Origin of the sequence: Paenibacillus xylanilyticus (assembly GCF_013359935.1) — a bacterium.
Classification (GTDB): Bacteria; Bacillota; Bacilli; order Paenibacillales; family Paenibacillaceae; genus Paenibacillus; species Paenibacillus xylanilyticus.
This window is the reverse complement of record NZ_JABMCB010000119.1, coordinates 1-49,107: the sequence shown is the minus strand read 5'-3', so window position 1 is coordinate 49,107 and position 49,107 is coordinate 1. Positions and strand designations below refer to the sequence as shown.

The window sequence follows — 49,107 nt, the reverse complement described above, 5'->3', positions numbered from 1 at the left end:
CTGCAGTAACTTTTCATTTTCTGCAGCGATATTCTCTGGCATAGTCCAGGTGTTACCCACTAACTTCCCTGTTTCAAAATCACGTCCGTATGAAGTGATTTTCTTCCCGCCATCTTCAATGACGAGTTTATTATGAAGTTGATTGTCCCGGTATTCCTCCGTGATTTCAGTGAGGTTCTCACGATCACGGTAGCGAATGATGTAGGACCCGTCTTCCATGGTTTCTTTGATGTATTCCACCTTACCTTGTGTTGCCTTATTGGCAGCACTTAGAACATCACTCTGAGCACTAACTATCGTTGGTTGATTGAGGTACATATAGCCACTTACAGCGACAGCTGCCAGCGGTAATGTAAGTAATGAAGCCAATGTCTTTTTCTTCATAGGGGACTCCTCCTTTTTTCGCTACATTTATAACGCTTTATTCAGCTTTTAAGTTCCAGCCATTTACATATCCACTATCAAAATATCCTGTTGAGTTAGAACCTGCCTGAAAATCTTGCACTCTCCAAGCATTTGGGTTACATGTGGAAGCATGCAATTCAGAGTCAAAGGATTGTAGGTAGTAGTTTTCATTCAAACCCTTCATGACGCCACTCATATTACTACAATCACTTGAGAACATTTGAGTCCATCTGCTCGTTTTAGCTACATAAGTATAATGATAATTGAAAGTTCTATTGCCAACTGTGTTGTACCATGCAGCGTAACCTAGAGCAGCGTTAGCATAATATCCAATACTTGCGTTTGGATAATATACACGTTTCCACGCCTGGCTGTCAGCAGTAGTGTTGGAGCATACGCCGTCTGGACAATAGTCAACTAAGTCTGTACCTTGACTCACTTGAGCTATTATTGGATAGGAAGTCCCCGTTCCGCTACGTATGTTCAATCCAGCAGTCTTTACGTCATAAACAGGTTGCTTTTTTTGGTATGAACCTAAGGCGGCATCAACTTTACCGGTTGGTACATAGAATGATACGATTGCGAATACAAATAAAACGAAATACTTACTGCTTAGCTTAGTCCATTTTACCACAAATATTAACCCCCTCCAGATTTTATACAAAACTATACTACCATATCCAACCAATAATTTGTTACAATTTGTAATAAATACAATTATTTTATCGTTTGATATACATTATGTCCATTTATATAATCAGTTTTTTGACTTATTACAACAAAGAACATGCGATTATACGTGCATTTCTCCAATACAAAAAGCCCTTACAGACGATGCTTATCTGCAACAGGGCTTTTGAAGTGAGACATTTTTGTTCTTTATCCAGCCGCCATTTAATCTATTCATTAGACTATCGCATTCCTAAAGCATTCATCAGTTTTAACTACGAAGTGAACTTTCTCGTTGTTTCATGATGCATATCCAGGATAGTAGTAAATTTGAGCCAAGCTCCTTCAGATGAAGAGCTACATATTAAGTTAATGAGACTTATTTTATGAATGCCAATACCAAGAATGAAGTTGCTCTACACTCATTATTATACTTGTACTGGTTTATAATCTTTCCTTGAAATGTATTCCCCATCATATCCAATGATCCTTAGGTAAATTCTCATAAGCAAATCGTTATACTCAGTATAAAAATTGTAGAGATCATTACCCTCCATAAATGGAATTGCACCTGTATGGAATAACGGGTTTCTGACTTTTCTCAAATCATCATTCAATAACTCTCTAGGTATAAAACGAAGCTGCGTATTAAGCGATGTCATTTTCTTTTGAATGTTCATTTCCTCTAAGTTGTCTCTACTTAAACCATGGCTAACTAGATAGTTTGAAATTAGGAATTCATAAGCCATAATTAACTGTGCCAGTTTATTATCAATAAATGTTTGATTTTGTATATCTACAATTCTGTTCGTAAACTCATTTAACTTTAAGGAGTCTTCTAGTTCTCTATACTTCAGATACGAAGATTCAAATAGATGCTTAAGTCCTCTCCATGTTAGAAAGTTATCAATAATAGCTTCATTATTGAAGCTTAATTTAGTTGTATCCATAACATCGAATCTTACTATGTCATTGTTGTCATCATAGTATTCGATTTTTTGTGGATAATTAGTTGTTAAGGTTACTGAACTTAGGAAAGAAGTTATAGAGCCTATCTCTTTCTTTATTTCCTCCAATGAGTGGCTTTCGTAAGGCACTACAGTAATATATGATAATACCCCGTGATTAATCCTTTTAGTATCAATGAGTTTCTTAATCTCATTAGAATTCTCCGTCAATTTAAATTCTAATGCTAATCGCTTCAGATCTACGGAGAACTTATCTAAAATAAAACCACCATTAGTTTCTGTTTTTTCAAGACCCAAAAAATCGAAATTTGTAATATGAGCTATTGCTTTAGAAGGCTGGATACCTTCTACTTCTCTTTTTTCGAAAATAAACTCTGGTGTTTTACAGTAAAGTACTTCTGACAGGCCTTCTGAAATTGTGGATGTAATCCAAATTTTTTTAATATTAATAGACCAACCAACCAGTTCATTACAGTGTCCTGAAAAACTGTGTTCTTCGAGGTTATGATAGTGTCTCCCCCGGTGTTTTAGAATAAAATGGCTTGTCCCCGTAATATCTAAACAAAACTCCCATGAAACAGGTAAGGAAGTCGAATCATTCATAAGATTGCCTATTCCTGAAAGATATCTTAAAAGGGAATGGGGGTAGATATCACCCAATTTGTTATGAAAATCGTTCTCTAATACCTGACTATCTCCGTATATCAATTCCTCAGCTCCTACTATGAAAAATCATCTTAATGATGTTCTTTGAGAGCGTTTTGAGGATAACATTCACTTATATTCAGCTCCAAATTATTGATAAGAAATTATATCTGCACTACCCTAGTATACGACTCACAGGGTGTCAACATTATGAGTTCAGAAATAATTTTCATAGTCAGTAAGTAAGATTAGAGATGTTCTCCAGGAGGTTAAGAGACTTGTCCGATCTTCATTAATTCTATCTCTGATCTCACCTTCAAGTCTTCATTGCTAAAGGTAGACTTAAACCAGGCGATTGGATTATCAATCTTGTTATTTATTAAACGTTCCGCGAACTTTTTTAATGCTCTATATATCGAATCAAAATGGTACTTTTGTATGCTGCTCTCGATAGATGGGTATAGTTCAGAGATCAATCGAGGTGGAAGATTAAACAATTTGCAGCATGTTAAAAATTCCTCTTGATGGAAACAGATCGCCCCTGTTCCTTGAAACTTTATCATTTTTTCTACCACGTCTGCATATCGTGCATATTGTGCCAGTTCAGGTACGTGTTCGCGCATAGGTGGTGTATCTTCTTCTTCTTCAAGATCTGTTAAAGGATAAAGATCTAAAGAATCTTGATTAATAAAACCTTCTTTATAGGGTGCATGCTGTGCATGTGAAAAATCAGCTTCAGACGCATGCTGTGCATTATTGAGTGCACGATATGCATCTTTCTGTGTTGTTGATTTAAATTCATAATCAACTTGTGAAGTGTTGGTCTCGGCATATTGATTAGAAGTCTGTTTGACAGGATGTCCTACTACCTCTTTAAAACGAGCTTTTTTTTCAATTAAATTCCTACTAACCAGATCCTTAACAACGTATTGGGCTTTGCGTTTAGACATCCCTCCTGCTGCGGCGATCGTATCGTAATCTGGGAAAACATGCTCATGCTCAGCTTGATAGACTTTTATCACAATCATTATCATTTTTTCATATGTTTTAAGATCAGAGTTATCAAATACCCCTCGTAAACCCTTAATCAATTGCTGTTCAGATGAAATAAAATTAGATAGCATGAATATTCCTCCTTAGAGTTCGTTCATGCCAATCCCCTTGAATTTGAAGCTTTTCTTCCGTATAATAAGGGAACCGGCATGTTAATGTTGTATTTAAGCGACTTTAACACGCCCCCAGGATATCTGTTTTTTCCAGAAACAGTTACCTGCGGTTTCGTTTTTAATTGCTGTCAAGAGTTCGCACCTCTAGATAGCGAGTGAATTAAATGCTTTTACCAATTGGCCATGAGGCCTGCTCCCTTAGGGAGCTTTTTTTTTAGGTATATCTTTTTGTCTTGTGGCATAAACTACTAATTTAGCCTTATCGCCATTGTATTTTTTGCTAATTAGTGAGTCAAGATATCGGGGTTGAAAGGACATTATTGGATTATCGGGGTTGAAAGGACGTAAAGTCGGGGATGAAAGAACAACCTATCGGGGTTGAAAGAACGTTATGACGGGGTTGAAAAACAAAGTTAACTTTTAAAGATTTTTTTTAGTATCGGGGATGAAAGTACGCTAAAATATCGGGGTTGAAAGGACAACCTACCATTTATCGGGGTTGAAAGGACGTTTTTGTCAGCTCCACTTTTTTCCTTTATCTACGTTATATCAATAATTTATCTGTAAGGTAACACTTGGCCAGGAAAGTCCAAATTAGTCTTGCACCTTTGTATGGGAAACTTATCCAGTGTATACGGAGAGAGAAATTGTGGAATGTTACCCAGAAAAGTGATGGTGAAAAATATGGCTATACCATTAACAAAAGAATTGCTTGATATCAGGTTGAATTTACAGTCCTATGAATCCTTTGGTAGATCGATTTCACAACATATTCTAACGTTGACTAAAGAAAAAGTAAGTAGCCCACCTACAGAGAGTATAGAAATTGATTTGAAAGCTCTTGTATCTACAATAGGCGACACTGGATCTGTGCGAATTCAAATTGGTGAAACCCTAATTCAATTAGGATAGATTACTACTTTCCTCTGCCCGTTCTAGAAGGATCTACGTCACTGAACGCTACCGATTGCTGGCGAAGTTCTCCTTCAATGAACGGGCATTTTGGTCGTGTACCACTAACCATATATTCTAATACAAATACGGAAAACTGTGATTGACTAGCAACGATAAGCAATAGTCTATACATATAAACAGATTGAATAAAACATCGGGGATGAAAGAACGTTATATCGGGGTTGAAAGGACAAAATGACGGGGATGAAAGAACATTTCGATCAATTTTATACTCAATATTTAAAGCTATGGTATTCTATATTCATAGACATTAACGAGTATATAAGAAAGGAGCTGTTATCAAATGCCCCCTCGGAGAATTAATATTGAACAATGGGTTGGTAAAATAACAGCGCTAGATCTACCTGCTGAAGATCCTAAGGTCCAAGAACTCATTATCAAGGCAGCTGACCAATTGAAGACGAAATCAAAGGAAGTTGCTCTAAAACATATACAAAATGAAGGAACCGGTGAACTGCAACTAGCCAAACGACTCGTTCAGGAACACCAACTCACTGATGAAGAAAAGGACCAGATAAACAAGGAAATCTTTAAACATCAAATAAAACAAAAGATTTGGGAACAATCCCAGGTAATCAGACGAGCTACCTATTACAATAAGCCTTCTCATCCCTATGGACATATCTTCTCAGAGAGTGCGATCAGTTCAATATCAACATCAAGGACGGTAGCACCCGCTTCGGAAACTGGAGATACACTGGTCCGCGACAACAGAAGAACTAAGATTTATCATCCAGCTAAAAAGGAACTGACCCTCCAAGACGCAAAGGTCTTAATAGGAATTCATAAACTTTGGGAAGAAAGTGGGAAACAAAAAGAGTTCGAGTTCACCATTTATTCTCTTGCTAAGGCCATGAATCGTGATACTGGTGGAAAGACGTATTTAGAGATCTGGCAGTCCCTTGAGGTTCTTCAAGATAGCAAGTTTGAATTCACCTATTATCATGATAAAGGGTTGATTGATTCTTTAGACCGAATCAATATCTTACAGGCAATTGGACGGCGTGACCGCAACGAGACATTCAAAATAATGTTCTCTGATGCTGTCTACCGTTCGTTACAATCAGGTGCTATTGCTTACTTGAGTTTAGCCATTCTAGAAGATTTAAAGACAGGCACTGCGCAGAACCTATATCTCTTTTTACCTGCACAAGTGGCTCAGGGGATCACAAGGTGGCCTTTGGATGAGATTGCCCTCCTAATGGGGTCAAAAGCAAATAGACCAGCCAAGAAGAAACAAATCGTGGAGGAAGCGTGTGAGAATATGATGGAGATTTCCCTCCTCGATGGTTACAAACTACATGAGGACGAATCTGGATCTATTTTTCTAGAGATCAGACCTTCCAAACTTCTACTCACTTCAGGAAACAGTGTTAAGACCGTCCAACAGCTTACATTCTCTCTATAAGAGAACGTAAGTTGTTTTCTTTTTGTCCTTTCAACCCCGATAATAGAAAACCTCCAGACCAAATTGTGCAGAGTAAAACTGGAACAGGCATTGAGCTAACAGTCAGTCCAGAGTCGTAATCTCTCTCTCCATAAAGGATCGGTAGGTTCCTTTAATGGATAGTGGCTGATCCCCTTGAGGAATTTTTCCTTGGGTACTCCGTACGCAGCTGTCTGCCAACAATTATGATGGACGCCAAGCATATACACGACCATGATCTGTTTCAAGGTATCTAGTGTATAAATTGCCCCTTTCTCAGGCTTAAACCGTTTGTCATTCTTAGTCAGGTGAATGTTCCCTTGTAGGCGAGAGAATAAATCATCCTTTAAGGTTTTTCCCCAGTTATTCATTCTCATGGAAATGGTATTGTCCAAAGCAATATTCATAGCGTTACATAACGGGGATATATCGTATTTCTTGGGACAAATGATAGTCTCTGGGATACCGTGAGCATCCCATTCGTACACAATTTTAGGAAATTGTTTGATCCAATCTTTTTTCTCAATCATATTGACGAATGCCAAAGCCATTGTTTTAATGTTTGGAGTTTCAAGTGATAGATGTAAACCAAGAACATAATCGCTGTAGGAGTCCTTAATTATGGTTAACCAAGGGATCCCTAGTATATTAGAATAGTCTTCAGAAAGGACATATACACCCGTGTTAAAACAGCCTACCTCAGCTATTGCTAAGGGGTATCGTTTGTCTTGATTATATATATTAAGATTCATTGTGGTGGCCTCCTTTCTAGCTAATACCTATCCTCCTTATTTCTTTACTCAAATTCAGCAATATATACATGTCTGCTTGCGGCCTGTCCTAAATAAAGCTTTATATCCCTGTATTGTAATATTGAAAACAAAAAAAGCCGCTGCAGGGCGACTTTATGGATATAAAAATTATGGTTTTCTCATTTAAGGAAGCATTTTTTTTAATTGGGAGACCCGTCCTTGACTGATCCCTAACTTGAGTGCGATCTGATTTTGAGCTAAGCCAGGATGCTGCTCCATAGTTTCTTTCAGTTGTTGAAGTAAACGGGCCGTTTTAGGGCGTACGTCTGAATAATTGTTGGTAGCACTGTCGTCCAATTGAGTTGTTGATGCAGGTATTGATTCAGAGATTACCTTCTCACCAGGCGTAGGAGAATACTCGGATTCTGGTAAGAACCATTCAGAAGATTTATCTGGATGTTTTAACTGAGTAGCACAGGTACTGCAGACAAACTGCTCCTTATAATACGTCTCGGCTGCAAAATAACCACAAAACACACACATTGTAGATTTGTACTTTCTTAGAATAAGTTCCTTCCCCTCAATAAAAAATTCGAGCGGGTCACCAATGTCAATCTGCATAGTATCTCGCATTTCCTTTGGCAGGACAATTCTTCCAAGCCGATCCAATGATCTCTTCATACCGGTTCTTTTCATACAATCCCCCACCTCATAACTTCAACTATCTTTATTCTAAAAAAGAACTTATCCAACCACAACTACTTTTTTCTAAAATAAGGAATAAAGTAACTATAATATAAACAAATCAGTATTCACTAAACAGTATTCCAGTATCTTACCTGGACGAATGGCCAAATGGTTTGTATGTATCTAATTGAGTATTCAAGATAATAAATCATTTATTAGATACCTTACCCTTCCTGATGGTCCAGGAAGGGTATAAGGTTAAGGGGGCGCTGCACCGTATTGTATAAAATTAATTAGAGGGAAGACTTTGTTCTAAAATTGCCTCGAGTTCAGCTCTCATTTCATCGGGAGTCATTGACTCAACTGGCTGATACTCACCATAGATGTTGTAGTCAGCATCATTCGAATGTGTAGTTGTTGAAGTATTTGAAGTCGGACGTGAACTACTTTGGATTTGCTCATCGTTATAATAAGCAAAGGACTCCGGAGTAATTCTGTTCTTTCTATACAATTTAACGTAATCGTTAAAACTGAGAGAAGAGTTTTGGCCATTTTGTTCATAAGCCTTATGAGTGTATTTGTAGTAGAAAACAAGATCCTCATTTCTTCCCGTGTAACTACTTGGAATTTGATTTAAGGACTTCAAAGCTTTCTCATCTTCACCATCCTGACCGTACACATGATACATGGCCAGCAAGTACATCATTTGAAGGTCATTACTAGGGTTGGTCATAGATTTAATAAGCTTACTTACCTCCATATATTGACCTGTAGCAAGGTATCCATTGATCAGGTCCCAAATTGCTCCATCTTCTGTTAAGTCTTCTTCTACTGATTCTTCATTATTTTTTGAAACTTCTTGTCCACGTTTCAAACTGAATTCATATGTATATTTTATCTTATTTCCAAAACCAAGCTCTGATACAACAAGATCTCCAGAAAGGTTTTCTCCTAGTAGGCCGATCTTCTCCTGTACTTGTCCTGGCTGTACACTCGCAGGACGTGAGGTAATCATCAAATTATAGTCGTCGGCATCTAACCCATGACCATTGTTTGAAAACCATCCACTTTGAAATTCCCCGTTTATGACAACAACTTTGTCTTGAGCAGAATATTCAAACTTGTTACCATTTAAAGAAAGAATCAACTCCATGTTATCTGGGATATTAGTTCTCCCAACAATCCTAACTTTCCCATTAGAGTAATCTATCTCTTTATCTACGACAAAGTCTACAACCGTATTTTTTGACGAGCAGCCGGCTAATACCAACAATATAGTTAATAAACTAACAATGACCTTTAGCTGTTGTTTCAAAATGGATCCATTGTGCTGAATAATCTTCGTCCCCTACTTTCTTGAACATGATCGGAATATTCCTATTTCTCTCGAATTCTCATTTGTTTTTTATTAAGCAAGAGTAAAGAATCATTAAGAGAGTGGCTACCCCACCCCCCTCTTAGTAATACAAGGAGAATGGGATGGTGGAGTTATGTATACCTTAGTGGCCTGTACCGTGATTATGCATCTTATACCCCCCTTTTTTAAACCTAGCTTTCTTAAAGATGGCTAGGTAAGCTAGGTTTTATATGGAGAGCAGTTCATTTATTTGAACCTGCCTCGAGTGGGATCCTTTAAGTTCTTCTCCATTCGTTAACTTCATGGTTGCTCCTTCGATGCTAACTACATTAGTTTTATTTACTAAGAGGTTTCGATCTACTTGGACGAAAGGAATATGCCCCATAAAAAATTTGGCGGTGGGGAAATTGAAGTACTTGCCTTCTTTTGTCTTAACACGATATCCTTCCACTATATTGATAGTCACATATAAAATATCGTCTTCATGAATCATTGCCGGCGTATCATTTGATATTTCAAAAACTTGAACCTGCACTGCTACCAACTCCCTTTTCTGGTTTCCTCTCAATCTTACTATGTCTTTAGTCCCAATTCCATATAAATAGACTACCTAAAGTGGCTGAATTGAATATTAGCCAATTTCAATTAGTGGATTGTCACTCTATCCTTAAAAGACTCTCCTATTAGCTATAAACGCAAATTCTAAGCTACTTTAACGGAATAGCACTCTATAGTACTTATTGAGATTAAAACTCTTTAGAGAGTAATCTACGTATGTTTTGTACGACAAAAAATAACAATCTAAATTACTAGTTTAAAAGATGTTTAATTGCTCATCGATAAAATAAAAATAGCCCCGTTATAGGGCCTTAGCGTTTGAGTTAAAGGAATTTATTTAGGATATATGGAGAGGATCGAAGGAGAACATATCGACACGTTACTCTGGATTATCATATACTGATGCTTGTCTGAAAATTCATCAATCTTACTATATTTTATCTAACCTTAATTAATACTTCGCAGAATGGACATTTCTTCATAAGTTACACTCCTTAAAATGCTTTTAAATTACTCGAATGCATTTTCTTCAGAATCAAAGAAATCGCGATCTTTACCTGTTAGTTTTTCTAGGTCACGTATACAAGTTAATATATGATTTGCTTGATGAAGAGGCTCTTTCATCTCATCAAGAATAATGTACAAATTTCGCAAGGTAGCCTCAGCCTCATCCATTCTACCTTTAGCATAACCTGCTTTAAACTCCATGTTACTGCCCTCACCTCGATCATTCAACGAAGCAAAAATGCGAGAATCGGATAGGATTGCAAATAAGTAAGATGGCCCCCTAAGATCTTGAAGTGCTCCTGGTCCAGTTACCGGCATACGCCCCCAAGCCTTTTCGAAATGACTTCTAGGTATTGTAATGTTCGTTGTGTTCGGTATAACCGAATTACGGATCAATTTATATGTAAACGCCTTGCCTCTCAGTTGATGAAAACTTGAATCCTGGTACTTGCTAATTGCATTCCAAATTTGATCGAATGGTTTCATATTTAAAGCCTCCTTATGTATTTCTTTCATGAGTATTTAGTTAGTGAACGTTCTCATCTTTTAGCCCCCCCTTCTGTTGTTCTATAATTAAGTGTATCATCCTTTAGGGAAAGTAAAACCAAGGGTATATGGGTGCGGAATTTTAGTGTTGAAAGTGATTTTAATCGTTTGTAAAGGCTTAAGCCTAGAACTTAATATAGTTTGATAATTATCTATCCAGTTTCGATTTGTTATTGTATCGGTTGTATGATGACTTTCCATTTTACCTATATCAGTGAGAAGGAAATCGGCAACAGGGATTGCCCGGGAATGGCGATCATCTAGTTGATTCCCACGAGTTCACCTCATTAAAAAATTATAGGGAAAAGGATGATATAAATGGCTGATGCAAAATACAGACAAACCACATGGAATGGAATTACGGTGGATTACATCGAAGCGGATATGTCTACGATCCAAATTGAGGACTTAGGCGGTAAAAACTTGACCGCATCCACTAAGTATGGTATTAATGGTACTTTCTTTGATGACAGTACTGGTTATGTCCACGGCATTGCAGTTTCTAAAGGAGGTAGTCCGGTAAGGAACTATGCTTCTACAAATGCAACCTATAAACGTGGCACGCTGGTTTGTTCGAGGCCAAACGCTGGTACTTCCCGAGTAGCAAACGTATTCGTGATTAACAAATTAGCTGACCTATCCACCCCTGCTAGTTGGATTGAATGGGCTATCGGAGGCATTAGTCTCAAACTTCAAGAAACGGTTTCAAGTGAAACTGCATTCAATAACCTGGTGAAAGATGAAAAAGGCGGAGTTGACTTTGGAAACAACAAACGTGCTGCCATCGGGTATAAAGGTGGTAAAATTGTTTTGGCAGTGATGAGTAAGGCTACTGATTGTACGCCTTTAGAAGCAAGGGGTATTATGAAGTCTCTTGGATGTACAGATGCTATTATGCTGGATGGCAGTACGGCTGCACAAATTCGTGCCAAAAAACCAGATGGTACTAACTACACTTCTGGTGGACCTCGTCTTGTATACAGTATCATCACAGTGAACGGGGCAACTTGGTCCTAAATACTTCGATTTTTTCAAAGGGAAATCGCATGTTGATTTCCCTTTTTCCTATTCATTTACTAAAAATAATTTGTAACTTTTCCCAACAATGTAACGTCTTTATCTATATGAATTTTATAAAGGTGGGATATCATGCTGAAATCTATTGCATTAACAGCGCTGCTAACTTCATTTATTCTTCTTACGGCGTGTGGTGACACAAACTCACCAACTGAAGAACCGCCGAACACGACGAATACAACTCAGAATTCTGTACCTGATACTGCTAAAAATCCTGACGCAAAAACGGAGTCTTCAACTAAATTTAATTCTGGTAATGATATTGATTTTAAAGAGGCGGAATCTTCCCTAACGGAAGATGAATTCCCCCTTCTAGATGTTCTTAAACTTAATTTAGAAGGACTAATTGAACATGACCACGATCAGTATCGGTCCGGATTCGTCACTGAAAAATTAGCCGAGGCTATGGAGGGGTATTATAGTGAAGAATTCCAATATCATTTTTCGGCAATAGAAAGCATTGAAAAAAGTGAATCAATCCAAAACCAAGTGCATGTTACAGTCCTTGGGGAACGTTTTGATAAGAATACAAATACGATTGAGGAAGTTAAAATGATGTATGCCATTCGGATGAATAATGAAGGTATGTGGTCCATCTACACAATTGATTGAGCTGTTTGCTGAATTTCACTACACCTGTGCATCAGGTGGAGAATCATGCTAGTCACCTTAAAAGAAAACTTAAATGGACATAAAAAAATGGATCTCCAGTACATTCACTGTAGATCCATTTTATATTTAACTTGATGAACAAGCTACGGGTTATATAACTTACGTTACTTAGCTAACATATGCTCTTTTGAAACAGAACTTGTAGGAAAGAATTCAACTAGTGTTGGTGATCTTAGATTACCATACTTTGTGAAACACTGAAATTTGATTCTGCAGCTAATCAAAGGCTCTAGATATATCCAATCCTTAGTTTCACTTCGTACAAGGTTCTTCTTAATAGAATGAAATTGCTGTATCAGGGCTCTTTGTGGTGGGAATTCAAGAAGACCTACATACTTATCATTCATTTGTAAGCCCCACCCAAATCGATTTTTCCTTATTGAAACAACATCGCAAATGGCAAACTGATATGCTTTTATTTTTGTAATGACATCCTGGGGCCGAGAATCTAAATAATATGGTGCATCGCTGTTATATTGTACGATACCTTCAAGTCCCTGTTGCTTTATGTTGAGGAAGAGCTGCGTTCCATCATCGAATAAAGGTGTAATAGATATAGTATCTGACGGTGGCAATATAGTTTGAAGGATTTCGCGCCGCTCAGTAAAAGTCTTTGACATGACGGATTGACCATTTATCCACAATACATCCCAAATCGGGAAATGTGCCTTTAAGCTTTTAGAAATTTGCTTGATCGCAGAAGCCTTTTTTGTATGAAAACGTGCCATAGCATCATCCCACCAAATTTTAGGTGTTTGGTCAGTTGCTTGAGTGACATCAAATGCAATGCATTCTCCATCCAAAATCGCTGTCTTTGCCGACAGGCTAATTTTCTGCAGTTCAGGGAACCTTTCAGTTACCTCAGTCCCATGCCTAGTGTAGGCACGGACATTTCCATGGTCGTAGTGAATGGATATTCTAAATCCGTCCCATTTAATGCTAGATTTCCAGCCCTCTTTAATCCCACTTGGTGGTAATGGCTGCAATAACATAGGCTTGATTGGTTGATTCAACATGACAAAAACCTCCGCCCTAACCTTAGCATACGAAGTATTGATTTCCTATTTAAGATTGCTGGGTAGTATGAGATATTTTTCTTGCAGGTAGTTGACCTGCAAAGGAAAAGAAGGTTCTCCCCCTCACTCTATTTCGCCTGAACTGGAGAAATTCCTTATAAAGCGTCTCCTCTTCTATCTTGTGTTTATGAGAGATGTATATAAATTCGAAATGTATTGATAAATTGGTTGTTGTTTTATAACTAAAATTACCTTTATAGATGAGAGGGTACGACGGCAGCAAGTTCTTAGCTAGGGAAGGCTGAAGCTTAGTTGGTTCCCCCTAGTACTCTCAATAAAAAATCAACTATATAGGAGCAATTTACAATGGCATATACATTCTCTACAGTTACAGCATCAAACGGTGTAAAGCTGTATGCAATCAAAACGAGTCCAAAAGAAGTCTATATCAAATGGATCGGGGCTTCTTCAGTACCTGCTCAATCCTCTTATGGTATAAACGGTGGTTACTTTTACGGCAGTAAATTGCTACAAATTGCGGTTAACAACGGTATCTCAGTGGCAACCGCTAGTGGACAAGGTACAGGCGGTGCAATGAATGAAAGTTATGCTCGTGGCACAATGGTTTGGGATGCTAAATACGAAGAGCTCTCTGTGCAGGTGGTACAGTCGACATCTGAACTGGCGTTGGGCAATCGTAACAGTTACTGGGCACAAGGTGGGATAAGTTTGAAGCTCGGTAGTTCTGAATCTGCTTGGAAAACTCAAGCGACAAAAGAAAATATCCAAAACCCTGACGGTAATGTCAACCGCAGTGCAATGGTATATAACAACACTAAAAACATTTGGCTGATTGTCACGGATACGGGTACAACGGCAGCTAAATTCCGTGCTGCTATTTTAGAGAAAATTGGTAATGGTACTTTAGTTGATGGTATTTTGTTGGATGGCAGCGGATCTTCACAATATAAAGTTCAAAATAGCTCTTATAGTGGTTCAGATGCAACCCCCCGTAAGGTGTATCAAATGATTGCACTACGTTAATTAATAGAAGAAGGAAGCCGGCTATCTTAGTCGGTTTCTTTTTTTATGCAACATTTTAGGGTTGGTAACGTTGTTTACTTATATAACCAATTTTTACATCGTAGAAAAGAGGGATCATTTCATGAAAAGTAAATTGAAATTATTGTTTGTCGCCTTAGGTGTTCTTGTCTTTGTTTCTGCTTGTGGAAACACTACTAATGAAGAGCAACCAGAGACTGTCCAAAACGTTAAACAGGAGGATGTGAAAAGCGAAGATCAACAATCCAGTACCAATAATCCCAACTCAAATGATATCTTTAGGAAAGGAGTTTTTATTGATTTTGAGAATGTTGATAATCCACTGTTGAATGAGCAGATCAAGGAAGGTCTTAAAAAGACCCTTGAAGCCCAGGTAAATGGTGATGAAGATGTTTTTCGAGCTACATTTAAAACTCCAGACACAGGCGATGCCTATTTAGGTGTCATAGGAAACTATAGATTTACAGATATCGGGAATGTACAAGAAGACACAACAAAAAATCAGATTCTAGTGGAGGTTGACGCTGAGTTAGCTAGAGAGACATCCATTGATGACGTCGCACTTACCTATTATTATGCAACGGATGCTGACGGGAACTGGTCTTTAGTTGCAATTGATTAAACGAGATTTTTGCAACAGAAAAACAGCAGGGGTGTCCCCTGCTGTTTTAAATATTCACTAGGATGGAATATGAACTTGGAGTATAGAGTTACCAATATTAAAATGAATTTCAAAAGTAATCTCAGGGCCCAGAGCATTAAAACTTCAGAAAATCAGATAGGTGAAAAATTGATTGTTTCTTTTTGATATTTTTTTTAGATAGTGGTGTGAAAAACATCTCTCACTAGATCCCCTTCCATACCTCTCTTTATAAACCATTAAACACGTATCTCTTCTCTCCTCGACCCTGAGTATGTTCTCTTCAAATCATCATAACCTTCTGGTCGGGCTGCATTTTTATCTACGTATTTAGTATTAGTCATAAGGAGCCCATTCCCATAATGTGTTTCAATAATTCCACTTGAGTAATCAACAAATACTGGACTTTGACAATACTTACAATTGGACTTCCTTCTACTCTTTCGTGATGGCGTTAAGTATGTAGCGCTGCATTTACAAACTATCTTAAAAGATATCAAGGGGTCCTCTTCTAATTCTTTTTCTGCTTCCTCAATATGTGTCTGAATTATATGTACGGAGCTCGTTTCAATGCTTTGTGCACGAAGACATTTAAAATCAGCTACAAGATTTGGATTGAGACCAAACACATATTTTCCGGATTCAATCACAAATCTTTTGTTAGACTTATAACACTCTTCCCACTCTTCTAGTTGTGACTTAGATAATTCAATAGAACCCTTCACACCACTATTTAAGGTGTACACCAGCGTGTTTAAAACTTCGGCATGCTTGTCATAATTGTCCATCTACCGTCCTCACTTCACTTTTAAAAGTCCTTCTTATTACAGAGTATATCATGACCTCATATTTATCAGATGAAGAACAATATTTTCACTTCCCCCCTTTTGACCAATTGTTTTGGAATCCCGCTGCCGATAAACTCTATAACAGGAGGTCGGTTAAATATGTTACTCACCAAAAAGACAATGATATCTCAAGCGAATGAGCAGGGCATTCACTTAACTCCAAAGTTGCTGGATAGATATTTAGAATTAGGATTTCTACATGGTTCCTGGACCGGCGATGGCAGGGGCAAAGGAGCGAGGAAGTACTTCAATCACGCGGATTTAGATACAATTCAACATATAAACGAACTTAAACAAGAAGGAATTAGTAAAAATCAAAAAGATCTAATCTTTGTATTATTCTGGGAAGGTTACGATGTGGATTGGGGAAAATTGAAGATAAGGCTCCTTAGCTTCTATGAGGATGTACAAACTGCTTTCAATGAAATCACAAAATACAGCCAAGATAATAGTTACGGAGACTTTATAGATTTGTTCGCTTCACAAGATGTTAGGAAACGAAGCAAAACCGGAAGGCCGTCGAACTCTGAACAAAAAGAATTACAAGATGAACATGCAGCTAAGGTAGAAATGCTTTGGGATGGAAGTAATCTGGCTCGTGCCCTCAGTGATAGAAATATCTCTATGGAACATATTGAAAAGCTCAGCAGCTCAAAAGGAATTATGTTTCAAGACGAAATTGATGGGAAGCCTATGAGCGAGATTATTCAAAGCACTGTAAATGGTTGGTTACAGAGAATGGACTGGAAAAAGCAGATTCTAAATACAAATGAAGAAGACTTTCGAGAATCGTATTCCATCATTCATATGATGCGAACAGCTGGAGCATCCCTTGGTGATCTTGGAATTCAATGGCCATCAAATACAGGCAATTATAAACTCAACATGACTCGTATAATTTTGCTACTCTTGATTTGCAATATTGAGATGCGTTCAGGGATAAAATGGTTTGTAAATAATCATTGGTCAGAAATAGTTAGTGATTATTCATTGGTAATTACGAAAGGAGGTGACACAAAATGAAGAACGTTGGTCTAGCATTTGGTAGTGGAAACGCTGTATCTGTTCCCACATGGTTCATTGCGATCATCTTGCTGTTTGCTGTTATTGGTATCTATGAAATGTATAAGAGTTTCAAAGAATCTATAGATTAAAAAATAAAAAAGTAGCTATTCCCGAACTGGGAAGGCTACTTTCGTCGTTGATAAGGCCATATGAATGAGAACACGATAGATATATGTAAGCTAAAAATGATTAAAGCTATACAATTTTTTGCACAGCTATTCAAAGTGCCCTCCTCCCTCCTTTCACTCATTCTTTGGGTTATTATCTGTGGTGTGATTTATAATTAATTCAAGTAAGCCTAAACGCAGTGATTGCATCACATCCTCCTTTGGCATTCGTATATATTTTGCCATCTGCTCCATCTCCTCCTCAAACATATCGAGTATAGCCATAAAAGCTGCTTGATCACCTTTCCTAGATCTTTGAACAAGATTCATGAACTCAATTTCGTCGATAGAAAGCTTAACGTCTTCTTTTTCCATTTATTTACTCCTTGTTGTGAAATTTGAAGGTCTGCAGAAACCTCTTTTTCTGACTTGCCACAAAGGTAAACATCATGAATTACTTTCTTTCCTACGTCTGATGGAATGAGAGCAAATATCTCCTCCACATGGATTCTTGAAATAGAATCATTTTCAAAAGAATCGATTGTTGTGATATCAAACACCATCCCAAATTCCTTGTTAGCTGTCACCTTAGACCTGTACTGAAGTCTCCAAGCCATCTTCTTTAGCTCGGATCTACATTGTTCTTTTGTCATCTCCAATTATCTCACCTCACTATATAGGTAAAAATAAGAACGCAATAACAACCAAAAATATGAATTGTAGGAACAAATGTTCTTATTTAATTATATTGGAATCTCCGATTTTCTTCCAGTTAAAAGTTGTAAACTACCGTTCTTTATTACCTATATTTATGAGAAGGAGGTGAATAAATGGAGATTGAAAAATTCATCGAGCTAGTTCCTAGTTTTGGATTCCCTGTAGTAATCACGTTTATGCTATTGAAGTATCTTATGGACAACATTAAGGAAAAGTTTGATACGTTGGATCGGACCTTAAAGGAATTGATTGATTTAATCAAAGATAAGAAAACGCTACCTTGAACACTACAAAGTGTATTGGAGCTTGACCGATCTCAAATAGATCGGTTTTGTTCTATGAATAATCATAATCATCTGATTAGATGAATAGATATATTGAAGGAATGAGCAGCGCATCGTTAGAGAAGTAGATATTTAAGTTAGAGCTTGAAGCGTAGTTTTATTTTTAGTCGTAGATACGTAGATAATTATGAATTTAAATGAGATATAAGAAACAGAAAGTTAAACTACCTAAAATTCGGTATAAATAACGATTTAGTTTACATAATCATGCTTATTTAGTGAAATACAGATCATTTGTTCTTGTTTTAAGTAGTAACACTATTGTGTAACACAATAGTGTTACTACATACTGATCTAAAAAGCCTTATCATATAAGGTTTTTTTAGTTTTTCATAGAAAGTTATTTATATGTCGCATAATAGTGTCACATAATTGTGTAACTATATTTTTCTTTACATCTTCCAATAGTGTCCACTATAATTAGCAATATAATCCTCTCAAAAGGTATTGAGTGAGGTGATCAATCTGAAATACAACGGAGAACATGCAGAGGATCAGCTAGATGAATACGACGATTTGCTCTTCTCGGAAAGAACCCTTTCGTTCTTTCGTAGCAAGCTAAATGATTTTGCAATAGATATATTCTTACTGATTGCAGTTACGAATAAAGAGAACAAAGGATTTATTAAGACGAGGATAGATGATTATCGTGATCGTAGATTCTTCATTGATTCTGCATTAACTGTATTGGAAGCGCAGGGATTCATTAAACGTGGAAAAGTCGGAACTATGGCTCCTTATTATTTAACTAATAGAGGGAAGCAATTGCTGGGATTAGTAATTAAAGAACGAAAAAATATGAGTGAAAGAAAGGAATAAACAGATGAGCAAAATTGATGTGAATAATCTGGGGCATCTACGGAGAATGATCTCTCCTTATGTCTTTTCTGAAAGCATTTTGAACGAAATAGATCGACTTCCAAACCAAGTTATTATCGGGTTAGGTCAAGGTGGTGGTCGGATGGCTGCAGAATTGTCGCGTTGCGGTCACCCTACTTATCTTTTCAATAGTTCAAAAAGTGATTTAAACGAACATAAAAACCTTATTCCTGATGATAGAAGGATTGAAACACCTTCTAAACGTTTAGTCGGGCTCGAAGGTACGGATAAAAATGCAAAACTTGGCTTTGAAATAGCTAAAGAGAACATTGATTTATACAAGCAAGTTGCAATACAACCTGATGTTCAATTAGCCGATTTCGTATGGGTAACTGTTTCTTTAGGTGGAGGTAGTGGAAATGGGGCCCTCAAAGTTATTATGGAGATCTTGTCCAAGGTTAGGGAAAGAAAACAGCTGCCAGGTGGGAAAATTCCTTTAGGTGTTATTTGCTCCCTTCCTTCTACTGATGAGCGTGGGGTTGCGTTTAGAGATAATGCATTAGCAGGCATTTATGTTATACAGGATCTCATGGCTAAAGGGAAAATGGGCGCGGCTCTTGTAATCGATAACGAGAAACTAAAAGATTACTATGAAAATGGAGAGCGAGTTCAGGGTGTCGATGCTCGATCTTACACAAATATGGTTGTTGCCTCAACACTTTACGATACAGCTGCTCTTCCTCTTCTGGAAGGTAGATCTGTCTACGATAAAACTGAATTGTTATCTACTTGGTCTACGCCTGGATGGTTATCAGTATCTAAACGATCGATTCCACTCAGTGATGACGTAATTTACAAAGCTGAGATTGAGAACTTATTTAAACGTAATGAAGTCCTTGCAAACTATAGACTAAATAATGTGCTGACAGGTGCAATTGCAGTTATCTACCCGAATAACCGTAAGATTTCCCCACAAATTGCAGATGACATTTACAGAGATACTTCAGAGATTCTAAATACTCGGGTTAATCATGCAATCTCGAAAAACGATCGTCTATATAATGAGATTCTTTTGTATGGTTTAGCAGTAGTTTCAGATCCTCCACTCCGTATTGAGGAACTAAAACATGAGCGTGAGGAATGGCAAGTGATTGAGGAGGAGCAAAAACGAGCAAGAGAACAGACTGCTGCTGGTTTGAGCGACTATAATGACTTTTTCTCAACTAATACTTCGACTAATACAAATCAAGGAGGACTCCTGACTCTTGATGATCTGGATGAACGAGACACTGAAGACAAACCAGCTGCACTTGCTGATTTAAGTGATCTTGATGATTTAGACCTCTAAAATAGAAAGTAAAAGGTGGCTCTTTAAGAGCCACCTTTTTTGTCTTATTCATTTCCACTTTCTAATGTTGCTGCACTTTCATTTAAGGGAAACTCTTGCAGCCCGTTATCAATGTAAGACTGGATAAACGCTTCTTTATCTTTCTCACTAGAAAAGAGATTTTTTAGGGCTCCCCTACTCTTCCAGTGTTCTATAGCTTCTAGCCTTAACAACCTCTTCATTTGCTGTTGTTTAAGCTTAAACTCTAGGTCAAGGTTTCTTTGAATAAGCTCTTGTTGTTTAGTTGTTCTCTCATCAAGCTCAGCTTGTTGTGAAGCAAGTTTTTCCTGTTCTTGAACCAACCTCTCCTGGGTTACCGAAAGCTCCCCTTGCTTCTCGAGTTGTACTTTGTGTTCTTCAGATATTTCCTTGAATTGTTCACCAATGAATTCAATACCTTCAGCAATATCACTTTCAAATCTTTTTTCATTATGGTCAATGTAGGCTAGGAATGCACTTTTGAGTGTATCTAAACTTGAAATATTATAGATCTCGCCAGAGTTTATCATAGAAACAATAGTGTCTGGAGACATTCTGGCAGCGGAAACCGTTGATATTCCAGTAGTCATCACTTTAATGTCTTTCTGAGAGTATTTATTACAGTATCTCAAAGTAGCAACGATCTTTGCTCTAATAATCGCATATACATCCCAAGTCCATGTATTCCCGGTCTTTTGTACGTTCAAGTAATCAATAAGATTATCCTCTCGTTTCGCGTTTAGCCACCAACGCAAACGGGCATCATCGATCTGATGGTCCCCTGTTGGAGATTTTAGAAAATCATATGATTTGAGTATCTCAGCTACTTTGGACGTAGAATACCGTGCTGTACGGTCCAATTGAAGAATATCTGTGCTTACCATTTCGAATTTTTCATGGTTTACGTATTTGTATAGAATATCCGATTGTTCAAAGTATGATTTAATTTCCTCACTAGGACCAACCTCTTCTATATTCCGTGATTGGTTAGCGGTTGTGCTATTGTGCTGCTCGTTAGTATCAGTCATATAATCCCCTCCTACCCTACTGAGAATAGACTATAGAGCCGTTCCTGTGGGCTTATGTAAGCTCTGCTTTACAATTTTATATCAAAGACTACGTCCACGTCTAGTTTATTCACTTAAATCTACGTTGGTTTACGATTAAAGTCTAAATTGTTAGAAAAGATGAAAATCTACGGAAGAATCCAATAAAAAAGGAGCCGTAGATAACATTTCTACGGCTTGAATGAGGAAAACAGCGCATTGGATAACGAAGACTGTATCTACGCTAGAATTTTATACACAGATCTAACGTAAACTACGGTCTACGATCAGTTGAAGGGTATATATTATGAAGAAAAGATGTGTAGACCGAAATCTCTGGTATAATTAGATGGATTCTCTACGGCTACATTTAAATAATGTGACTTTGATCTGCGTTAGTCTACGATCTAATCATAAAATGAATAAAAAGTGATTAGCTCAATGATTTAATATTTTACAGAAGATTAAATATCTACGGATGGATTGTTGTTAATCTTGAATAAATTTTAAATGAAGATTATGGATGATTTGATCTTCTTAATTCGTAGAAATTTATCTACGTCTTCGTAACGATTGATCAACCTAATCTTCTTTGATCTACACGTATATCTAACAATATATCGCTATCTTTTTATATTCTTATTAACAAATTCTAAGGTGAGCTTTCCATTCATAGAAGCAGCATCTAGCATTAACTTAGCTTTATAGACTTTTCCCGATTTGTTTTTGAAAGAAATAGTGTTGGTTTTACCAGAGGTGAGAAGGTCACTGATATTTTTGGAGGTTAACTCCTTACCATATTGCATTGAATTGATTTTAAAGTCGCATTCCGTAGACGTGCAAAGATATGCGAATCTTTCGGCAATAATACTTTGATTTTTGCATTTGGGGCAGTTACCAATTGTATTCATAAATTTAGCCTGGCTAATCGTAGATGTACCATTTTTTAAGCAAGATATAATCTTTTCCGTAAATTTAACGACAACTTGTGAGAAGGCTATATCTGATGCTGAGCCTACTGCTATTTCACTTAAACGTTGTTCCCATTTAGCAGTCATCTCTGGGCTGGTTAGCACATTTAAACCGAGATTACGAAGCATTTCAACGAGAGTATTGCCTTTGTCTGTAGGTTTAAGTTTCTTTCCATCAACTATGATATATTGCTTTCTTTTTAGATTTTCAATGATCTCAGTTCTGGTGGCTGGTGTACCCAACTGTATATAGCTCATTTCCGACTTTAACTCTGCATTAGTGATATGCTTCCCGGCCTTTTTCATGGCATCAATTAGACTTCCCTCCGTGTAGTAACCTGGAGGTTTAGTTTCTATTGTTTTGCTGTTCGCTTTGGTACATACAGCTAATTCATCCTCATTAAATGCAAAATTAGATCGTAGATCATAATCTTCGGTAGATTTATCTCCTTTATCTTCGGTGTTTTTGTTATTATTTTTTTCTTCATTAATGATTTTCCATCCAAGAGAGATTAGTTCTTTGATGTTTGTTTTAAATTCAAATTGATCTACGATGCTAAGTATACGATGGAGTTTATACTTTGCAGGTGGATAAAAGTGAGTCAAAAATCTTTTCACAATTAATGAATAGATATTTTCTTGATCCTTTGTTAGATCATGTGGAATCTTCTCAGTTGGAAAAATAGCATGATGATCTTCGATCTTGTCGGGGCGACAAAGGTTTTTGTTTTCTGGGTTTACATAACATTTATCCCCGTTAATAGTGAATGAACTATAATTACTATTTTTAAAAAGATCAAAGATTTCATGCATGACAGCCAAGTTGTCTGCAGCAACATAATTAGATGTTGTACGTGGGTAACTTATGGCCTCTAATTGTTCGTAAAGCTGCTGTGCAATATCAGCTGTCTGTTTAGCTGTATAACCAAATTTCTTGTTCGCCTCAGTTTGGAGCAAGCCCAGATCATAGAGTAGGGGAGGTTTCTCTAGAGCTTCTTTGGATTCGTAGCTTATCGTTTTGGCAATCTTTCCTTGTACAGTCTGAGCAATCTTATCAACCGTTAATTTTTCCGTTATAGGTTCATCAATGTGTAGTGTTCCAGAATAATTTACTTGTTGCTGCTGCAACTCTACAACAACCGTGTAATAAGTTCTGCTTTTGAACATAGTGATTTCTTGATGACGGTCATAAATCATAGCCAATACAGGAGTTTGTACGCGTCCAATACTAATCACATTTTTGGACCCCCCAAACTTCGTAGTAAATGCTCTTGTTCCATTCATTCCAATTAGCCAATCTGATGTAGATCGAGATCTCGCCGCTTTATACAAGTTATCATACTCTGAACCATCTTTAAGATTTCGGAACCCTTGGGTGATAGCCTCTTTTGTCAGTGATGAGATCCATAAGCGTTGAAAGGGGAGTCTAAGTTCAAGGTATTCATAGATGTATCTAAAAATCGCTTCACCTTCTCGGCCAGCATCTGTACAGTTAATAATACGTGATGAAGATAAAGCTAGTTTTTTAATTAACGAAAGTTGTTTTTGAGTATCTTTGTTCGGCACTAGTCTAAATTGCTTAGGTACAATGGGGAGATCATCAAAGTTCCACATTTTGAAGCGTTCTTCATAATCTTCTGGTTCAGCGAGGCTAACCAGATGTCCAAAAGCCCAGGTAATGTAATAGTGCTCACTTTTAAGATATCCTTGTTCTTGTTTAAACCCTCCCAAGGCTGTTGCTATTTTTCTTCCCATGTCCGGTTTTTCAGCAATGATAAGTATCATAAAATATTCACTCCTTTAACTGTATTCAAAATACAAATTAGATGTATATTTTGATTTACAACCAAATTAAATGTAGTATTATTAAGTTAATATTTCAAGTGATACTTTATTTATAGGGAGAATTGTCGTATGGAAGAGGGCGTTACGAATTCGCTAGAATTCATACCCGATAAAAGGTTTAACAAGCTTAAGCAGCTTCAAAGATTGATGCTATCATATTGTTATCGAAAAATTGAATATGAGCCACATCTAAATGAATTGAATGATCTGGAGCGAAGAAGGGGACAGCGGAAAACTTGTGCACAAGCCCTCATCATCATAAAGATGTACAGTATTACTCTGGCTGAATTAATCGATGATGTTGTCCTATCGATAAAATGGATTGAAAGAGAACGTTTGGTACTTAAGCAGATGGACTACTTAAGTTGTGAATTAGAATGGTTACATAATAAGTTGAATGAGCTCTACCAGGATCGATCTCATACCGGTGAAGCGATATTAAAGTTGGCTTATTTGCTTAGAAACCTACGGATTTCTCTTTCAGAGATTGAGATCAAAAATGTTTTATCGTTAAGTAAAGCTGACTGGGATAAACATGAGTCCATTTGCAGCCAACATAAAGTGAACAAAAGAGATATATTTAACGTCCTTATTCTATCTGTTGTGGGTCCTCCTGGATTAAGAGATCAGGTATTAGATGCTGCTCTTCAGCACGTTTTTTCGGATGAGAAAACGAGGAGGAAAATAGCCTGGAATGCAGAATCACTTTTCGGAAGTTTAATATAGTTTGGCTGAAACACTGCGAGTGGGTAAGAATTACCTTAGCTTGGATTCTGCCCTAAACTCAAATGATGATAAGAAGCGAGAGGATGCAAACATGAAATAGCCATAATGTCATGTAATAATGACATTATGGCTATTTTTTGTTCGCTTAAATCCTTCAGAGGATATAAAATTAAAGCAACGGAGGTGAGGTTGTGTCGTTTTATAAAGAGCAAGAGTATGTAGATTACCTTCAATCAAATAAGAAAAAGCAGCTAACCATAAGATCATATTCTGATGAAATTCATAGCTTTATGGCATGGTTCAATAAAAATTATCCAACAACTGAATATATGCAAATTTCTCGGCCTGCTATTGTGAGTTATTTAGAAACAGAAAGAATTGATAAAAGCGTAGGTACTATTGATAAAAAGATCTCGATACTTCATTCATATTTTGATTTTCTATGGAGTCAAGGGTATTTAGCTGGGACGGATCCGGCTAGTAAAATAAAGAGATTAAAGAAAAACGCTTCAGAAACTATTGTCCTTACACCTTCAGAGCAAACTAACTTAAGAAACTGGCTTGTTGATATCCCTATAACTAAAGTATTCAAAGCATATCGTGATCGGGGGCTATTGACGCTTTGCTTGTCAGGTGGACTGACAGGCCGTGAGCTGCAGTATCTGAAGCTAGATGACATTGCACAAGCTAGAGATCGTCTCATTATTTCAATAATAAATGAGAAGCGAAGAGATGTGGCCATTTATAACGAAGATGCCCATTTCATTGTTAAATATATAGAAATGAAAAAGAACAGGTTTGATGAATCTCCATACTTATTTACTAATCACAATAGTAAACCCTTGTCACAAAGGGTGATCCAATTCATTTTCTCTAAGATAAGCAAAGAGATTGGTTTTCAAGTTTACCCGAGAATTCTGAGAAATACATTTGCAATCAATAAGTATAATGAGGGATACTCCAGTGATGATGTTGCAGCACTATTAGGTATTGTTAACTGGAACCGAATGATATAACGGATCAAGGGGGAATATTATGATAATGCTTGATTTTATGAGGAAGGACAAGGAATTCAGAAAATCTATTGTGCAAAATTATTATAACCAACTGATGAGAAAGTGTTATAAAAATAGAATTGATAAATTGAACAAATGGTGTGATACAAATTTAGATATGAACCAGCTTTTTCCTGGCTTAAAATCAGAAGATAATGATTCATTTAAATCTGTTATTACAGCAATCTGGATAAGTTGCTAGAAATTAAAGACTATATTGATAAAAATAGTGTCACTATGGAGAATGAATTAAGAAATTATCTGACAAAAACAGTCTATCCGTCCAATATTGATCGTATATCATTTGTTCATTCGCTAGGTGTTACGGTATGCCCATACTGTAATCGAAACTATATCAATTCGAGTGAGGAAAAGACGAGTGCGCAATTTGATCATTTTATAAATAAAAGTTCTTATCCCATACTATCTGTATCATTTTATAATCTTGTTCCCGTTTGCTCTAGTTGTAATCATGCTAAGAAAATGGAGAATTTCTCATATTCACCTTACGACGATAGTGTGACTACAGATCAACTGATTAAATTTTCATTTGATCTAGTTGGTCCGAATTATCTGAACAATACTAAAGATATAAAAGTTAAGTTAAAGCTTGGAGTAAGCAGAAAACTTCAGAGTAATATAGATAACTTGAAGTTGCAGGAATTATATCAGCTTCACAGTGATAATGTACAAGAACTGTTGATCAAAAAAGAAATATACACCGATGAATACCAAGATCAATTGTGGAGTGAATTTAGAGATTTGTTCGGTTCAAGAGAAAATCTCCAGAGAGCAATTACGGCAAATTACTCTAATCCGGAGGAGTACGGAAAACGGCCCTTATCTAAAATGATGGCTGATATAAGTAAAGAACTCGGAATTATAAAGGATGCGTGAAGAATGAAGCTACTGTTTATATATATAGAATCTTATGGTGATATGTTCAAGGACATCTCTTTTAATTTTTCTGCGGAATACAACATTAAATACGATAGTCAGGAACAAGAACTTAGTATCGATAAGAATTCTAACTATCCAAGCCGATTTTATGGACGTAATATTTCAGATATAACAGGGATTGTGGGGAAAAATGGAGCCGGCAAAACAAGTTTGTTAGAAATAATCGGTAGGAATAATAAAGATAGATTAGAGTTATCTAATTTTAAAGAGACTTTAGAGGATAGATATTTCATGGTCTTTTTGGAAAATGACCATAAATTCTATTTTGAAGGTATCGGAAAAATTATGATTAATAACATTGAGAATTACATAGATAGACTTTCAGGAGAAGGAGAGATTTATCGAAGTTTCTTTTTTGAAAAGATTGAAGACAGTCATCTCCAAATTATACCGGATTATATTAATAGAGTTATAGACCGCATTGTATATATAAGAGATGAAATCATTCAAAGTTCTGGAGATAGACTTCAACTTCTGGTCCCTGAAGAAATTAATTTTATTCAAAGAGTAAAAGGAGGCAAGTACTCTTGGGTAGTTTGGTATAAACTCTATTTAAATCTATTCAGAAAGGGTACGATTGAAACTCCGAAAATAGAAATTACTCTTAGGTTTGACGATAGATTAAAAAATATCTCTCGTCGCATTTCAGTACCTACATCTGATGAACATAGTACAACATTCCATGGGCGTTTAGTTGTTGTTGATGAGTGGGAGGAAGACTTTTTCAATCATTTTTTTGAACTCATTATCAACCAGTTTATAGCTATTACTAAACAGGTTTGTTATGAGGGAGATGATCAGGACGAAGAAATAGAGAAGATCGTTGGTCATATTAAAGGATTAAAGAGGGACGATTTTTCCATTGATAGATTTCGTCAGCTGTTTGAAAAGATTGAACAAGTAAATGAGAAGTATGACAAAAGTCACTTGGATGGGTCAATTGTTAGAGGGCTTTTCAAATATATCGTTAATTTTTTTGTATCAGTATATGCTGCGAAAGAGTATATTCTACCAGGTATATATGAGTTTAGGTTAGTTGTTTCCGCAGACGAGCATAATCAAAGGATTTATGAGGTATTGAAAAATTACGACGCTTTGCAAACTTACTTGCAAGATAAATTTGATTCTCTTAATTTGGATGAAATAGATGAACCAGAAAACAATTATAAAGTAAAAGCGGACGAGTCATATACACCATTTATTATTGATAATGTAAATATGTCTACGGGAGAGAGAAATTTACTTAAGCTGTTGAGTTCAATTGTTTACGCAGTAAATGTTTCATTTAGGGAAATCCCCATATTGCAAGGAAGCCCCGATGAGATAAAAAACTACATTTTCCTTATAGATGAAATTGAATCAACAATGCATTTGGAGTGGTCCAGAAATCTTATTTTCTATATTGTTAACGAATTAGATGAAATCACTATAAGGCTAGGGAATAAGGATTACTTCTTAAGTGATTTTGGTGTGCAAGTGCAGTTGATATTTTCAACACATTCCCCATTTTTATTATCTGATTTAAATCGCGATTCAATCATTGCACTGACCAAAGATAAAACTGGAAAAGTTAAGAAAATAACTAATATAAAGTCTTTTGCTCAAAATATCCAACGTATTATGAGTAATGAGTTTTTTATAAAAAATAGTTATGGTGAATTTGCACAGGAAAAAATAAAAGAGATCATCCTATGTTGTGAGAAAAAAGAACCTTTCAAACAAGAAGAAAAGGAGCACATTAGGTATACAATTAATGAGATTGGTGAGCCAATTCTAAGGAAAAAGCTTCAGGAAAAGTTCATTTTGAAGCTAAAAGAGGAATCTGTTGTAAGTGCTGAAGAAGTAGATCTACGAAATACGCTAAAAAAACTTTATCCAACACATTCTCAAGATATGATTACTGAAAGAATCTTAGAAATATTAGATTTAGATTTTTAAATATCATTCTACAATCTTACTAAGTTGATTTAATTATTTGATCCATGATCTTTTTACTATTCCCTTTCTCTACTTCATGTACAAAATCAAGAAGTAATAAAGAGATCAATTCTTCTAAGGTTAATTGAAACTCTGGCATAATTTTAGTCATATCGTACAGGAATATCTCTCCGCGCTCAATGTACTTTCTATGCATTTCTATACGTATTATTTTTCTCTTTACTTTTGCGGGAACTTTCTTTTCGACTAATGCCCAGTGGTTTGGGTTTATTTGTTCAAAGGAAGTGACTATTTTATTTGAGTTTCCCTCTAATTCTTCCTTTTTCTTAAGTACTTTTGTACCTAGTGTGGAAATTTTAGCTGCATGACGAACCTGATTTAAAAACTGATCATATAGAGTACCTACCAAGTCTTCAATAGTGATCATGATTGAATGATCTGTTAGTTCCATGACGTCATCCAAAAAAGATTTAGCTCGTAGGATTTCATAGTGAGGAAGTCTGATATCCAAGTAGCAGCGTGAGTATTTTTCGAACTTGCCAAGTAGATAGGAATGGATGCCTCGCTTTTCATCGGCTAATTCATTTAACCCTTTCGACAATAGATTAATCTGGCTTAAAGATCTCATTACTAGTGTTCCTCCTAACAACTGTTTGTAAATATATCTATTATGCTGAGGTCGGTTTTATGTATATTTTCAAACGAAAGTGGAAATAGATTTAGTAATACAATTTAAGGAGAAGTACATTGATGGATAAAAAATCAGATCTCAAAGAAACGGCACTGAAATTTGTACAAAAGACTCAAAAGACTTCTAAACGGCTGGGAATACGTAAACCTCTGAAATCAATAAAATAATACATGAGAAAATGTATTTACATGAAATACACCCCGAATAAATCAATATTGGAAACCTTTCAGGTTTAACTAATTGATTTTTTCAGGGTGTGTTTTTTCACCGTTTTAAGCGACGAAGATATCGACATAAAAAGGAATACAGAGTAATGGAGTTCGCGGCGGTTTTCACAAGTCAAATATCGAGGTGAGACTTCATTGGTGACCGGACAACAAAAAAGGCCACTTCAAAATTGAAGTGGCCTTTCTCAGTATTCCGTTATAGTCATAAATTAGTGCTCTGATTCTTCATACTCCTTCCGAGCTTCACCAACTGAAATTACATCAAATTCTTTCTCCGTTAATCGCCTTAACAAGCAGCTCGATCTGTTCCGATGAATAGCCAAGCCGTTTGGCCCCAAGAATCGCATAACCCAAGCAGGCTTCATTATCCCTAATCATTTCCTGAAAATCCCGATTCACTAAAGAGCGAAGGTAAACAGAACGGTTATTGTAGGATTTGACTTCCAAGTGTTCCCACAACTGTTTGGTCATCGTAAGTGAAACCTTTTTGGTGATTCCCAGGAAGGGCCTGCCCATAGTTTTGAGTGGGAGCTTCAGTTTCCCGGTAGCAAGATCAAATCTGCAATCAACACATAAAATAACTTTCTCGTTATTGGATAACAAATCAGTGGTATCATTTGTACTGCCACAATTCATGCATTCCATCTGCTGTAATTCCCCCTTTACTTTAAGTTACCTAAAGTAAAGCGTGAGGTGATTCCGGTTAGGAGGGAGGTATTGGACCGTTGGTCGACTTCTCTAAATAGAAGATGCCAAAAGTGCGGTATAATAGATTTACGAACCGACAGTAAATAATTACGTAAGACGCAAAAAATCGTCATCTTCTATAATTGAAAAATGAATGAACTACAAATGACTCAAATTTTTTTGATTCATTCTTACAGCACCTAGTTGAGAAAGGACTAGATCCTAAGACAATTGCAAACTACAAAGCGAGCTGGAGTAAATTTTCGAAATGGTTGTTGCAAGTAGATCCGCATCTTAAAGATCGAGGTACAGTCATTCTAAGATATATTGCAAATTACAAACGGCACATGCAAGAAGCTTGAGGAAGGATTGGAAAGCAAAAATGTCTGTTCGTGCAGTCCAACATATCGTGGAAAAGTATGGGAAGCGAACGAGGATGAAAACTCTGGCTTGTCACAACATGACGCATACTTTTGGACATGAACTTGTTAACAGATAACCCATCCGTACTGCTGGATCAGGTGGCACTGTTAATGGGACACTTCAAAGAAACCGGTGATCCCAATATTCTTCAAAAGACTATAATTTATACAACACCAGGATTCAAGGACTTTACTGTAGCTGTGGAGTCGACCAGCTGGACTTCATGCTCCGGGAGCTGAAGCGGCTCCGGCCCACGTTAACAATTAAATGAATAGTTCAGAACTACTTAAAGGAGAGTGTAATGATGAATAAAGAAAAAATAAGAGAAAAGTTTTTGGCGGCTCCAGGGAATTCTTTTGCTGTAGCATTTCGTCTAGTTCAAAAAGCAGCTGCTGAAAACGAAAATCCGGAAGACTGTATTCAGCTCATAGGTGAAGTAGCGAAAGAATTCGGGGTTGATATTAGTGACTGCAGCTATTGAATTTCTATGTCTTTCTTCAGGTGGTTTACGCGTAATACCGCATTGAGGATCTGGAGATTGCAGCGATGTCGATCAGGTGGGCATAAAATTTGAAAGAGGTAGTTGAAAAATGGCAAATGGGTAGTTGGGGCAAGGTGGTACATATGACTGTGTCGTTACCGGACAAGTCTAGTCGTTTACCGTTATGTTGTAGAGGTGGAGGGTAGAAAATAAGAAACCATTATGATAGATAGGGCTGAATATTATGACTAAACAATATATCGCAAGTATTAAAAATAACACAAGAGGTTCATGGGTAAGTTCCGTAGCTCCTCATAAAAACACAACTAAATTTTGGCTCAAGCCTAAGATTACTCATAGTTATAGTGATACTCTTTTGAAAGAAGAACGTCTTATATTCAGAGATGAACAAAAAGCTGAAAGTGTGCTAAAAACATTAAACTTAATTTATCCCGATACATTCACTCTCGTAATTGAAAAGGAAGATGTTTTTATGAGTGAAGCTGACTTTCCTACTGTATGTGTAAAACCAGAACAATTTCGAGAATTGCTGACACAACAAATCAATGAATTTATCAGAATTGAAAAGAACGAAACTGGATTAGAGTATCAGCAAAAGTCGTACTTTGTACGTGGTCAGATTAAAATGACAACCTGTCTCATTGACGATGAATGGAAGAAATACAAGGAGACGGGGCGCAGCTACTATGAGTTCCTATTTTATTTAGTAATCAAGTATGAGTTGCTTGGGGTATATCGAATTAACGAGCTTAAAGCGGGTGAATAAGATTGTTGACGTTTTGCCAGGGCAGGAACCTGTTATAAAGGACGTTCCGTCACTACTAGGTACATATTGGTAAGAACTGTTTGAGAAGTCGAGGCGCGATCATGTCAAGCTAGGGAACAATTTATATTTGACTGTAGGGGATTCAACAACTCTCACTGGCAAGCCGGTTACTTTGCCCATGCTTTCGATTGGCTCAAGTAACTGTTTGTGGACCAGCCGTCTTTGTGACCAGGGTTTGGGAGGAGGGCGGCGAGACATTGACGGCAAACCTAGCGGCTTTAGGGGAGACTGATGTTAAATCCACATACATTGTGTATCCTACAGTTTCAAAAAAGACAAAATTCTACATTCAAAGTGATAAATTTGGAAATTATATATTGTTATAATCTAAGTTACATATTATGATTATTAGGTCTAAAGTTTCAAAGATAGGGAATAAGACTCACAAAACAGGAGGAATTATGGCTAATTCGAAGAAACTAGGAGTCACCGCTATTGCAACAATAGCCCTTACGCTGAGCACAGCGATGCATTCAAATGTCTCTTATGCTTCAGAAGCAACGTTAAAAGATCTAGAACAGGCTTCACCATGGGCGCAAGCACTCATTCAAGAAGCTCATCAAAAACTGCTCGTAAATGGGGATCGAGAAGGATACTTCCATCCATTGCAGCAAGTCACTCGTCAAGAAGCTGCGGTAGCTCTTGCCAATGTTATGGGTCTTGAGCAAAGTGACACTGTATCATCATCGTATTCTGATGTCCCTAGTAATTCATGGAGTGTTAGTGCAATAGAGGCTGTTAAAAAGGTCGGATGGATGCAAGGGAGCCAAGGGACGTTCCGTCCTAAAAATGTTCTCACTCGAGAAGAGTTGGCTACGATCTTGAGTCGTGCTACACAAGTAGAATCAAGCGAAGATCTATCAGCTCTCAAAGATAACCAAAAGATATCGAGTTGGGCAAAAGATGCGGTGTCTTCCATGGTTTCTTCCGGAATCATGACGGGGAGCAATGGGAATTTCCATCCTCAGATGCCAGTCATTCGACAAGAACTAGCTGCTATTCTGTTAAGAGTGGACGAGATGCAGAGCAATATGAATCTTCAAACCATTGAGAAAATAGAAAATGGTAGTGTCACGATTGGTAACACTTCTTACCGTGTTTCAGATCCTTTAAAGTCCTTCTTCTCAGAGAATAATGTCGCTGCATTAACAAAAGCGGGCATTCGAGTTGAAACAGTAGATGGTCAAATTACCAAAATCTTAGCCCTTGAACTTGTAGCACCAGGACAAGCTGCAGCCGAAGGTAAGGAAGAGTTTTCTGGGAATACTGTACTAGATGCAGGTAAAGCAGTTGTAGAGGGTAAGGTAAAGGTTGCTGCAGACTACATAACCATTAAGAACATCACCATTAAGGGTGATTTCGAAATAGGTAAAGAACTGAATAATGATTTCTACGCAGATAATATTACAGTTCAAGGTACAACTTATGTTAAAGGTGGAGACGATAATACGGTTGTATTTGATCAATCGTCCCTCCAAGAGATGAACATCTCAAAAGAAGAGGTTCGCGTAGAAGCAATCAATAAAACGGTTGTTCAAAACGTGAACATTGAGTCGAAGCTTTCTGGTTTATGGGGCGATCCTTCTATCACTTATGAGCGTGTAACGATAGGAGAAGGGGTTCAAAATGCTTCGTTGTATGCACACGTTCGTAATTTAGAAATCAATACGGGCAATGAAGAAACATCTATCTCAGGTAATGGCCAACTTGAATCTGTGACGATTAATGGTTCTGGGACAGTGGCGCTACAAGGAACAGGAATGATAGGATCCGTGACCATCAAAGATACAACAAGTAAGATTTCTTTCCCGCCAAACGTAACTATTCAACATATCGTGCTACCAGCTGGAGTTTCTCCAGAACAAGTGATTTTAAACTTTGATAGAGTTAAAACACAGATTGCTACGATAAACGGATCATCGAATCCGAGTTACACTGCTCCAACTGGAGGGGGTAGTACAGCACCTTCTAGTGGTAGTAACACTGGAAATACCGGTGGCGGTAGTGTAACCCCTACAAACCCTGGTACCGGTACTACACCAACGACTCCAAACCCGAATCCTGGTACATCGATCAGGAATCCGTTTACTGTGAAAACGTACAAGAATCGAACGGAAACCACTGCGGATGCCATGTTAACCTCCACGAAAACGGGACAAGTCTATTACATGGCTGTCAAATTAGACGATAATGTGCGCCCTACAGTAGAGCAAATTAAAAGTGGAACTCTTCCAGGTGATTTCTCTTATGCACATGGTGAGGTTTCAGTAACAGCTAATGAGCTTAAGACATTCACGATCGAAGGATTAGAGAAATCAAAAGCATATGGTCTCTGGATTGTATTTAAAAATGCTGGTGAAGAATCGCCATACCCACTCTATTTAAACATTAGCAATTATCGTACAAATGATGTGACAGTTCTACCGTATGACACGACAAACCTAGATCAAATTAGTATTCAGTTCAATGGTGTGCTTACGCCTCCAGCTACGACTACGACAGATCCTGCAGCCATATTTAAAGATGGCCGCCTTCGTAACTATGGTTATGGTTTCATTGAAATTGATAAACTCGAATGGGACTTAACGATACCAGATATGGCAATTATGACGATACATTTTGATCCAGTAACTTTGGGTGATGGTACATCGTATCGACTGGATTGGCAGTTTGTGAAAAATGCATTATCTATCAAGTACACAAGTCCTTCAGGTAGTCCGACTTCCATTTCTTTTGGGGGTCATGGAAGTTACTCTGGACCGGAAGTCGTTAATCTTATTACGAAGCAGCTAGCTATTGAAACCGGCAATACCGTTGATCCTACTAAAGGTGAAGCGGTCATGCATATCCTCGAAGCGTATCCGTCTCCGCTAAAACAAGAGCTGGGGTTAAACGAATTTAACGGCTTACGATATCAGGAAGCATTGGCGCTACAAGCAGGACAGTATATGACATTCAATGATGTTCAACAAATTATCGGTGCAGTAAATCAAGCGTATCCAGCTCCGTCTAACACGGAAGCAAGTGCAATCCGGGATTTCAACAATTCACAAAATGCTGCACAAATTGAATACTACCTAAAGAGAGTTGCAGATGTGCTAACTATTGATGCGGATCTTTACAACGCTCTACACCAAGTCGCTCGAACAGAAATTGCTCAGACAGTTTTAAATAAACGAAATGTATTGCCTGAATCTAAGTTTACTAGTATTGAAGAAATTCGATCTGCTTATGAGCTGGCATATAGCCAATCTTCATCGGTTCCGATTTCCGTTTCGTTTGTCGATACCGATACAACGGCAGGACACATCGGAGGAGAAATTGTTTGGATACCTGGAGCAGAGAATAGTTCTGTTGTTGGATTTGAACTATTGTGGGGCAATGGGGGACAGCCGGTATCGTCCTTAACTACAGTTGATAAAAATGATGGGAATCGTTATACCTTGCCACAAGGTACAGTAATCCCTGCAGATGCCAATCAATTGCTTCTAAGAGCTTTGCTGCAGGATGGGTCTGAAACAGCAACTATTGGTATAACGATCAAAGATACGTTGCCTTTAGCTCCTGCTGCACCATCTATAACGAATGACGATGCAAGAAATATATTGATTGGTGCAGATTCGTCCATGGAGTTTACCGTTGATAACGGGGTAAATTGGATTTCTTATGATGAAGACAACCCTCCAGTCTTTCCTGGTGATGTTTATGTAAAAGTTCGGGTCAAAGCCGATCCAGTTAATCAGGTACCAGCTGGGGAGACGGAGTTTGTCAGCTTTGTTGATAATGTATACATGTATATTGGCATAAACGATGCTGGAAACACATTCGATACAGGTTATATATCATCTGCAATGGAGTATTCATCGAACGATGGAGAAACGTGGACTACGTATGATGAAGAGAATCCACCGCAATTCCCAGGAGATCTAACAATCCTTCTTCGGGAAAAGGCAAGTGATATTCTTCCAGCAGGTCCAGCCAAAAGTTTTACATTCACATCTCAAGTTCATGTTCTAACGGGTAACAATGCGCTATTAACTTCACTACCTACGCTGGAATACTCGCTGGATGGTGGAGTAGTGTGGATTGCATTGAATGTAGATAAAGCAGTTCAAATACAACCTGGTGATGTTGTCCAGGTAAGGGAAGCAGCTCGTGGTTCATTTCCAGCGGGAGCACCAACAGATTATCAATACTAAATAGAATCAGTCGAGCAGGGCGTAGCAGATATAATTGAAAACAACCCCAGTCGTATTTAATTGATTGGGGTTGTTTTATTGTAATAATATTGTTGCAATATACGTTTTTCCTGTGTTGGATTTGATTTTTGCCTTCATTAGGTTAACGGGAAACGATAGCTCAATATTACAAAGAAAGCAGCGGATCAATATGATCAGCTGCTTTTGTTCAACTAACCTGCAGGTTAACGTAAATAGGACTTCACTTCTTCGCATGCAACTTTTTCCTATAATAAACGTTTTATTAAGAACTTGGGTAATGGGAAGGAAGATGAATTGTGAATTTTTTTATTTATCTAGGGATCATTTTCATTTTTGTTTCTGGAATTTGTATCGGAGCATGGACGACTGGTAACCAACAAAGAGGTAATTTTTATTCAGAGTCTAATGAAGACCGTAAAATAAAGAAGAAAGTTGCTACATGGTCTGCTTTAGCTGGTGTATGCTCGTTTACAGTTGCTGGATTGATTTATCTGTTAAACATGGGCAGGTTAGTTTCGTTAAAAAAGGATTTTATTTAGCTTTTCTAGAAAGTAAAATAAAGTAAATTAACTTCTTGAACAGTTGCACTCCTTTTATGTTTAACAATACAATTAATAAGGAGGAATCATGAAATGGTTAATGTTAAATCTAAGATCATTGGCCTTATTGGTTTACTGCTAACCGTAACAATAGTTTTTGTTTGTTCATATCAGATTTATCTCAATGTAGGACATGTTCATAATTATTTTTCGCCAAAGTTAACCTCTGTTATTGCTGCTGAAGACGCCTCAGACGGATGGAAGCCTATAATATTTGACGGTAAGGACTCAATTGAATACGATTCTATCTTCTGGCACAAGGCAATCACTAATGGTGCCAACAGTGACCGAAACGTGTTATTGAGAGTTAAAGATGCAAAAGGGGATATTGTCATTGAGGAATTCCAAGTATCTCCTGGGACCAGCAAGCATTTAGATCACCTGAATAATGATACAAAGTACTTCTTTGAAATTAAAGCTGAAGAAGGACAATTCATTCTTAATGCAACATAAAAGAATAAGAATGTAATTGAATTCGAGACCCGCTTTTTGATTACTTATAGGGATTTTGAAATTGTGAAAGTAAAATCATCATTCAACTAACGGGAAACGTTAGTTTAACATAGTGTAAATTTGTAAAACGACATCAGCCCGTTATGTGGAAGGAAAATGTTATATAATCGTCGAATCTACCTTGAAATCGAATCTTATCCGGGGTGAGAATAACATATGAACAAAAGAGGCCAGCTTGTACAGTTCGCCCATCAACAATTTAGCGAAATTCTCTCGGAACAACAAGGAATGACTTTCAAATTCGAATTAAATCAAGGTCGATTTATACATACGTTCTGCGCAGGGCAGCTACTTTATAAAATTGGCTTGTCTCCTGAAATGATTATTGGAAAGGAACTAAAAGATTTTCTTCCCTCCGATATAGCTGAGTATAAAGAAACTTTTTATAATGAAGCCTGGCAAGGAACAGAGGGGATCTCCTACGAAGGGGAAAAAGCAGGGATATTCTACCTTGCATCCTTACGACCCATCAGACAATCAGGTACGGTGATTGAGGTCATTGCTTCTTGTGTAGATATCACAGAACGAAAGAAAGCTGAGGAAGAACTAAGAGCAACAAAAGAGTTGATGGAATCTTTATTTGGGAACTCTGTTGATGGCATATTTATCGCAGATATGGAGGGTAAAGTCATCCGAGCCAATCATTCTTTTGAGAAAATATTTGGTTGGAGAGAAGATGAGCTAATTGGGGAGGAGGTCTTTTCTTTCCCCATAGTTATGAAGTCAGAATTTATAGAATTCAGGAAGCGGTTACAAAAAGGAATGGAAGTGATCAGTTTCGAAACTGCTACATCACGTAAGGATGGAGAAATGGTAAATATCCATTTAACATTATCCCCTTTAAAGGATGCTCAGGGTAATGTTATTGCTCTTAACGGGATCACGAAAGATATTTCTGAACGTAAAAGGTCAGAAGACTTCCTTCGAAAAGCAGATAAATTAAATGTGGTCGGCCAATTAGCGGCTGGTTTTGCACACGAGGTCCGTAATCCTCTAACCACTCTGCGTGGGTTCTTACAATTAATGCAATTAAGAAAAAAATGGGATTCAGATTACGGCGAAATTATGGTAGCCGAAATCGACCGTATCAATAGTATAATTAGTGAGTTTTTAACTCTAGCAAAGCCAAACTCGATGAGCTTTAAAAAATATGATGTGGGGATCATCCTGCAGAATGTCATTACTCTATTAGAAGCCCAGGCCACTTTAAATAATATTCAATTTCATATGCAAGTGGAGAGCTGTCTTCCATTAGTGAAGTGTTCTGAGATTGAAATCAAGCAAGTATTTATTAATATTATAAAAAATGCAATTGAATCTATGCCCCGGGGCGGAATAATAACTATCTCCTCTTTTGTTCAAGCGAACAATATCTACATTCGTTTTACAGATCAAGGTGTTGGTATTCCTGAAACATTAATTCACCGTTTAGGTGAACCCTTTTTCACGACAAAAGAAAAAGGGACAGGTCTAGGTTTAATGATGTGTTATAAAATAATAGATGATCATATGGGGAAACTAGCTGTTAAAAGTATGGTTGGAGAAGGAACTACGTTTGAAATCAAGATCCCTTTTATTAGCTGAATGAAAGATAAAAGACTAAAATCGTTTGATGCCGGTGTGAAGGATTCGTCTTCTAACAAGAATATTTATTCGAAGCAGAACCGAAGTTTCGTGATATGCTCGGTCAAACTAACCAAATAGAGAAACGCAGGAGTTGCTGAATATCAGAAGTGAATAAGTATGAAAATAACCAAATTAAGAACCGTCTGATAGTGAATCTGAGTTGAACTAACGAAAGTAACGATACCTTAATAAACTCAAGAAGCAGCTGATCTAGGAGATCAGCTGCTTCTTGTTTAACCGATTAGCAGATAAGAACTAATGAAATTTGTTAATGATCTAACAGTGACAAAGGGTGAATGACTTATGCATTCCTGTCCCCATTTGAATAGCATAAATCAACACAAACAACTTAATCGGAAAAAGGTGAGTAGAAGGATGCGAGTTGATTTGGGTAGTGGAACAAATAAATACAAAGATTGCATTGGGATAGATCGATTCGATCATGAGATGACGGATATGGTTCATAATTTTAACCGACCCATTCCAATGAAAAACGATAGCGTGGATTTTGTCATGTGTTCACATAGCTTACAATACGTCGATAATTTAAATTCAGTCATGCAGGACATTTATCGAATATGCAAGCATGGAGCTATTGTGTGTATTGTAGCCCCATACGCACATGCGACCATGCATATGGCAAATCCCCAGTTTAAACAAAAATTCAATGAACATTCGCCCCAATATTGGACGACTTGCCCGGGATCCATACAAGAGGATAACGAGTTTTCCTTTGATTCATCAATCGTTTTATCGCAACCGCAAATTTTTCATCAGACCAATATGGATTTCAGATTACTGAAAATGGAGTTTTTTTATTTCCCTGCTTACCATGGCTTGTATAATGAGTTAGAACTAGGGATTCTTAGACAATCGCAGCTTAATGTAGCTCACCAAATTATGTATCATTTATTGGTCGTGAAAGAAGCAATTTCCGACGAGGAGATTGCTATCATTAAAGAAAGTCAGCGATTGGAAGAGCCGGATTACATTCAAGGACAACGAATGCAATGGATAGATAAAGAGGATGCGGAGCAACCATATAATTTGGAAAATCTCCGGTTCGTACCACCTGAAGAAACAGTGGTACCCGACGTGAGAATCGAAGAAAAGCCCCTTATGCCTCAGAGAAACAGCACAAGGGGCTCAAGAAAATCAACTAACTCTAAAACACGGCAAGCAACTAAGCGAAAAGTATCGCGTAGGAAAAAGAGCTCCATTAAGAAATTGTAAATTCTTTATTGAATAAAAACCGTAATACGATATTAGATCTAAGCTACTCATCATCACCGGCGCTAATCTCAACAAACACTTGAACGGTGTACTCTTTACCTAATAGATCCGTTACAATGACCGTGAACTGAATTCGTCCAGTGTAGTTTCGGTTGGGTACGAGTTTAAATGAGCCATCTTCTTTCAGTGTGAGCTTACCATTTTGCGGAGCTTTAAGAACTCTAGCCCGGGTAATCCTTCCTAGACCAAGTGAGTTAAAGTCGCCATAGAGTGTTTGATTCTCATCACCCTTTAAGTTTAAGGTTAGAATCCCACTGCCAAGTTCAAAAGCGACTCCCGCTCCTGTTTCAATACCACCTACTCCTGAATCCGTTCCAGTTCTCCCTGCGCCTGTTCCTACGTCTAATGGGCCAGACAGTGCACTAACATTTATGATTACGTTGTACTGAACCAATCTACCTTGTGCATCAATATATTGAATGGTAAAACAATCTGTTCCTACGAAACCTGGGTTCGGCGTATACACATACGAACCATCCGCTCCTAAAGAAATCACGCCATGAGTGGGACCACCGGCTAATATATAGGCACTGCCCCCTCCTGGAGCCGCGCTTCGGATCGGTGTTCCCGAAATTGTAGCTAGTTGAGCTGTAATTGTAAGTGGTGGCAGCGGAATTCCAGGTGGAGTACCTGGTTCTCCAGGACTCACTGGATTTACCGGATTTAGGGGCTCGCTCGGACTTACAGGAAAGACCACAACCGTCACTGTAGCGGTAACACTCCGGCCTAAACTGTCAGTGACGACAACGGTGAACGTATCGGTTCCTGTAAAATTCGAATTCGGAACGTATACAAATTCTCCAGTCGTCGAACTAAGGGTAACATTTCCGTTTTGAGGTGAGGATCCAATGGTATATGAGAGTGGTAAATTATCAGGACTACTGGCCAATATTTGGCCAGATACAGGCTGCCCCTCATTGGTGCCAACTCCAATACTCGTGGTGATTGGACCGCTCCCCGATGCAGAAACCACCGTAACGTTAACGGGAACTAAGGTTTTTTGACCCGCACTATTTGTGACAACAACGGTAAATGTGTCTGAACCTACAAACCCCGGATTTGGTGTATAAATGAACGTGCCGTCTGGATTAAGAATCACTGTACCGTTACTTGGAGAAGCACCAAGCGAAAACGTCAGCGGTAAACCTGCTGGGTCTGTAGCGTCAATGACACCCGAGACGCTTTGCCCCGCAATAGTGGCGACATTTACTGGCGGAGCAACGGGAACATCTCCGACAACCGTGACTGTTACTAGAGCAATATCATTCAGTCCGTATGCATCCGTTACGATGACCGGGAAAGTGTCAACACCGGTATAGCCAGTATTTGGTGTATACGTGAATGTGCCATCTGCGTTTACGACCGCTGTTCCGTTGGCTGGAAGCGGAACGTAGAGCGTATAGATCAGCGCAGTGGTGTCCGGATCGGTTCCAGTAACTCTGCCCGAAACTGGCGTATTAATTGGTGTGATCACGAAAACGTCAGGAGCAACTGGCGGTACTGCCACCACTAGAATGGTTACTGTGCCTGTTGTTGTTGCACCATAGGTGTCCGTTGCAACAACCGTAAACGTATCGGTCCCTACGAAAGCAAGATTGGGTTGATACGTAAACGTACCATCCGGATTAACGACAACTGTACCATTCACAGGTAGGGTTGCTAACTGAACGGTGACTGGAACGCCTTCAGGGCTTGTTGCGTTTAATTGACCATTTACAGGCGCATCGGCATTCGTTGTGAATTGGGTACTGTTAATCACTGGTGGCAGAATCGGGATTGTAATCGTTACAGTGGTTACGGTACTTGCTCCATTGATATCAAACACCCACACGGTAAAAGAATCTACTCCAGCAAAGTTAGTATTTGGTGTATAGGTGAACGAGCCATCTGGATTGAGCACAACTGTGCCGTTGACGGGTACGGAACCAATAAGATAAATGAGTGGATCAGCATTGGGATCAGAAGCAATAATCTGCCCGCTAACAGGTGTGTTCAAGGAGCCAATTAAGTTTTGGTCTTGGGCTGTAGGTGGCTGATTCAGAACGGTAACAATTGCCGTAGCTACCGCCGTTCCACCAGAAGGATCGCTGGCAATAACGGTAAAGCTATCTTGACCGACATATCCTGGATTTGGAGTGTAGGTAAACGTTCCATCGGCATTGACGACAACAGTTCCGTCAACAGGTGGAGAATTCAATGAAAAGGTAATTGGATTCCCTACCGGGCTTATAGCCGTTACTACACCAGAAACAGGTATGTTTTCAAAAGTGCTTACACTCGTACCCAGAGCCACAGGCGGTATATTATTTATTATTATAGTGACTGCACCAGTACCTACCCCGCCTCCTGTATCCGTCGCTTGAACTGTAAAACTGTCTGTACCTACAAAACCTGGATTAGGCGTATACGTATACGTGCCATCCGGATTAACAGTAACCGTACCATTGGCAGGAGGGGAAAGGACGGCAATGGTAATAGGTTCACCAGTAGGATCTGTGGCAATGACTTGCCCGGAAATGGGTGTATTCGTATTTGTACTAACCGTCTGATTGAACACAACAGGCACGTTGGCATTCACATTAACCGTAATTACTGCAGATGCAACGCCTCCACGGCTATCCGTGACGGTGATCGTAAAGAAGTCTGTCCCCACATATCCAGGATCCGGTATATAGGTGAACGTACCATCTGGATTCACAACCACGGTACCATTAATGGGCGGGTTATCTAGTGCGTAGGAGAGTGGGTCACCATCTGGATCGGTGGCAGTGACTTGGCTACTAATGGGAATGGACTGAGAGGTGTTGAGTGTCTCATTTTGAACGATCGGTGGTTGATTGACGACTTCAATTCGAACTGTAGATACAGTCGTACCACCCTTTCCATCACTCACCAGTACAGTGAATGCATCTTGACCTTGGAATCCGGAATTGGGTGTATACGTAAATGTTCCATCCAAATTGACGGTGGCTGTGCCGTTCGCTGGTGGTGAGAGCAGGGTATACGTCAGTGGGTCACCATCTGGATCGGTGGCGGTTACCACCCCATTAATCGGAACGTTGGCCGGTGTGCTGATTTGCACATCCTGTGTCACTGGAGGTTGATCAATGATATTGACCGTAACTACAGATGTCGCTGTCCCCCCCAAACCATCACTAACAAGGACCGTAAATGAATCTGTACCCACGACTCCAGCATTTGGCGTGTAAGTGAACGTACCGTCCGGATTGACAATGACCGTGCCAAGTGCCGGAGTTAATATCACGGTATAGGTAAGAGGATTTCCGTCCGGATCCGTTGCAGGAATCTGGCCACCGACCGGGGTATTCTGAACCGTGTCAACGGTGAGATTCTGAGCGACGGGGGGTTGATTATCAACATTGACCGATACAGTTGAAGTAACAGGGATACCACTTGTGTTCGTTACCGTTACAACGAACGTGTCTGTCCCCACAAATCCAGCATTTGGGGTGTACGTAAAAGCCCCCGTGGCTGGATCCAACACAACCGTACCATTTGGCGGTGGTGTGGTTAGGGTATAAGTCAGCGTTTCTCCTTGTGGGTCGGTTGCTTGAATTTGACCCGCTACAGGCACATTAGCATTCGTATTCAGGGTAAGATCGGATGTGATAGGTGCGGATACCGGGACACCAATCTGAACATTAGATATCGCCGTTCCACCTTTTCCGTCACTCACCAGTACTGCAAAGTTATCAACTCCAAGGAACCCTGCATTCGGGGTGTACGTAAATGCACCCGTAGCTGGATCAAGAACAAGCGTACCATTAGAAGGCGGTACAGATACCGAATACGTAAGTGTATCTCCATCTGGATCAGTTGCTGGAATTTGACCATTTATCGGTGTATTAAAATTGGTCGATAATGATAGATCTTGAGTGATAGGTGGCTGGTCGATGACATTGACCATAACCGAACCGACAGCTGTACCACCTTTGCCGTCGCTGACAAGCACCGTGAATGAATCAATGCCAACAAACCCAGTGATAGGCGTATAGGTAAACGTGCCGTCTGCGTTAACGACAGCTGTACCGTTACTTGGTGGCGATTGTAATGTATAGGTAAGAGGATCTCCATCTGGGTCCGTAGCAACGACTTGACCGTTAACGGATGCATTCTGAAGGGTAGAAAGCGTCTGATTGGTCACTACTGGTGGTTGATTGGCTACCGTTATAGTTACTGTAGACACGGCCGTTCCGCCGCGGCCATCACTTACGAGTACCGAGAATGTATCTAATCCCACAAAACCTACGTCTGGCTGATAACTGAAACTTCCGTCTGGATTGACGGTGACAGCCCCATTGCTTGGTGGGGAAAGCAAACTGTACGTCAGTGGATCTGCGTTAGGATCAGTCGCAATAATCTGTCCAACTACCGGTGTATTTTGTAGTGTTGCGAGTGACTGATTTCCTGTAATCGGAGGAAGATTCTCCACGTTAATTGTAACCGTGGCAATGGCAGAGGCACCTGCTGGATCACTAACAATGACTGTAAAGGTATCTGTACCAACAAACCCTGTATTCGGCGTATAGTTGAAGCTTCCGTCTGCATTCACTATCACACTTCCGTTAGTCGGAGGGGAATTCAAAGCATACGTTAATGGATCTGCATTAGGATCAGTTGCAATAATTTGTCCGGCCACAGGCGTATTTCCAGGGGTGTTGAGGGTTTGATTCTGTGCAACCGGCGGCTGATTGGTTACTACGACGGTTACATTGCTGAGAGCAGTTCCACCGCGTCCATCACTAACCAACACGGTAAACGAATCGGTGCCTATAAAAGTAGGATTAGGTGTATAAGTGAATGTTCCGTCCGTATTGACGATAGCTGTGCCGTTAACAGGAGGTGAATTAAGAGTAAACGTTAGCGGGTCCGCATTGGGATCCGTAGCAATAACTTGACCGAAGACAGGAGTGTTCTCTGGTGTCGTCAGGTTCACATTTTGGGTAGTTGGAGGCAGGTTAACTACGGTGATGGTAACTGTTGAAACGACAGATCCCCCGCTAGGGTCACTAACAAGTACCGTAAATGTATCCACACCAATAAAGTTGGTATTGGGGGTATAGGTAAAGGTTCCGTTTGGATTGACCACGACACTGCCGTTTACCGGTTGTGAGTTCAAATCATACGTTAACGGATCACCATCTGGATCCTGCCCAATGACTTGACCGAAAACAGAGATGTTCTCCGGAGTTGATAAATTCACATTCTGTGTTGTCGGTGGGCGATTGTTAACTTGTACGGTAACGGTAGAAATGGCTGTAGCCCCGTTAGCATCCGTGACCAACACCGTAAAAGAGTCTGTTCCTGCAAATCCAGGATTAGGTGTATAGGTAAGACTACCGTTTGGATTGACCGTGACTGTGCCGCTTGCTGGAGGTGAATTCAGTGCATACGTTAATGTATCTCCATCGGGGTCTGTAGCTACGATCTGTCCATTGATTGGTGTATTTTTATTGGTCGTCAGATTCAAATTCTGAGCAAGAGGTGGACGATTAACAATAGTGATCGCTACGGTGGATACCGCAGTTCCTCCAAGTCCGTCACTTACTAAAACAGTGAACGAATCAGGACCAACATATCCGGTATCAGGCGTGTAAGTAAATGTCCCATCTGCGTTCACCACAACGGTTCCACTAGTTGGTATCGAGTTTAGAGAGTACGTAAGCGGATCTCCATCTGGATCTGTACCTATAACTTGGGAAGAAACAGGTACATTTTCATTTGTCGTATACGCATAGTTGGGGACAGTAGGTGGACGGTTGTTGATCGTAACGTTGTTCCCGTTAGATTGGGACATGCCTTCGAAGACTGGCCCGCCCGGAAGACTTTGAAAGTTGTACGTCAGGTTGGCTACGTTGGATTGAGTCGAGCCGGATGGGCGAGAGACGATCTGAACGGAGTACACGATCGTCACCGTTTGACCCGGAGCGATCACGCCTAGATTCAGTCCCGTTACTGGGCTTGCTCCAGGCTGTGGAACGCCATCTACAGACAAGCTACCCGGAACGAAGCTACCGGAGCTAGGAAAACTATCCGTTAAAAGAACGAGTGTGGCCGAGGCTGTTCCCACATTGGAAGCGGTAATCGTATACTGGATCGTATCACCAACAAAAGCTGAAGTTACATTTGAGTTCTTATTGAAAACAAAAAAAGGAGCATTCACATCCACCTGGAGTCCAGCACTATTTACCATATATTGATCTTGGGTGGAAAGAAGCCTAATAACGGCCGAAGTCTGGGAGTTCACAAGTTCTGCGGAGACATCCACGTTTGTAATATCCCATCCCTGCCTAGCACCAATGACAGGTGTTCCTGGAGCACTATTCCGGTTACCAAATGTTCCGTTAGTATTGATTAATCCCTGGTCGTTGTTAATCTGGGATGCAAAAAAGTTATTAACGGGGTTGTTGGGCCCAGAAATAGCGACCAGTGAGTCAACAGTAGGCCCAAAGAGAGCCTGGTCCCCTGTAATTTGAGGGTCCCCTTCGCAAGCACTAACCATTAAACGGCCCGTTACGGCACCTGTTACTGGCGTGCCAAAACCGGTTATGGATGCAGTGGCTGCGCCGATGGTTGCATTCACGATTTCGGCACCCACAAAAATGCTCATATTACGGGAGGGAAGGAATGGACTTGCGTAAGCTACTGCAAGAGTCCAACCTGCAAAGTTTGTATTGTTTTCCGTTGCAGAAGCTGTTCCAGGAATTCCAGCTGCAACATAAGTTCCCGCACCCGCTTGTTGAACTAAAGCAGTAACATTAGCTGAGTTAACATAAAAGTTGGCTGCTGGTGCGGTATTAGCTGCCGTTGCAGGATCAGGAGCCACAGAAAACGTACCTGCTGGCGTCGTAAAAGTGATTGGATTTGGGATGGCCCCACTTACATTGGAACCACCATAATTATAACTTCCCGCCCAAATCAGTTCTGCATATAATACTTCTGAACCTGCAGGTAAACTAAGGATTGCAGCAGACGAATTTTGAATATAATTGAGTGTCGTACCTAATGGAAAGTTTCCTACCTGTGAAGATGTATTAAGTGTAATGAAAGCGCCAATTGAACCCGCAGTACCTTGGTTATTCTGGTTCGCTACTTTGTTTAGCCCCATCGTGTTGCCTGTAAAAGTCATAGCTCCGTTCATCGTGGTGTTGTACCTAAGAATAAAAGCCATAAAACAGTTTCACCCCCAAAATGGATAATGGTTTCAGGGATATATATTAAATGTTTAGTTTGTACTATTCAGAATATAGACTGAAAAATTCAAATTACAGGGAATGCTTATTCCCTAAACACTTTGGGTCAATTTTCCGTCCGACTGCCAAAGAGAAATTAGGAGAAAATATAAAAATGAAGTGATCTGATTTTAATCGTACTTAATTTAACGTCTAGTTGAATGGATTGTGTCAGATTAATTCATCATGGAAGGATAAAATTAAAATGAGAAAGTCCACCTATGCTGCGAAAAGGTGGACTAATCTATAGGAGGCAGACGAAAGTCTACGTATAAATTATATACAGTTTGAAGAATTTTCATTCGTAGCACGAGAAGACTCCATCGATCAATACAGATTGTAAATGGTCACCACGTTTTCCTGATATCTTTGAGAGACTACTTCGTTATCTTACTGTATCCTCAATAGTTTGTATTTTTTTATCTTTACTGTGTTGCAACTTGGGGTTGCGGGGTACCGCAACCAAAGCGTTCTTTACTTCTATATGCAATTAATCTAGTATAAGCTTGTAAAATTTACAGAAAGGTAGTTGCTAATATGATCTTTGGGGAGAAGTTAAAAGCGGAAAGAAATAAGAAAAGTTGGTCACAAGAAGATCTGGCCGAGAAGCTTTATGTGAGTCGACAATCGGTTTCCAAATGGGAAAATAATCAAAATTACCCCCGGGATTGAAATGATTATCAAAATAAGCGATTTGTTTGAAATATCTATAGATGAATTATTAAAGGCGGACGAAGAGTTGACAAAAAAGGTGATAAAAGAAAGCAAGCAACTAGCGCACCTAAAATTAAAGTTTCTGTTTGATGTCTTCATTTCAGTAGGCCTTGTGCTGTTGGTGGTCAAACTCGTTGTCCTCTTTCTGAACAAAATAACTGCGCTGGAGATTGCATTATATGGTGGGTCATTCCTTTGGAACTTCGGTTCTTTAATTTTAATGGTTGTGGGGGGATTCGGCTCTAGCGTTCTAAAAGAAAAATACAAACAAGATTAATGAGACGACAAGGCATCCTTGGATAGACAGAAGGTGCCCCAATTATAAGTTACTACTTTTATCGGTTCAGTTAGTGCAGGACCATCTTAAATATAGGGCCAGCTTTAGGATATCGTCGATAGGAACTTCAGTTTGAAAATGGCGATGTATTAAAGCTGCTTTGTGTAAGTAGTTTTGTCCATTAAGCTCCCTCGAAATGATTCAGTTTTCTCACTCAGGCTCATGAATTCGCAGGATTTCATCCTATAGTTAGTACGAAGAAGAGGATGTGGGCGGAGCCGGTGGCGAAAAGACGTAAAAATAGGCATGCGGGAATAAAGG

At 38.7% G+C, this 49,107-nt stretch carries 40 protein-coding genes and 2 pseudogenes; 24 read left to right on the top strand and 18 right to left on the bottom strand.

Annotation, left to right across the window (positions count from 1 at the left end; all coding sequences use genetic code 11):
- From HP552_RS01570 to HP552_RS01555, 4 genes and pseudogenes are all read right to left on the bottom strand, one after another.
- Window positions 1–384: pseudogene (locus HP552_RS01570) on the bottom strand (hypothetical protein); the annotation flags it as partial.
- 37 nt (window positions 385–421) lie between these two features.
- The gene (locus HP552_RS01565; RefSeq protein WP_175393954.1) at window positions 422–1,039 is read right to left on the bottom strand and encodes an SH3 domain-containing protein; all 618 of its coding nucleotides are present in this window, start codon (window positions 1,037–1,039) and stop codon (window positions 422–424) included.
- 463 nt (window positions 1,040–1,502) lie between these two features.
- Entirely contained in the window at window positions 1,503–2,750 is a 1,248-nt protein-coding gene (locus HP552_RS01560) for a hypothetical protein (protein WP_175393953.1), read from the bottom strand.
- A gap of 206 nt (window positions 2,751–2,956) precedes the next feature.
- Window positions 2,957–3,811 (bottom strand): helix-turn-helix domain-containing protein, encoded by an 855-nt coding sequence (locus HP552_RS01555; protein WP_175393952.1) that lies wholly within the window; start codon window positions 3,809–3,811, stop codon window positions 2,957–2,959.
- 696 nt (window positions 3,812–4,507) lie between these two features.
- On the opposite strand from HP552_RS01555, the gene HP552_RS01550 reads away from it, so the two are divergent.
- Complete coding sequence (locus HP552_RS01550; protein WP_175393951.1) at window positions 4,508–4,765, top strand: hypothetical protein; 258 nt, start codon at window positions 4,508–4,510, stop codon at window positions 4,763–4,765.
- A 346-nt stretch (window positions 4,766–5,111) separates the two neighbouring features.
- The gene (locus HP552_RS01545) at window positions 5,112–6,236 is read left to right on the top strand and encodes a replication initiator protein A (RefSeq protein WP_024633635.1); all 1,125 of its coding nucleotides are present in this window, start codon (window positions 5,112–5,114) and stop codon (window positions 6,234–6,236) included.
- Between the two features lie 95 nt (window positions 6,237–6,331).
- Here the strand turns inward: HP552_RS01545 and HP552_RS01540 are convergent, their stop codons facing one another.
- From HP552_RS01540 to HP552_RS34830, 5 genes are all read right to left on the bottom strand, one after another.
- The gene (locus tag HP552_RS01540) at window positions 6,332–7,006 is read right to left on the bottom strand and encodes a TnsB C-terminal domain-containing protein (RefSeq protein WP_175393950.1); all 675 of its coding nucleotides are present in this window, start codon (window positions 7,004–7,006) and stop codon (window positions 6,332–6,334) included.
- 183 nt (window positions 7,007–7,189) lie between these two features.
- Window positions 7,190–7,702 (bottom strand): AbrB/MazE/SpoVT family DNA-binding domain-containing protein, encoded by a 513-nt coding sequence (locus HP552_RS01535; RefSeq protein ID WP_175393949.1) that lies wholly within the window; start codon window positions 7,700–7,702, stop codon window positions 7,190–7,192.
- Between the two features lie 280 nt (window positions 7,703–7,982).
- A complete protein-coding gene (locus HP552_RS01530) occupies window positions 7,983–9,008 on the bottom strand; it encodes a hypothetical protein (RefSeq protein WP_175393948.1) in 1,026 nt (341 codons plus the stop codon).
- A gap of 268 nt (window positions 9,009–9,276) precedes the next feature.
- Window positions 9,277–9,585 (bottom strand): LytTR family transcriptional regulator DNA-binding domain-containing protein, encoded by a 309-nt coding sequence (locus HP552_RS01525; RefSeq protein ID WP_175393947.1) that lies wholly within the window; start codon window positions 9,583–9,585, stop codon window positions 9,277–9,279.
- A 533-nt stretch (window positions 9,586–10,118) separates the two neighbouring features.
- A complete protein-coding gene (locus HP552_RS34830; RefSeq protein WP_246310718.1) occupies window positions 10,119–10,601 on the bottom strand; it encodes a hypothetical protein in 483 nt (160 codons plus the stop codon).
- Between the two features lie 378 nt (window positions 10,602–10,979).
- Here HP552_RS34830 and HP552_RS01515 point away from each other — a divergent pair, with 378 nt between their 5' ends.
- On the top strand, window positions 10,980–11,678 hold the full coding sequence (locus HP552_RS01515) for a phosphodiester glycosidase family protein (RefSeq protein WP_175393946.1): 699 nt from the start codon (window positions 10,980–10,982) through the stop codon (window positions 11,676–11,678).
- A gap of 132 nt (window positions 11,679–11,810) precedes the next feature.
- Window positions 11,811–12,350, top strand: coding sequence for a hypothetical protein (locus HP552_RS01510; protein ID WP_175393945.1), 540 nt, complete (start codon window positions 11,811–11,813; stop codon window positions 12,348–12,350).
- A 164-nt stretch (window positions 12,351–12,514) separates the two neighbouring features.
- Here HP552_RS01510 and HP552_RS01505 read toward each other — a convergent pair whose 3' ends face one another.
- Window positions 12,515–13,426, bottom strand: a complete 912-nt coding sequence (locus HP552_RS01505) for an ATP-dependent DNA ligase (RefSeq protein ID WP_175393944.1) — start codon at window positions 13,424–13,426, stop codon at window positions 12,515–12,517.
- 366 nt (window positions 13,427–13,792) lie between these two features.
- Between HP552_RS01505 and HP552_RS01500 the strand changes: the two genes are divergently transcribed.
- Together HP552_RS01500 and HP552_RS01495 are read left to right on the top strand one after the other, a co-directional pair.
- The gene (locus tag HP552_RS01500) at window positions 13,793–14,470 is read left to right on the top strand and encodes a phosphodiester glycosidase family protein (protein WP_175393943.1); all 678 of its coding nucleotides are present in this window, start codon (window positions 13,793–13,795) and stop codon (window positions 14,468–14,470) included.
- 121 nt (window positions 14,471–14,591) lie between these two features.
- Window positions 14,592–15,110, top strand: coding sequence for a hypothetical protein (locus HP552_RS01495; RefSeq protein WP_175393942.1), 519 nt, complete (start codon window positions 14,592–14,594; stop codon window positions 15,108–15,110).
- A 257-nt stretch (window positions 15,111–15,367) separates the two neighbouring features.
- Here HP552_RS01495 and HP552_RS01490 read toward each other — a convergent pair whose 3' ends face one another.
- A complete protein-coding gene (locus tag HP552_RS01490; RefSeq protein ID WP_175393941.1) occupies window positions 15,368–15,916 on the bottom strand; it encodes a hypothetical protein in 549 nt (182 codons plus the stop codon).
- Between the two features lie 159 nt (window positions 15,917–16,075).
- Here HP552_RS01490 and HP552_RS01485 point away from each other — a divergent pair, with 159 nt between their 5' ends.
- Both HP552_RS01485 and HP552_RS35300 read left to right on the top strand, forming a co-directional pair.
- Complete coding sequence (locus HP552_RS01485; protein WP_175393940.1) at window positions 16,076–16,999, top strand: MerR family transcriptional regulator; 924 nt, start codon at window positions 16,076–16,078, stop codon at window positions 16,997–16,999.
- A complete protein-coding gene (locus HP552_RS35300) occupies window positions 16,996–17,130 on the top strand; it encodes a hypothetical protein (RefSeq protein WP_281365994.1) in 135 nt (44 codons plus the stop codon). The genes HP552_RS01485 and HP552_RS35300 overlap by 4 nt, the downstream gene beginning before the upstream one ends.
- A 153-nt stretch (window positions 17,131–17,283) precedes the next feature.
- Here the strand turns inward: HP552_RS35300 and HP552_RS01480 are convergent, their stop codons facing one another.
- Together HP552_RS01480 and HP552_RS01475 are read right to left on the bottom strand one after the other, a co-directional pair.
- A complete protein-coding gene (locus HP552_RS01480; RefSeq protein WP_175393939.1) occupies window positions 17,284–17,523 on the bottom strand; it encodes a helix-turn-helix domain-containing protein in 240 nt (79 codons plus the stop codon).
- The gene (locus tag HP552_RS01475) at window positions 17,475–17,801 is read right to left on the bottom strand and encodes a sigma-70 RNA polymerase sigma factor region 4 domain-containing protein (protein ID WP_024634632.1); all 327 of its coding nucleotides are present in this window, start codon (window positions 17,799–17,801) and stop codon (window positions 17,475–17,477) included. Before HP552_RS01475 ends, HP552_RS01480 begins: the two co-directional genes overlap by 49 nt.
- A gap of 177 nt (window positions 17,802–17,978) precedes the next feature.
- On the opposite strand from HP552_RS01475, the gene HP552_RS01470 reads away from it, so the two are divergent.
- The 3 genes from HP552_RS01470 to HP552_RS01460 all read left to right on the top strand — a co-directional run bounded on the left by HP552_RS01470 (window position 17,979) and on the right by HP552_RS01460 (window position 20,376).
- The gene (locus tag HP552_RS01470) at window positions 17,979–18,149 is read left to right on the top strand and encodes a hypothetical protein (protein ID WP_161634274.1); all 171 of its coding nucleotides are present in this window, start codon (window positions 17,979–17,981) and stop codon (window positions 18,147–18,149) included.
- A 516-nt stretch (window positions 18,150–18,665) separates the two neighbouring features.
- On the top strand, window positions 18,666–19,028 hold the full coding sequence (locus HP552_RS01465) for a hypothetical protein (RefSeq protein ID WP_024633649.1): 363 nt from the start codon (window positions 18,666–18,668) through the stop codon (window positions 19,026–19,028).
- A gap of 4 nt (window positions 19,029–19,032) precedes the next feature.
- Entirely contained in the window at window positions 19,033–20,376 is a 1,344-nt protein-coding gene (locus HP552_RS01460; protein WP_024633650.1) for an FtsZ/tubulin family protein, read from the top strand.
- A gap of 44 nt (window positions 20,377–20,420) precedes the next feature.
- Here HP552_RS01460 and HP552_RS01455 read toward each other — a convergent pair whose 3' ends face one another.
- Together HP552_RS01455 and HP552_RS01450 are read right to left on the bottom strand one after the other, a co-directional pair.
- A complete protein-coding gene (locus HP552_RS01455; protein WP_175393938.1) occupies window positions 20,421–21,422 on the bottom strand; it encodes a hypothetical protein in 1,002 nt (333 codons plus the stop codon).
- A gap of 641 nt (window positions 21,423–22,063) precedes the next feature.
- Window positions 22,064–24,196, bottom strand: coding sequence for a type IA DNA topoisomerase (locus tag HP552_RS01450; RefSeq protein WP_175393937.1), 2,133 nt, complete (start codon window positions 24,194–24,196; stop codon window positions 22,064–22,066).
- 129 nt (window positions 24,197–24,325) lie between these two features.
- On the opposite strand from HP552_RS01450, the gene HP552_RS01445 reads away from it, so the two are divergent.
- The 5 genes from HP552_RS01445 to HP552_RS01425 all read left to right on the top strand — a co-directional run bounded on the left by HP552_RS01445 (window position 24,326) and on the right by HP552_RS01425 (window position 28,935).
- Entirely contained in the window at window positions 24,326–24,982 is a 657-nt protein-coding gene (locus tag HP552_RS01445) for a hypothetical protein (protein WP_175393936.1), read from the top strand.
- Window positions 24,983–25,173: 191 nt separating this feature from the next.
- On the top strand, window positions 25,174–25,998 hold the full coding sequence (locus HP552_RS35295) for a tyrosine-type recombinase/integrase (protein WP_175393935.1): 825 nt from the start codon (window positions 25,174–25,176) through the stop codon (window positions 25,996–25,998).
- Between the two features lie 19 nt (window positions 25,999–26,017).
- On the top strand, window positions 26,018–26,239 hold the full coding sequence (locus HP552_RS01435; RefSeq protein ID WP_175393934.1) for a hypothetical protein: 222 nt from the start codon (window positions 26,018–26,020) through the stop codon (window positions 26,237–26,239).
- Window positions 26,233–26,934 carry an HNH endonuclease gene (locus HP552_RS01430; protein WP_175393933.1) on the top strand — a complete coding sequence of 234 codons (702 nt, stop codon included), beginning with the start codon at window positions 26,233–26,235 and terminating at the stop codon, window positions 26,932–26,934. The genes HP552_RS01435 and HP552_RS01430 overlap by 7 nt, the downstream gene beginning before the upstream one ends.
- Window positions 26,935–26,937: 3 nt before the next feature.
- Window positions 26,938–28,935 carry an AAA family ATPase gene (locus HP552_RS01425; RefSeq protein WP_175393932.1) on the top strand — a complete coding sequence of 666 codons (1,998 nt, stop codon included), beginning with the start codon at window positions 26,938–26,940 and terminating at the stop codon, window positions 28,933–28,935.
- Between the two features lie 19 nt (window positions 28,936–28,954).
- Here the strand turns inward: HP552_RS01425 and HP552_RS01420 are convergent, their stop codons facing one another.
- A complete protein-coding gene (locus HP552_RS01420) occupies window positions 28,955–29,563 on the bottom strand; it encodes a hypothetical protein (RefSeq protein ID WP_175393931.1) in 609 nt (202 codons plus the stop codon).
- Window positions 29,564–30,114: 551 nt separating this feature from the next.
- On the bottom strand, window positions 30,115–30,498 hold the full coding sequence (locus tag HP552_RS01415; protein ID WP_175393930.1) for a hypothetical protein: 384 nt from the start codon (window positions 30,496–30,498) through the stop codon (window positions 30,115–30,117).
- 766 nt (window positions 30,499–31,264) lie between these two features.
- On the opposite strand from HP552_RS01415, the gene HP552_RS01410 reads away from it, so the two are divergent.
- From HP552_RS01410 to HP552_RS01380, 7 genes are all read left to right on the top strand, one after another.
- Window positions 31,265–31,444 (top strand): hypothetical protein, encoded by a 180-nt coding sequence (locus HP552_RS01410; protein ID WP_152532768.1) that lies wholly within the window; start codon window positions 31,265–31,267, stop codon window positions 31,442–31,444.
- 244 nt (window positions 31,445–31,688) lie between these two features.
- Window positions 31,689–32,231 (top strand): hypothetical protein, encoded by a 543-nt coding sequence (locus tag HP552_RS34815; protein WP_246310717.1) that lies wholly within the window; start codon window positions 31,689–31,691, stop codon window positions 32,229–32,231.
- A gap of 461 nt (window positions 32,232–32,692) precedes the next feature.
- Window positions 32,693–36,490 (top strand): DUF4073 domain-containing protein, encoded by a 3,798-nt coding sequence (locus HP552_RS01400; protein ID WP_175393929.1) that lies wholly within the window; start codon window positions 32,693–32,695, stop codon window positions 36,488–36,490.
- A 317-nt stretch (window positions 36,491–36,807) separates the two neighbouring features.
- Window positions 36,808–37,050, top strand: a complete 243-nt coding sequence (locus HP552_RS01395) for a DUF5316 family protein (protein WP_175393928.1) — start codon at window positions 36,808–36,810, stop codon at window positions 37,048–37,050.
- A 93-nt stretch (window positions 37,051–37,143) separates the two neighbouring features.
- Window positions 37,144–37,563 carry a hypothetical protein gene (locus HP552_RS01390; protein WP_175393927.1) on the top strand — a complete coding sequence of 140 codons (420 nt, stop codon included), beginning with the start codon at window positions 37,144–37,146 and terminating at the stop codon, window positions 37,561–37,563.
- Window positions 37,564–37,779: 216 nt separating this feature from the next.
- A complete protein-coding gene (locus tag HP552_RS01385; RefSeq protein WP_175393926.1) occupies window positions 37,780–39,207 on the top strand; it encodes a PAS domain S-box protein in 1,428 nt (475 codons plus the stop codon).
- A 417-nt stretch (window positions 39,208–39,624) separates the two neighbouring features.
- On the top strand, window positions 39,625–40,482 hold the full coding sequence (locus HP552_RS01380) for a methyltransferase domain-containing protein (protein ID WP_175393925.1): 858 nt from the start codon (window positions 39,625–39,627) through the stop codon (window positions 40,480–40,482).
- Between the two features lie 43 nt (window positions 40,483–40,525).
- On the opposite strand, the gene HP552_RS01375 is transcribed toward HP552_RS01380, so the two are convergent.
- The gene (locus HP552_RS01375; RefSeq protein ID WP_175393924.1) at window positions 40,526–47,734 is read right to left on the bottom strand and encodes an Ig-like domain-containing protein; all 7,209 of its coding nucleotides are present in this window, start codon (window positions 47,732–47,734) and stop codon (window positions 40,526–40,528) included.
- Between the two features lie 598 nt (window positions 47,735–48,332).
- Here HP552_RS01375 and HP552_RS01370 point away from each other — a divergent pair.
- Window positions 48,333–48,786 (top strand): annotated as a pseudogene (locus HP552_RS01370) (helix-turn-helix domain-containing protein).
- Window positions 48,787–49,107: the final 321 nt, after the last annotated feature.

What these genes read in the sequence shown, in the direction of transcription:
- HP552_RS01510 (WP_175393945.1), top strand. Translation starts at nt 11,811, where the DNA reads ATGCTGAAATCTATTGCATTAACAGCGCTGCTAACTTCATTTATTCTT.
- HP552_RS01415 (WP_175393930.1), bottom strand. Translation starts at nt 30,498, where the DNA reads ATGGAATGCATGAATTGTGGCAGTACAAATGATACCACTGATTTGTTA.
- HP552_RS01490 (WP_175393941.1), bottom strand. Translation starts at nt 15,916, where the DNA reads ATGGACAATTATGACAAGCATGCCGAAGTTTTAAACACGCTGGTGTAC.
- HP552_RS01495 (WP_175393942.1), top strand. Translation starts at nt 14,592, where the DNA reads ATGAAAAGTAAATTGAAATTATTGTTTGTCGCCTTAGGTGTTCTTGTC.
- HP552_RS01480 (WP_175393939.1), bottom strand. Translation starts at nt 17,523, where the DNA reads ATGGAAAAAGAAGACGTTAAGCTTTCTATCGACGAAATTGAGTTCATG.
- HP552_RS35300 (WP_281365994.1), top strand. Translation starts at nt 16,996, where the DNA reads ATGAAGAACGTTGGTCTAGCATTTGGTAGTGGAAACGCTGTATCTGTT.
- HP552_RS01435 (WP_175393934.1), top strand. Translation starts at nt 26,018, where the DNA reads ATGATAATGCTTGATTTTATGAGGAAGGACAAGGAATTCAGAAAATCT.
- HP552_RS01375 (WP_175393924.1), bottom strand. Translation starts at nt 47,734, where the DNA reads ATGGCTTTTATTCTTAGGTACAACACCACGATGAACGGAGCTATGACT.
- HP552_RS01400 (WP_175393929.1), top strand. Translation starts at nt 32,693, where the DNA reads ATGGCTAATTCGAAGAAACTAGGAGTCACCGCTATTGCAACAATAGCC.
- HP552_RS01410 (WP_152532768.1), top strand. Translation starts at nt 31,265, where the DNA reads ATGATGAATAAAGAAAAAATAAGAGAAAAGTTTTTGGCGGCTCCAGGG.
- HP552_RS01390 (WP_175393927.1), top strand. Translation starts at nt 37,144, where the DNA reads ATGGTTAATGTTAAATCTAAGATCATTGGCCTTATTGGTTTACTGCTA.
- HP552_RS01380 (WP_175393925.1), top strand. Translation starts at nt 39,625, where the DNA reads ATGCGAGTTGATTTGGGTAGTGGAACAAATAAATACAAAGATTGCATT.
- HP552_RS01385 (WP_175393926.1), top strand. Translation starts at nt 37,780, where the DNA reads ATGAACAAAAGAGGCCAGCTTGTACAGTTCGCCCATCAACAATTTAGC.
- HP552_RS01500 (WP_175393943.1), top strand. Translation starts at nt 13,793, where the DNA reads ATGGCATATACATTCTCTACAGTTACAGCATCAAACGGTGTAAAGCTG.
- HP552_RS01550 (WP_175393951.1), top strand. Translation starts at nt 4,508, where the DNA reads ATGTTACCCAGAAAAGTGATGGTGAAAAATATGGCTATACCATTAACA.
- HP552_RS01460 (WP_024633650.1), top strand. Translation starts at nt 19,033, where the DNA reads ATGAGCAAAATTGATGTGAATAATCTGGGGCATCTACGGAGAATGATC.
- HP552_RS01485 (WP_175393940.1), top strand. Translation starts at nt 16,076, where the DNA reads ATGTTACTCACCAAAAAGACAATGATATCTCAAGCGAATGAGCAGGGC.
- HP552_RS01450 (WP_175393937.1), bottom strand. Translation starts at nt 24,196, where the DNA reads ATGATACTTATCATTGCTGAAAAACCGGACATGGGAAGAAAAATAGCA.
- HP552_RS34815 (WP_246310717.1), top strand. Translation starts at nt 31,689, where the DNA reads ATGACTAAACAATATATCGCAAGTATTAAAAATAACACAAGAGGTTCA.
- HP552_RS34830 (WP_246310718.1), bottom strand. Translation starts at nt 10,601, where the DNA reads ATGAAACCATTCGATCAAATTTGGAATGCAATTAGCAAGTACCAGGAT.
- HP552_RS01505 (WP_175393944.1), bottom strand. Translation starts at nt 13,426, where the DNA reads ATGTTGAATCAACCAATCAAGCCTATGTTATTGCAGCCATTACCACCA.
- HP552_RS01425 (WP_175393932.1), top strand. Translation starts at nt 26,938, where the DNA reads ATGAAGCTACTGTTTATATATATAGAATCTTATGGTGATATGTTCAAG.
- HP552_RS01545 (WP_024633635.1), top strand. Translation starts at nt 5,112, where the DNA reads ATGCCCCCTCGGAGAATTAATATTGAACAATGGGTTGGTAAAATAACA.
- HP552_RS01420 (WP_175393931.1), bottom strand. Translation starts at nt 29,563, where the DNA reads ATGAGATCTTTAAGCCAGATTAATCTATTGTCGAAAGGGTTAAATGAA.
- HP552_RS01475 (WP_024634632.1), bottom strand. Translation starts at nt 17,801, where the DNA reads ATGACAAAAGAACAATGTAGATCCGAGCTAAAGAAGATGGCTTGGAGA.
- HP552_RS01445 (WP_175393936.1), top strand. Translation starts at nt 24,326, where the DNA reads ATGGAAGAGGGCGTTACGAATTCGCTAGAATTCATACCCGATAAAAGG.
- HP552_RS01540 (WP_175393950.1), bottom strand. Translation starts at nt 7,006, where the DNA reads ATGAATCTTAATATATATAATCAAGACAAACGATACCCCTTAGCAATA.
- HP552_RS01555 (WP_175393952.1), bottom strand. Translation starts at nt 3,811, where the DNA reads ATGCTATCTAATTTTATTTCATCTGAACAGCAATTGATTAAGGGTTTA.
- HP552_RS01535 (WP_175393949.1), bottom strand. Translation starts at nt 7,702, where the DNA reads ATGAAAAGAACCGGTATGAAGAGATCATTGGATCGGCTTGGAAGAATT.
- HP552_RS01455 (WP_175393938.1), bottom strand. Translation starts at nt 21,422, where the DNA reads ATGACTGATACTAACGAGCAGCACAATAGCACAACCGCTAACCAATCA.
- HP552_RS01515 (WP_175393946.1), top strand. Translation starts at nt 10,980, where the DNA reads ATGGCTGATGCAAAATACAGACAAACCACATGGAATGGAATTACGGTG.
- HP552_RS01470 (WP_161634274.1), top strand. Translation starts at nt 17,979, where the DNA reads ATGGAGATTGAAAAATTCATCGAGCTAGTTCCTAGTTTTGGATTCCCT.